Below are 57,671 nucleotides of genomic sequence, written 5' to 3' on the forward strand. Positions count from 1 at the left end.
CCGACTCTATCAGACTCTTTCGTGTCCGATTCCCGGTCGAAGCGGGGCCGCTTTCCAGTTCTTCGCTTTCGCGTTTCCCTTTCCGGCGAGTCCGACTCTATCAGGCCTTTTCATTTCCCTTGACCAACCTCCTGCAGGCATGCAGGTGCCGATCCGAGTTAGAGTCAGGGCTTAAAAGTCGCCGCCGACCCCCGACTTAAAGTCGTGCTGGGGCCAGGCAGGAGCACGACAGTACAGGGCGGCGGGAGTTGAGGCAAATCGTTTCCGGTGCCCCTCTAGGGCCGCGAACCGTCAGGACTTACGCGGAACCGGAACTTCTTATGACTTACCCTGCTGAACAGTACGCCGTCGCACACAAGCTGTGACGGCGCCATTCAAGCTCCACCCCTGGGAGGTTCCCCATGACCACTGTGACGTCCCCTCTTGCCGGACGTGCCATCGGGCTCGCTGCGGTACCGGACCCGGTCTTCTCCGGCGCGATGGTGGGTCCTGGAACCGCCATCGATCCCGTACGCGAGCCGTCCGAGGCCGTATCGCCGGTCGACGGCATCGTTGTCTCCCTGCACCCGCACGCGTTCGTCGTCGTGGACGAGCACGGGCGCGGCGTTCTCGTGCACCTCGGCATCGACACCGTTCAACTCAATGGTGAGGGTTTCGAGCTGCTCGTGAACAAGGGGGACACGGTCACACGCGGTCAGGGCATCGTGCGTTGGGATCCTGCGGGCGTCGAGGCGGCCGGCAAGTCCCCCGTGTGCCCGATCGTCGCGCTGGAGGCCACCGCTGATTCCCTCTCCGACGTCCGCGAGGACGGGGACGTGAAGATCGGCGACACGTTGTTCGGTTGGCAGTGACGGACTCGGCGCAGTGAAAGCCGACTGGATATCCACCGCGGAGGCACGGGCCGCCGCACAACCGGGGACGGGTGAAATGGAGACAACGCTGCGAGGCGTCGGTGTGAGCCATGGAGTGGCGATCGGCGAGGTGCGTCATATGGGCACGGCGGTACTCGAACCGCCGGCCAAGCAGATTCCGGCCGAGGAGGCAGAGCGCGAACAGGGGCGTGCTCGCCAGGCTGTGGAGGCTGTGGCGGCCGATCTGATTGCGCGCGGCAATCTGGCCGGTGGCGAGGCCCAGCATGTGCTCGAGGCCCAGGCCATGATGGCTCAGGACCCCGAGCTGATGGCTGATGTGGATCGACGCATTGCGGTCGGCAGCACCGCCGAGCGCGCCGTCTACGACGCGTTCGCCGCGTACCGGGCTCTGCTCGCCAACGCCGGGGAGTACCTTGCGGGTCGGGTTGCCGACCTCGACGACGTGCGCAACCGGATCGTGGCTCGCCTGCTCGGTGTGCCGATGCCGGGTGTGCCGGACAGCGACGAGCCCTATGTGCTGATCGCACGGGATCTCGCGCCCGCCGACACGGCGCTGCTCGACCCGGCTCTGGTGCTCGGCTTTGTGACCGAGGAGGGTGGGCCGACCAGTCACAGCGCGATTCTGGCGCGGGCGCTCGGTGTGCCTGCCGTGGTGGCGCTCCCCGGTGCCGGTGAACTGGCCGAGGGCACGGTCATCGCGGTGGACGGCAGCACCGGTGAGATCTTCGTCCAGCCCAGCGCCGAGAAGCGTGCGGAGATGGAGAGTGCCGCTGCGGCGCGCAGGGCCGCACTGTCCGCTTCGACCGGTCCCGGCGCTACCTCCGACGGCCACAAGGTCCCGCTGCTCGCCAATGTCGGCGGGCCGGGCGATGTGCCGGCGGCGGTCGAGGCCGGTGCCGAGGGCGTGGGTCTGTTCCGTACCGAGTTCCTGTTCCTGGACGACAGCAAGCAGGCACCGTCCGAGGAGAAGCAGGTCGCGGCGTACCGGGCAGTGCTTGAGGCGTTCCCCGAAGGGCGTGTCGTGGTGCGGGTGCTGGATGCCGGCGCCGACAAGCCGCTGGACTTCCTGACACCGGCGGACGAGCCGAACCCGGCGCTGGGTGTGCGCGGGCTGAGGAGTCTGCTGGACCACCCCGAGGTTCTGCGGACCCAGCTGACCGCGTTGGCGAAGGCGGCCGAGGGTCTGCCTGTCTACCTTGAGGTCATGGCTCCGATGGTGGCGGACCGTAAGGATGCGAAGGCCTTCGCCGATGCCTGCCGTGAGGCCGGGCTGCGGGCGAAGTTCGGCGCGATGGTCGAGATTCCGTCCGCGGCGCTGCGGGCGCGCTCGATCCTGCAGGAGGTGGAGTTCCTCTCGCTGGGCACCAATGACCTCGCGCAGTACACCTTTGCCGCCGACCGTCAGGTGGGTGCGGTGTCCCGGCTGCAGGATCCGTGGCAGCCTGCGCTGCTCGACCTCGTGGCGCTTTCGGCCGAGGCGGCCAGGGCGGAGGGCAAGAGCTGTGGTGTCTGTGGTGAAGCCGCCTCCGATCCGCTGCTCGCCTGTGTCCTGACGGGGCTGGGTGTGACGTCGTTGTCGATGGGGGCCGCGTCCATTCCTTATGTCCGCGCCACGCTGGCGAAGTACACGCTTGCACAGTGCGAGCGTGCCGCTTCCGCCGCGCGTGCGGCGGACTCCGCCGAAGAGGCGCGGGTGGCGGCTCAGGCGGTGCTGTCGGGCGAGTAGCCCTGCGGCGTCTGTGGTGAAGGGGCTCCCTGCCGATGGCGGCAGGGAGCCCCTTCGGCTTGTCAGTGGTGTGCTTCCGGTTCGTCCGCGCCCAGGTCGAAGCCCGCGCGGTACTCCACATGTGACTCCGGGGCGACCGGCTCGCCGGTGTCGGCGTCGGTGCAGTAGGCGCTGAAGACCTCACCGGCGGTGAGCGGAACCAGGCTGCCGCGGAGCAGCCGCCAGCCGTGGACCCGGTCCTGGGTGCCGGGGTTGCTCGTACGGAGTACGACTCCCCCGGGCTTTTCGAGGGCGATACCGACTGCGAGCACCGTGACGAACTCGGCTCCTTCCGCCGTTTCGAGGCGGGCCGGTCCCACGGTGTCGCGCTCGGTGTGCAGGACGGCGAGCAGGTGCTCGTTCTCGGTGGGGGCGCTGCAGACGAGGTGGTGGGTGCCCGGGCCTGCCGTCTCCAGCATGCGCAGCAGCAGGTGGGAGGCCCTGTCGAAGGCGGCGCGGCCGATGTCCTGGCCGCAGTCCGCGCAGTCTCCGAGGCCTGCCAGGGTCATCGTGGCGTACTCCCAGGTGGCCTGACGGACTGCTCGGCTGACCAGGAGCGGGATCAGGGTGTCGATGGGCTGCCCTGCGTACGCGACGGTGGCCCCGGCTGAGGCGATCTCGGCGGTGAAGCGGCTGCGGCTGGCGGGAGCGTCGGGAGCGATTCCCGACTCGGTGCAGAATTCCGCGTACTCCTCCGGGTCGAAGAGAGCGACCGTGGCGTGCATGCCCTGTGCTGCCAGGGCTTTGAGCAGGCCCTCGACCTGCTGCAGATAGACGGTGTGGTCGTCGAACGTGAAGGTGCGGTAGCACTGCATCGCCGCGAAGTCCTGCTCGTCGGCCAGGAGGCCGACGGTGCTGGGTGCTTCGCGGCGCAGCGTACGTCGCATGGATGTGCCGGAGCGGCTGTACCCGGCGGTCGCGCTGTGCTTGGCGTGCTTGGTGTTCCTGGTGTGCGCCATGATTCCCCCAGTGCGCTGTCGATCATTTCTCACTCAGAGTAATCATGGGCACTGACAATGCGGACGGTCAGGCACGCTTGCGGGCGAGGTCCTCGTAAAAGCGGAGGAGTTCGAGGTTGTCAACCGAGCCGGGATTGACCGCCTTGGCCAGGGCCGTGCCCTGTAGAAGGCGTTTGACCGGAACCTCGATGCGCTTGCCGGTGAGGGTGTGCGGAATACCTGGGACCTCGATGACCTCGTCCGGGACGTGGCGCGGGGACAAGTTCTCGCGGATGGTCTGCTTGATGTTGTTGCGCAGGTCGTCGTCGAGCGCGGCCCCGTCGGCGAGGTGGACGAAGAGCGGCATCCAGTACCCGCCGTCGGGCTCCTCGATGCCGATGACGAGGGATTCACGGATCTCGGGGAGCCGCTCGACGGCCTCGTAGATGTCGGCGGAGCCCATGCGTACACCCTGGCGGTTGAGGGTGGAGTCGGATCGGCCGTGAATGACGACCGAGCCGTGTTCGGTGATCGTGATCCAGTCGCCGTGGCGCCACACACCGGGATACATGTCGAAGTAGCTGTCGTGGTAGCGGCTGCCGTCGGGGTCGTTCCAGAAGCGGATCGGCATGGAGGGCAGGGGTGCGGTGACGACGAGCTCGCCGACTTCGCCGATGAGCGGTTTGCCTGCGGGGTCCCAGGACTGGAGGTCTGTGCCGAGGCACGGGGCCTGGAGTTCGCCGATGTGTACGGGGAGGGTGGGGACCGCGCCGGCGAAGCAGCTGCAGACGTCCGTGCCGCCGCTGACGGAGGCGATCCAGAGATCGTCGGCGACTTCGTCGTGGAGCCAGCGGAAACCGTCGGGCGGGAGCGGGGAGCCGGTGGTGGCGACGCACTGGATGCGGGAGAGGTCGAAGTCGCGGCCCGGGTGGATGCCGGCCTTACGGCAGGCCATGACATAGGCGGCAGAGGTACCGACGAGGGTCGCTCCGGTCTGTTCGGCGACGCGCCACTGGGCGCTGACGTCCGGATAGCCCGGGCTGCCGTCGTACAGCACGAGTGTGGTCCCGGTGAGCAGGCCGGAGACGAGGAAGTTCCACATCATCCAGCCGGTGGAGGTGTACCAGAAGAACCGGTCGTCGGGGCCGAGGTCGCAGTGCAGGCCGATCTGCTTGAAGTGTTCCAGCAGGATGCCGCCCTGGGACTGGACGATCGCCTTGGGGAGTCCGGTCGTGCCGGAGGAGTAGAGCACCCACAGCGGATGGTCGAAGGGGACCTGTTCGAAGACGGGCTCGGTGTCCGCGGATGTGAGGGCGGACCATTCGAGGGCACCTTCCGGGGCCTCGGTGCCCAGTAGCGGGATGTGGACGACAGCGCGCAGAGTGGGGAGTTCACGGCGAAGCTCCGCGACCGTGTCGGCGCGGTCGTGTTCCTTGCCGCCGTAGCGGTAGCCGTCGACGGCGAAGAGGACGACGGGTTCGACCTGCTGGAAGCGGTCGAGGACGCTGCGGGCGCCGAAGTCGGGGGCGCAGGAGGTCCAGACGCCACCGACGGCCGCGGTGGCGAGGAAGGCGATGACAGCCTGGGGGACGTTGGGGAGGTAGGCGCTGACACGGTCGCCCGGTTCGACGCCGAGGGCACGGAGCTCGGCAGCGAGCGATCCGACCCGGCGGCGGAGTTCGGACCACGAGATGGGGACCTGGGTGTGGGTCTCGTCGACGTGGAGCAGGGCGGGTGCGTCTGCGCGCAGGGGGTCCTCCGCAGTGCGCAGGGCGTGTTCGGCGTAGTTGAGAGTGCCACCGGGGAACCACTGGGCGCCGGGCATGGTGCGGTCGCCGATGACGGTCTCGTACGGGGTGGAGAACCGTACGTCGAACCAGTCGGCGACGGCCCGCCAGAAAGTGTCCAGTTCGTCGACGGACCAGCGGTGCAGCGCCGGATAGCCGCCATCGGCCGGTGCTCCGTACCGCTCGGCCGCCCAGCTCTGGAAGCGGGTGACTGCCGCGGCGGCAATGCGCTCGGCGTCGGGCTGCCAGAGGGGGGCTTCGTTCGCTGCTGAGGTCATGGGGCGGCTCCCTGGCTGTACGGGTACGCGGGGTGGGCGTGGTTCGCGCGCACACGTGCTGGGGCGTGCGCGCGAGGCGGCTTTTACGGACGATGTCATGTGATCGTCTTTCGCACCAGGGTTCGCCACCCATGGTCGCGTGTCCGGACATGTGGTCCGGCCACGGGTGAACGGAAGTTGAACGAAGCCCGCACCCGCCCTGTCGGGTGGCAGGGTGAACTGCATGAACGGTCGTGACCTGGTGCGCTCGGTGAAGATGGTGGGTTCGGTGCAGGGGCTGCGCACGGTGCGCTCCTCCTTGCGGCGTCGGAATGCGGATGCGCGGGCGCTGCCGCGGCGCGGTGCGGAGCGGGCGAGAGTGCCGGGACTTGTGGTCGGGGCGGATCCGGGGCCGGGCGGTGGTGTGGTGCGGTTCGCACGTTCGGAGTTGCGGGTCCGGGTGGCGGTGGGCGGTGCGGTGTTCTGGGGCTGGGACGGCGCGGAGCCGTTGCCGTCGTACGCACTGGCCGGTGCGGTGCCCGAGGCGGATCCGCGGGCCGAGCTGGAACCTGACAAGGACGGCGGCTGGCAGGTGGTCTCGGAGCGCCTGACCGTTGCGGTGTCGCGGCACGGGGCCGTGGAACTGCGTACTCCTGGCGGGGTGGTGCTCCGGCGCGAGTTGCCGCCGCGCTGGTGGGAGCCGGTGGCGGGTGGTGGCGCTCGGTGGGTGCAGCGATCCGAGGTGCCGGCGGACGCCCGGTTCTTCGGGCTCGGCGGACGGGCGTCGGGGCCGCGACTGCGGGACGGTGTGTACGGGCTGTGGAACACCGATCCGGGTGGGCGCTTCGGGCCGGATGACGATCCGCTGTATCTGACGATGCCGGTGCAGATGGTGGTATCCGATGCAGGGACGCATCTGGTGTTCCACGACAACACCTGGTCGGGGCGGGTGACGTTGCGCGAGGGCGAGGAGGGTGCGGGATCCGGCCATGACCGTCCGGGGATGTGTGAGGTGCGGATGGACGGGGGGCCGCTGCGCTGCTGGGTGATGGCCGGTACGCCGGCCCGGGTGCTGCAGGGCTGGACGACGCTCACGGGTGCGCCCGCGCTGCCTCCGTCCTGGGCGTTGGGTCCGCAGCATGCCCGTTGGGGGTTCGGGAGCGAGCAGGAGGTGCGGCGGATCGTTGCCGGGTACCGGGAGCGGGGGCTGCCCTTGTCGGTACTGCATCTGGACATCGACCACTACGACGCACACCGGGTGTTCACCGTCGACCGTGAGCGTTTTCCCGATCTGCCGGGGCTGGCGAAGGAGTTGCGGGAGGACGGGGTGCGGCTGGTGTCGATCGTCGATCCCGCGGTGAAGGCGGAGCCGGGGGATGCGGTGTTCGACTCGGGTAGGGCGGTCGGGAGCGGCGGGGCGTTCGTCCGGGATGCGCGGGGCCGGGCGGTGCGCGGGGAGGTGTGGCCGGGTGAGTGCGTGTATCCGGACTTCACCGATCCACAGGTGCGGGAGTGGTGGGGCGGTCTGTATGAGGAGCGGCTCGCGCAGGGGTTCTCCGGTGTGTGGCACGACATGAACGAGCCGGTGTCGTTCGCGGCGTTCGGGGATCCGACGCTGCCGCGGTCGGCGCGGCACTCTCTGGAGGGCCGCGGGGGTGATCACCGCGAGGCCCACAATGTGTACGGGCTCGCGATGGCGCGTGCCGGGTACGAAGGGCTTCGCCGGCTGCGGCCGGATGTGCGTCCCTTTCTGTTCTCGCGTTCCGGTTGGGCGGGGATGCAGCGTTACGGGGGCACCTGGTCCGGTGATGTGGAGACCGGCTGGCCGGGACTGCGGGCCTCGTTGGCGCTGGTGCTGGGGCTGGGGCTGTGCGGGGTTCCGTATTCGGGGCCGGATGTGGGTGGGTTCGACGGCTCGCCGTCGCCGGAGTTGTATCTGCGGTGGTTCCAGCTGGGTGCGTATCTGCCGTTGTTCCGTACCCATGCGGCGATCGACGCGGGACGGCGGGAGCCGTGGGAGTTCGGACCGCAGGTGCTTGAGCATGCGCGGGCCGCGCTGGTGGAGCGGGAGCGGCTTCACCCGTACTTCGTGACGCTGGCTGAGCTGGCCCGGCTGACCGGTGCGCCGTATGTGCGACCGCTCTGGTGGGGTGCACCCGGTGAGCGGGCATTGCGGGAGTGCGAGGACGCGTTCCTGCTGGGCGACGCCTTGCTGGTGGCGCCGGTGCTGGAGCGTGGTGCGGACCGCCGGGCCGTGCGGTTGCCGCGGGGGCGTTGGTACGACACGGCGACGGGTGAGGTGTACGAGGGGCCGGGGCAGGTGTTGCTCGATGCTCCGCTGGCGCGGGTGCCGGTGTTGGCACGGGCGGGTTCGGTGCTGCCGGTGCGGGGTGCGGACGGCGGTGTGGAACTGGAGGTGTGGGCTCCGGCCGCGGGGCGCGGTGGGGGCGGTCTGGTGGTCCGGGATGCGGGTGACGGCTGGGAACGGGCGGAGGTCGAGCGGTATACGTCGCGGCTGGTGGACGGCGAGGTTCGGGTGGAGCGGGAGGGCGAGGAGGGGCCGGTGAACCACCCGGTGCGCGTGCGGGGGCTGTAGGCCGGGTCGCGGTGTGCAAAGGGGCCGTCGGGCCGGTCAGTGGTAGCCGCCTTCGAACCATGTGCGGGCGGCCCGGGTGTGCAGGGGGAAGGCCAGTTCGGTGGGTCTGCGGAGCAGTTGGAAGCCGGAGGTCTCGTCGGTCGGCATGGAGGGCGGGAGGCCGGCCGCGGGGCGTTCCGGGAGCAGGCCGAAGAGGAGCAGGTGGCCGTCCGGGGCGCTGAGGGCATCGGCGAGGCGGACGTCCTGTTCGTCGGCCTCGATGCCGGTCTCCTCGCGGAGTTCACGTACGACTGCGTGTTTCCAGTCCTCGTCGTGGTCGATGAAGCCGCCGGGAAGGGCGAGACCGCCGCGGTGGGGCGGGATGGTGCGGGTGATGACGGCGAGTCCGGTGCCGTCCCGGTCGGTGACGGGGAGCAGGGCCACGGCGACCGGCAGCGGGTTGCGGTAGGCGGTGTCGCCGCAGACGGTGCAGGTGCGGGGCCATGCGGTGGGAGGAAGCGAGGCGGAGTACGGTGCTCCGCAGCTGCCGCAGTGGGAGTCCTTGACCGGCTTGTCGGGGTTGCTCGTGGACGCAGGCACGCGCGGACTGTATCCGATCGCCTGCCAGGCCCCCCGCACTACTGGATTATGTGCTCATGACAGGCATCGCTTCCGCTTTCCGTGTCCTGGCAGCCACTGCCGCCACCCTGCTCGCCGTCACCGCCGCCGCCCCCGTGGCGCAGGCGCGGCCCGAGCCGAAAGCCCCCGAGGAGTTCGTCGCGCTGCGTGCGGTGGATCCCACGATCATCCAGGAGATGCGCTACCCCACCGCGCACAACTTCATGGGCGTACCGGTGGACGGCTACCGCCAGTCGCTCTGCATCCTGACCCGGCCGGCGGCCCGGGCCCTGCACCGCGCGCAGACCCGGCTGCTGAAGCAGGGCTACTCGCTGAAGGTGTACGACTGCTACCGGCCGCAGCGGGCGGTCGACCACTTCGTGCGGTGGGCGAAGGATCTCGACGACGAGTCCATGAAGGGCGAGTTCTACCCCCGGGTCGACAAGACGCGACTGTTCGCCGACGGTTACATCGCGGAGAAGTCCGGGCACAGCCGCGGCAGCACGGTGGACCTGACGCTGGTGAAACTGCCCGCCGCGCCGACCGCGCCGTATCTGCCGGGCCGGAAGCAGGTGCCCTGTTACGCGCCCCAGGCCGACCGTTTCCCCGACAACTCCGTGGACATGGGCACCGGATTCGACTGCTTCGACACGCTCTCGCACACCGACGACCCGCGCATCCAGGGAACTCAGCGGGACAATCGGCAGTTTCTGAAGAAGACACTCACCGACGCCGGCTTTGTGAATCTGGCCGAGGAATGGTGGCACTACACGTTCAAGCCCGAGTTGTTCCCCGACACCTACTTCGACTTCCCGGTGGCCAGGAGGTCCGTCGCAGGGCACTGACGCGGGCGCGGAGAAAGGGCGGCCGGGACCACCCCCGTGGGTTCCGGCCGCCCGTCCTTCCTCTCGGACGCGGATCGACCGTTTCCGGTTGCTGCTCAAGCCATTACGGTGCCCGTATGTCACAGCAGACGTTCGATTCATACGAAGAGTTCTGGCCCTACTACGTCGCGATGCATTCCAGGGCCGCCACCCGCTGGGTCCATCTGACGGGCACCCTCACCGGCCTCGCGGTCACCGCGTACGGCCTGGCACGGGGACGCAAGAGGTACGCGGCCGCACTGCCGCTGATCGGGTACGGGACCGCCTGGCCCGCCCATTTCCTGATCGAGAAGAACAATCCGGCCACCTTCGGGCACCCCGCCTGGTCACTGCGCGGCGACGTACAGATGATCCGGATGATGCTGGCGGGCCGCGACCGGGAGCTGGCAGAAACCGCCGCCAAGTGGCTCGCCGACAGCCGCTGACCGTGACACACTTCTGACGTACCGTCAGATCTCCTACCGGGGAGGGGTTTTGCCACAGACGCGCACACCAGTGGTGGCCGGATGGTTCACCGGGGACAGCACCGACGAGGACTTCCGACTGCTGGGCACCCGCTGTTCTGCCTGCTCGTCGGTCTTCTTCCCGCGTCAGGACGTCTTCTGCCGCAATCCGCAGTGCGCGGGCGGTGAGCTGACCGAAGTTCCGCTCTCCCGGCGCGGCACGGTCTGGTCGTACACGGACGGCCGCTACCGGCCGCCCGCCCCTTACCTCTCCGACCCCGACGTGCCCTGGGAGCCGTACACGCTGGTGGCCGTCGAGCTGGCGGCCGAGCGCATGGTGGTACTCGGACAGGCCGCGCCGGGGGTGGGCGTCGCGGATCTGGCGGTCGGAATGACCGTCGAGGTGGCGCCGGGCGTGCTGATCGGGGGCGCCGCCGCCGGGACCGATTCGGCCCCGGTGTGGACGACCTGGCACTGGCGGCCGGTACCGTCCGAGGGCACCGGCGGGGCCCAGGGCGGTGCGGCATGACCGGGGAGGTGGCCGTCCTCGGCGCCGGGATGCATCCGTGGGGCAAGTGGGGGCGCAGCTTCGTCGAGTACGGCACGGTGGCGGCCCGGACGGCGCTCGGTGACGCGGGGATCGGCTGGCGGGACGTGCAGTCGGTGGTCGGCGCGGACACCGTGCGCGGCGGCTACCCGGGCTATGTGGCCGGTGCGACGTTCGCACAGGCACTCGGCTGGCAAGGGGCGAGGGTCACCAGCGTGTACGCGGCATGTGCGTCGGGTGCCCAGGCGATCAACACTGCCAGGGCACAGATCCTCGCCGGCCTGGCGGAGGTGGTACTCGTGGTGGGTGCGGACGCCGCACCCAAGGGGTTCTTCGCCCCGGCGGGCGGCGACCGGCCGGACGACCCCGACTGGCTGCGCTTCCGGGTGCTCGGCGCGACGAACCCCGCGTACTTCGCGCTGTACGCCCGTCGACGGATGGCCGTGCACGGAGACACCCCGGAAGACTTCGCGCTGGTCAAGGTGAAGAACGCGGCGGCCGGTGCGCTGAACCCTCACGCCCGCTACCGCGCGCCCGTGACCGCCGAACAGGTCGCCGCCTCCGCCGTGGTCGCCGATCCGCTGCGGCTGCTGGACATCTGCGCGACGTCCGACGGCGCGGCGGCGCTCGTGCTGTCCAGCATGGAGTTCGCCCGGCGTCACGGGGCCACAAATCCGGTCCGTGTCCGCGCCGTCTCCACCGTGACGCCGACCTACCCCAAGGCCGTACTCGACCTTCCGGACATCGCGACCGATTCAGCGGTCGCCGTGGAGCCGGCCCCGGAGAGTTTTCGCGCCTCGATCGCCCGGGCGGCGTACGAGGAGGCGGGGGTCGGGCCCGAGGATCTGTCCCTGGCCGAGGTGTACGACCTGTCGACCGCTCTTGAGCTGGAGTGGTATGAGGACATCGGGCTGTGCGGTGCCGGTGAAGGCGCCAAACTCGTACGTGAGGGGGCGACGGCGCTCGGTGGCCGTATCCCGGTCAATCCGAGCGGCGGACTCGCCTCCTTCGGGGAGGCCGTGCCCGCGCAGGCCATCGCCCAGGTCTGCGAGCTGACCTGGCAGCTGCGCGGCGCCGCGGGCCGACGGCAGGTTCCGGGCGCACGGGTCGGGATCACTGCGAATCAAGGGCTGTTCGGCCATGGTTCCGCAGTCGTCGCGGTCCGCTGAGCGATTTCCCGGCCGATGTGCAGTGCGCGACGGCCTGTACCGCACCCGTCGTGAACAGCGCTTGCTGTCAACAGCCTTGACGACCCCTCACACAGGGTGAAAAATCCATGCGCGGTCAGGCAACGACGCGCGGCCCGTACCCCGGTCGGCGGGGGTGCGGGCCGCGTTCCCGGCACTGTGTCGGCCGATGGGCCTACGTCGTTGCGGGCTCGCGGGGACGCTCCGCCCGGGCCACTGCGTGCTCGACGACCGCCACCAGTACGTCCCGTGCGGAGGAGCGGTCGCGTGCGTCGCACATGAGCACCGGCACCTCCGGGTCGAGGTCCAGCGCAGCCTGCACCGTCTCGGTGGGGAACTTGTCGGCTCCCTCGAAGCAGTTGACTGCGACAGTGAACGGAATCGCACGGCGCTCGAAGTAGTCGACCGCCGCGAAGCAGTCCTCCAGCCGTCGGGTGTCCGCGAGCACGACCGCGCCCAGCGCGCCCTGAGCGAGTTCGTCCCACAGGAACCAGAAACGGTCCTGCCCCGGGGTGCCGAAGAGATACAGCACCAGGTCCTCGCGGAGTGTGATCCGGCCGAAGTCCATGGCCACGGTGGTGGTGGTCTTAGCCTCCACGCCCGCCAGATCGTCCACCGGACGGCCCGCCTCGCTGAGTCTCTCCTCCGTACGCAGCGGCCTGATCTCGCTGACCGCGCCGACCAGAGTCGTCTTGCCCACTCCGAAGCCGCCCGCCACCAGGATTTTCAGGGTAACGGGCTCAACGGGCCGCCTGTTGCGGCTAGAGCGCCCGAAGGCCATTGATCACCTCGCGAAGAATGTTCACGTCCGGCAGCTCGGCCGGCGGAACGGGACGGGTTACGTGCACCAGCTCGTCCTCGACGAGATCACCGACCAGCACCCGGACCACCCCGACGGGTAGATCCAGTCCGGCCGCGAGTTCGGCGATCGACTGGGGCATGTCACTGCAGAGTTCGACGATCTCCACATGTTCCGGGGAGAGCGTCTGGTTCCGGCCGGGATCGTCGGCTGCGGGTTCCGGGACGACGATCGCGATCAGGTCGAGCCGATGACGGGAGGCACTGCTGGTACGGCCCCGGGTCATCGCGTACGGACGGACGACAGGGCCCGCTTCGGCGTCGTACCAGCGCGATGCCTGCGGGTCCGTGGGCCTTGCCGGAGATCTGGAGGAATCAGCGCTCATGCCGTCCACTCACCCCCCGGCGGTCAGACCGGTCGTCCGGGGGGCGTTGGCCAGGTGGGCACCGACGCGCTTGACCATCAGCGTCATCTCGTACGCCACCTGACCGACGTCGGAGTCGGCGTCGGCCAGCACAGCGAGACAGCTGCCGTCACCGGCCGCCGTGACGAAGAGGAAAGCCTCGTCGAGTTCGACGACGGTCTGGCGGACCCGGCCCGCGTCGAAGTGGCGTCCCACGCCCTTGGCGAGGCTGTGGAATCCGGAGGCGACTGCCGCCAGATGTTCGCTGTCCTCGCGGGTCAGGTCCTTGGACGTGCCGGTGGCGAGGCCGTCGCTGGAGAGCACCAGCGCCTTGTGGATGCTGACGACGCGGTCGACGAGTTCGTCGAGCAGCCAGTTGAGCTGGCCGGAGCCCTGGCGTGCGGCGTCGGGTGCTGCGTCGGGTGCTGCGGCGTTCGGTGCGGTCATCGACCGTCCCCTCCCGGAGTGGTTCCTTGTGTTTCACCGGGACCGGTCACGTCCTCGGCGTTCTGCCGACGGCCGCGCTGCCAGCCGCGTTGGAGCGAAGCCATGCGGCTGCGTACCTCGTCCGCATCCCGCTCGAAGTCCTGGGACGGTTCCGTTACGGCCGGCTCCGCATCGCGGCCGCCGGAGACTTCGCGAAGCTGCGGGGCGAGGCTGGCCTGCCGGATGCGCCGGGGCAGACCACCCACGGTCTCCCGGGCCGCGCTCGGCGCTGTCGGAGGCGCGGGCTCAGGAGGTGTGGCCGGCTCGGCGGGTTTCCGGAAGCCGGTGGGCTGCCGGGGTTCGGTGGGGTGCCGCGGCTCGGTGGATCTGCCGGTGTCGACGGCGGAGGGCCACGGGGCGGCGGCCGACGGCCTGATCCCGGCGCCGGTGGGACTGCCGGTTTCGGCCGGACCGGGTGAGGAGTCGGGCTCGGCGGTTGCGGGGTGGGCGCGACCCGCCTCGTCGACCCGGCGCCCGTTGTCGGCGACCAGGGTCGGCGGTTTTCGGCGGGGCAGCGGCACCGGGCCGCCGGGGCGCATCGCCCGTACATCGCCCGCGGACTCCCCTGCCTGGTCGGACGCCTGCTGGTGCTGTTCGCGGTCACCGTCGCGCCGGGGGTCGCGGGCGCGGAAGATGCCGCCGCGTTCACTCTCGGTGCCGTCGATGTCGGAAGCACCGCCCAGCAGAGGGTCGATCAGCGGATCGAGTACGGGGTCGTTCTCGAAGCCCAGCGCTCCGACGGGTCCCTCCAGCTCGACGGGCCCGTCCAGGAGGGTCGGGTCCACGAGGCCGGTGGGGACGGGGGCGAGGCCGGAGGGCCTGCCGGTGGCGCGGCGGTCCGGCACGCCGTCCCTGCGGCCCTTGTCACTGCCCGGTCCTCGGCCGGCTGCCCTGCCGCCGCTGCCGATCGCCTTCTCGGACCGGCGGTCGAGGCGGAAGCCGGTGCCGTGCGTCTCCGGGGCGTCGGTGAGCAGCGCCGCCGGGATGAAGACGACGGCGGTCGTGCCACCGTACGGAGAGGTCTGCAGCGAGACACGGACGTTCTGCCGCTGGGCGAGACGGCTGATCACGAAGAGACCGAGCCGGTCGGTGTCGGAGAGTTCGAACTCGGGGGTCTCGGCGAGTCTCAGGTTGGCGTCGAGGAGGACGTCGGGAGCCATACCGAGACCGCGGTCGTGGATTTCGAGCGTGAAGCCGTTGGCGACGCGTTCGCCGTGCACCTGGACCCCGGTGTGCGGCGGCGAGAACACGGTGGCGTTCTCCAGGAGTTCGGCGATCAGATGGGTGAGGTCGGCGACGGCGGGGCCGCCGACACCGATGCGGGGCAGCCGGCGGACCTCGATCCGCTCGTAGTCCTCGACCTCGGCGACCGCTGCCCGTACCACGTCCATCAGCTGGATCGGCTTGCGCCACTGACGGGACGGTGCGGCACCGGAGAGGATCACCAGGCCCTCGGCGTGGCGCCGCATGCGGGTGGTCAGGTGGTCGAGGCGGAAGAGGTCCGCGAGTTCATCGGTGTTCTCGGTGCGGCGCTCCATGGTGTCGAGGAGCGTCAACTGCCGGTGCAGCAGGACCTGGTTGCGGCGGGCGAGATTGACGAAGACCTCGGAGACTCCGCGGCGCATGTCCGCCTGTTTGACCGCGGCTTCGACGGCGGCCCGTTGCAGGGTGTTGAGGGCCTGGCCGACCTGGCCGATCTCGTCCCGTTCGTACTGGAGGTGCGGTGCCTCGGTCTCGACATCGACCTGTTCACCCGCGGCGAGCCGACGCATCACGCTCGGCAGCCGTACGCCGGAGACCTCATGGGCGTCCTTTCGGAGCCGGGAGAGGTCACGGATGAGCTCGCGGCCGATGCGTACGGAGACGAACACCGAGGCGAGCAGGGCGAGGAATCCGAGGACACCCGCAACCCCGGCCTTGATCAGGACGCTGTAGCCGGCGGGCTTGCCGCGGTCCTGGAAACGGTTGTTCATCTCGGTGGAGTCGTTGGCAAGCCGGTCCAGGACCGGCGGGGCCACTTCCTGCCAGCGCTCGGCGTCGACCGCTCGCGGGTCCTGGGTGGGACCGCCCCTGATGAGCGTGTTCTCCGCGCTCCTCAGCGCTTCGCTGTCCGGGCTCGACCAGTACTGCTCCAGGCGTCGGCGCTCCGACGAGGGAAGCATCTCGCCATTTATCTCGTAGAGCAGCTTGCGATTGGCGACGAGGTCGGAGATCTGGCGCAGTTCGGAAGCGGTGAGCCGTCCGGCGATGAGTGACGAGGCGACCAGAGCGTCTTCGCGGGAGAGCATTTCGCGGGCTCGTGAGATGCCCACGAGCCCGCGGACCTGCTTGTCCATCGACACGTTCTCCATCGTGCGGAGGCCGGTCAGAAAGCGGTAGCAGGGGTCTATGAGACGATCGTAGAACTCCATCGCCTTGAGGCGGTCGATGGTGCGTTTCTCGACCGAATCGCGGAGTGCGCCAAGGCCCTCGACCGTGCCGAGGACCGCGTTCAGCTGTGATTCGTCCTCGGGCCGCAGTGCATCGCGGATGTCCTTCTGCTGTGCGCTGTCCCTGACATCCGCCACGACACGGTCGGTGGCTGCTCGTTGGCGCTCCAGCAGGGGCAGAGCGTTGGAGGCCCTGGGGTCGGCAAGGAAGACAAGGGTCTGACGGCGTTCATCCTGAATGGCACGGACCGTGCCCTCCAGAGGATGACCGACCTTCTCCACAATGGTGCTCGCGCTCATCAGGTGGCCGGCCTCGCGCCCCGTCAGGAAGGTGGCGAAACCCCAGAGTCCGGTGAGGGAGACGAGCGGCACCAGCAGCAACGCCACGATCTTCCTGCGGATGGACTTCCCGCGAAAGCGCATGGCCTCCTCCAGCCCGGCCCCACGGGGCAGTGGTCGTGTTCCGTCAACAAACGGCGCGAGCCTACTACCGACAGAGAGACAACTCGAAGGGATGTCCGGACGATTTTCAGCCGCACTCCCCGGCGTTGATCATGCGTTGTCCGGGTATTCCGGGCAATGAAATTCGCGAAAGCGGCAGAAGAGACCTGTCAGAGCATCGCGCTGTTCGGCAAGGCAGTTGGCTGGAATTCTTCGTTCGGTGACGGATCGAGGGAATCTTCACAGCTGGTCACTCGTCTCTCTCTACGGGTCAGGGGGAACACGAGGAGCGACCAGGGCGGGACGGTCCGGTCCGCCCGCGTAGAAGCGGCGTATGCCGGGCAGCAACCCTGAAGTCGGACAGCGGTGGGGAGTTGAGAGTCCTTGGATACGGAAGAGCGTCGGAGTGCGGTGTCGTCGGCACCGGCTGCGACGGCGGTCTCGGCGGCGACCGGCGGGGCGAAGATCCCGTACCAGCAGCACCGGCAGCTCTGGGTGGACGAGCCTGCGATACGGCGGCGGATGCCGGACCCGGTCCGTAGGGCTGCCGTGCGTGCCGTGCTCATCATGTCACTGACGGTCATCCAGGCCATGGTGGCGTTCCTGTGCACACTGGCGGGGTCCTGGCTTGCCTTTCCGATGGTGCTGAGCAGTGTGGGCAGCACGGTGGTTACGACCTGGTCGGTGCTGGATGTCTGGGTCACCCGGCAGGTCTGGAATCAGCGCAATGGCGTGGTGTCCGTGCCGAGCAGTTCGGCGCGGCAGTTGCGCCGTGAGCGGCGCAGAGCCCGTCGGGCGGCGCGGACGGCGCAGCGGGACGATGCGCGGATACGCCGCCGGGGCTCGGGCAGCCTCTCGCGGGCCTGAGCGCCGCCCGACCTGTCCCATGGATCGAACAGGGCTCTCGCGGCTTGCGGCCGCGGTGGCTCCCTACTCGCCGTTCCTGCTCGTCGCCCTTACCCGTCGGACGGGCCCCTAGCGGGAACCCGGGCGGTGTCGGTCGGTGTCGTGGCGCGCTTGAACATGCGGGTGGCGGTGATCTCGCCGTGCACGGTCTCGCCGTTCGGGTCCTGCTGAGGCAGCCCGGGGCGAAGGTGCTCCTCCACGCTGATGTACTTCAGCCCGGCCCGCAGGTCCGCATCATTGCGCAACCGGATGACCAGTGGGAATTCGGCGAGCGCCGTGGTGTCGAAGAGTCCGGTCGTGTAGAGCAGTTGTACGCCGAGGGCGTCCGACACCGCTCGCTGGAGCTCCAGCAGATAGGTGGCGTTGGCCCGGCCGATGGGGTTGTCCAGGAACAGCGTGCCCGCGTGCCGGTGCTGGTGCCGGTCGCGGCCCCGGTCGTTGCTGCGCAATGCAGCCATCGTGCAGTACAGGGCGATGGCGGCGGTGAGCAGCTGACCGCCGGAGAAGACGTCGCCCATCTGTCCGACCGGGACGCGTTCGGCACGGAGCACCGCGTCCGGCTTGAGGATCTCCACGGCGATGCCCTTGGGCTCCAGCGCCGCCTGCACACCGCGCAGCAGGAGGGACATGCCGTCCCTGCGTAGATCAGAGTTCTTCTTCAGGGCGGCGCGGGTGGCCTCGTCGATGACCTCGCCGAGGCGCTCGGTGAGCGTCGCCTGATCGGGTTCCTCGAAGCGGATCCGGAGGAACTCCTGGCCTGACCACTCCCCCAGTCCTTCGGGAAGCTGGGAGAGCCGCTGGGCGGAGCGGAGGGTGGTGAGCGCGGACTCCACGAGGCCGCGGAGCCGGTCGACGATGGAGTCGCGGTTGCGCTCCAACTGGGCCAGCTCGTCGGTGAGGACACGGAGCCGGGGTGCGAAGGCGGCGGCCCACTTCTCGGCGTGCTCGGGCAGTGCCGCGGCCGGCAGTTCGCGGATCTGCTGGCGGGCGGGGGTGCGGACCTGTTCGTAGCGGGTGGAGTTGGCGTGCCGTACCAGGACGTCGCTCGCTTCCCGTACGGCGCTCTCCGCGGCGGACAGGTCGGCGGCGCAGCCGCGCAGTGAACGGCGGGCCTCTGCGGCGGACTGCCGGGCCTCGTCGAGGCTGCCCGGGTACGGCTCGGGGTCCTCTGTGTCGTCGTCCGCGCCGTGGTCCCTGAGAAGATCACGCAGAAGTGCCGCGGTCTCGTCGAAGCCGCCTGCGGAGTCCTCGGCGGTGCGGTGGGCGTGCAGCAGCTCGGCGTGGGCGGCGCGGGCGGTGTCCAGGGTTGCGGTGGCAAAGGACAGTTCGGCCGTGGCGGTACGCAGGAGGGCCTGGGCCTGCTCGGCGTCGGCGGGGACCAGCTCGTCGGGGAGTTCGGTGTGATGGGTCTCGCCGTCGACCGGGGCCAGACGCTCGGCCTCTCCCCGCAGCCGGCCCAGCTGCTCGCTCGCGGTGGAGGCCCTGGTTTCCAGGAGCTGGACCAGGGATTCGGCGCGGGCGGCGGCCGCCTGCCTGGAGGGGCCGTCGGCGCCGTCGGTGCCTTCGAGAAGCTGGGCGGCCCGGGTGCGGACCTTGTTGGTGAGCCGGTCCAGCTCGGCAAGGGCGGCACTCTCGTCGCTCTCCGCGCGGGCCTGTTCGGCGCGCAGGTCGGCGCCGACGCCCACCTTCTCGTACAGCTGGGATGCGGCCCGGTAGGCCTCCCGCAGCGCGGGAAGCGCGGGGCGTGGGGTGTCGCCCTCGGGCTCCGGGAGGTGCTCGGGGGCACCTGCGATCTCGGCACGTTCGGCGCGCAGGGCGCGGGCGGTGCGGCGGGCGTCGTCGGCGGCACGCTGAGCGGCCCTGCGGTCCTCGTCGGCGGCGCGGGCCCGCTCCAGCCAGACGGTGGCGCGGGCCTCGGACTCGGCTGCTTCGTCGATCAGTTCGCGCAATTTCGCCTGCCAGCCCGCGCGTTCGCGGAGCCGGTGGGCGAGGCCCGCGAGGACGTCGGCGGCGCGGCGGGCGCGCTGGGCGGCCTCCTGGCGTTCATCGCGGACGCGGGCGGTGTCCGCGGCGGCCTCGTCGGCCTCGGCGCGCACGGTACGGGCTTCGGCGAGTGCGGCCTCTGCCGCCTCGGCGGCCGAACGGGCGGTGCGGGCTGCTTCGGCGAGCTCGGCGAGCATGCCGGGCGGGCAGTCGGCGCGCCAGGAGCCGATGCGGGCAGCGAGGGAGCGGTCGGCGGTGAGGCGGGCCGCGAGGGTGCGGATGTCCTCGTCGCGGGCGGCGGCCCTGCTCCTGAGAGCCTGCCGCTCCTCGTCGGCCGCGTGTTCGTCGTGCATCGCCGGGTTCGGCGGAACGAGGAACACCCCTTCCGTGCTCGCGGCCGAGCCCGTGCCGGTGGCCGGGACGGGGGCGAGCAGCGCGGCGGCGGTGCCTACAGCGACGGCGGAGCGCGGCAGAAGGGCGGCGCCGCTCAGGACGTCGCGGGCGCGGGCGTGCGAGTCGGGGTCGGTGATGACCACGCCGTCGACAAGTTCGGGACGGGCGGCGAGTACGGCCGCGTGGTCGGCGGGGTCGACGGCCTGGGCGAGGTAACGCCAGCCGGGAAGGGCGGGGATGCCGTGCTCGCCGAGGTATTCGACGGTGGCCAGGACATCTGGGCCGGGCGGCAGCAGTCCGCCGTCGCCGAGTGCGCCGAGGATGCGGGAGTCGTCGGCTGCCGCGGTGCGCAGTTCGAAGAGGCGGCGCTCGGCGGAGGCGATGCCCTGGTCGAGCAGCTCCCGCAGTTCGTCGGCGCTGCGGTCCAGCTCCTGGGCGGTGAGCGGCTGTTCGTGGGCGGCGGGCTGTTCGGCGGTGACGGTGTGCGTGGCGTTGGCGGCCCGGTCCGGCCGGCCGGTCTGGCCTGCCTGATCCGCCTGGCCCCGCCGGCCTGCCTGTTCCTGATGGTCCGGACTGTGCGGGGCGTCCGGGTCCGTCTCCGCCCCGGCCGCTCCGCGGCGGGGCCGGGGCACGCCTGTGCCGTGCGTGGCGGGCAGGCCGAGCAGGTCGGTCAGACGGTGGTCGGCGGCGATCGACTCGGCGGCCCTGAGCTCGGCCTCGTACGACTGATCCGCAGCCTGCGCGGCATCGGCGGCGCGGGCCGCGGCGAGTTCGGCGCGGCTCTCGGCGGCTGCGGCTTCCCTGGCCAGGTCGGCCGCCGAGCGTGCGGCCTCCCTGGCGGTGTCCCATACGGCGACGGCGGACTGCTCGGCGTCGCTCGCGGCGAGGGCGGCGCGCGCCGGGTCGGCGTCCGGCGCGGTGTTGTCGAGCCAGCCGGCCCGTACCGCCTCTGCTGTCTCCTGCTCGACCTCGGCGAGGCGCTGGCGCAGATGTCCGGCCTCGCTTCGGGCGCGCTGGGCCTCGGTGGCTGCGGTGGTGGCATCGCGGTGGGCGGTCTCGCCCGCCGTCTGGAGGGTGAAGGAGCGCTCCTCCTCCTCGTTGGCCAGGGTCTCGCCGGCCTCCGCCGCGGTGTGCAGGGCCCGTACGAGATCGGCGGCGGCCTTGGCGCGGGCGGCGAGCGCAGGCGCGGCGTCGCGCTCCGCCTCGCGGATGGCCACGGCCACACGTGCGGAGCGGTCGGCGGCGGCGCGGTGCCGCAGTACGGCCTCGGCAGCCTGCCAGGCGGAGTGCAGGGTGCGGGCGTCGACCAGTTCACGGCGCTGGGCGGCAGCGCCCTTCTCCGCCGCGGTCAGGGCCAGGGAGGCGTGCCGGTAGGCCAGTTCGGCCGCGATCAGGGCGCTACGGCTGCGGGCCTCCTCGGCGGTGGTGACGGTGTGCGCGGCGCCCGTCACCTGTTGGGCGAGCTCGGCGGTCCGGCCGCGCTCCTGGCCGGCGCGGGCGGAGAGCCTGCGGGCGAGCGTACGGGTGCGGCGCTCGGCGCGCGCGTGGATGTCCCGGGTGCGGGACCGGGTGCCGGCGGCCTCGACGATCCGGCCGAGCAGATCGACCGAGCCCGCGGTGAAGTCGCGCTCCGCGGTCAGCTCGGCTCGGCGGCCGAGCTTGTTGCCGAAGCCGCTCACCAGGTCGGCGAGCCCGTCCGTGTCCCGGGTGTCCGTGACGGCGCGGAGGAGGAGGTCGGTGAAGTCGGAGTCCTTCTTGACCGCGAAGAGGCCGGCCGCCTCACCCTCGTCGGCGTTCATCTCGCGCTGGTAGCGGAAGAGTTCGGGGTCGAGACCGAGGTCACCGAGGTGCTCGTTCCAGCGGTCGTGGATCTCTTCCCAGTGCACATCGAGGTGCTGGTAGAACTTTCCCGCCTCGGTCAGGGCGTCGCGGAAGCCCTTCATCGTACGCCGCCGGCCCTGCGCGCCGGATACGCCTTCCACGGGGCGGTGGACGGAGGTGGCCTCGGCGACCGGCAGGGAGTCCAGGCTGAGACCTGGCCCGGGGCGGAAGGAGTACCAGGCCTCGGCGAACTTCCGCGGGTCGTTGGAGACCTGCCGTCCACGCCACTCGCTGACCTTGCCGACGACGACGCACTCGCCGGTGAGGGTGTGCTGCCACTCCAGGGCGACATGCCCGCAGTCGTCGGCGAGCAGGAACTTGCGCAGTACGCCGGAGCTGGCGCCGCCGAGGGTGTTGCGGTGGCCGGGCAGCATCACCGAGAAGATCAGTTTCAGCAGCACCGACTTGCCGCCGCCGTTCTCCAGGAAGAGCACACCGGCAGGGGCAGGACGGCGCGGCGGGCCGACCGGCTCCTCCTCGAAGAACTCCGCCTGTGCCGGGGCGGGGTTGGGCACGGGCTCGCCCACTCCACGCAGGTCAAGCACGGTGTCGGCATAGCGCGCACCGGCAGGCCCGATGGAGTAGAGGCGGACCCGGGACAGCTCGTACATGGCGGCGGACTCTCGTCGTTCGGACAGCGGGGGGAGACGGCGGTGGTGGGGCGGGCCGGTCAGGCGTGGAAGGGCAGACCGGCGTCGGCGACCAGCTCCAGGTCGTCGGGGCCGGGCGGCGGCAGCAGCGTTGCCGTTCCGTCGGTCACCGGTACGACTCCGAGTTCGAGCAGTTCGGCCATGGCGGCGTTGCCGGCCATGTCGCGGACCTGGAGCTGGTAGCGCGCGGTGGTACGGAAGGCGCCTCCGGCGTCGTCCCCGGTGCGCTGGAGGAAGCCGGAGTCGGTGAGGAAGGCGACGGCCTTGCCGACGATGCCGGTGGTGGAGCCGGCCAGCCTTCGGGCGTCCTTCGTGGCTCCGGTGGAGCTGCGCCGGGCGTAGATCCGCCAGGCCTCCTCCAGTCCGGGGGCGTCGGTGGCCGGGTCGGTGTTGTCGCCGTGCTCCTCGGCGCGCTCCTCCAGGTGGTGGCACGCCTGGCGTACGAACGAGTCGACGCCGTTGACGGTGATCCGGCCGATGTACGCGTCGTCGGCGAGATCCTCGGGGCGCGGGAAGGCCATCGCGGCGACGGCGAGGTGCGCGAGCCCGTGCAGGAAGCGGTCGGCGGAGTCGGACGAGGCGCGGCGGGCGTAGTCGCCCATGCGGACGGCGAAGACCGAGTCCTCACCGGCGGTCACGGCCATGCCGGCGCGGGTGGACACTTCCAGGACGACCAGGCCGAGTCCCGTCGCCACTGCGTCGGCGAGCCGGGCGAAAGCGGGCTCCTCCCGGTAGCGGCGGAGCAGTTCGGCGTACTCGGCGTCGCGTGCGGGCAGCAGTTTGGGCTGCAGCCCGAGGGCGACGAGCCGGGCGGCGTCGGCTGCGTCGGCCGGGGTGACGGGTGCGGTGGCGGCTGTGGGCCCTGCCGGGTCGGCGGGCGTCGGGCTCTCGGTCGCGTACGCGGCGGTCGGCTCGCTCCACGCGTCGGCGTGCTGTGCGCGGTGGTCGCTCACGACTGTCGCTCCTCGATGCGGAAATTCTTCGGTACGGGGTGGACGGCGCCGGTTCTCGCGGCATCCGTCCTGGGCCGCGCGGTCCTGCCCGCGCACATCGCGCGGGCGCGGGCACGCCGACGGCGTCCATGGCCGACGTGCGCCGACCGGGTCGGCGAAGCGTGTGCCTCACGGGGCGCGCCGCTCATGACGCCTCCGAGCGGCCCGCGGCCATTCCGGCCGCGTCCAGCAGGGCCGTACCCACTATCAGGTCCGCACCGCCGAACTCCGGGTCGTCGAGCTGTGTCCCGTCATCGACGGAGAACAACAGTCGCTGCTCGCCCTGCCGGTAGGCGGTGCCGACCGGCGGACTCGCGGCGTGCACCGCGAGCAGAGCGACCAGATAGGGCAGTTCGGCATCGCGGCGCCGGGCCTCCGCGAGGAGTCCGGAGAGCCGGCGCGGGGCGTCGTGCTCCAGATCGAGGAGTTCCATGGCGCTCGCGAGCTGCTCCTCGCTGAACCTGCTGTCGTCCGGGGTGGCGATCAGATCGGGTTCGGGCATTTCGGCGCCCAGGTGTTCCCGCTCCAGGGGCGGGGTGAGCAGCATGTCGACGAGGTCGCCCACCCGCACCGAGGTGGGGGTACGCAGCCCGGTGCCTCGGGCGAAGAACGCGTCCGTGACACGGATGGCCTGTTCGACGGGGAGCGGCAGCAGCGGGACGACCAGCTGACCGTAGAGATCGAGGCCTGTGCGGGCCGTGGGGGTGGCGAAGGCCTGCCGGTCCTGCTCGGCGCGGAAGAGCGGTCCGGCTTCGAGCAGGCGGGACTGCAACTGGGTGTGGCGGCGGATGCAGTCCTTGACGATGTCGACGAGTTCGGCGGCGCGCCGCTTGTGCTCGGGCTCCTCGGCCTCGTCGCGCGCCTTGCGGATGTTGGTGAGGATCGCGTTCTCGTGACGGTAGCGGTCGGCGACATGATCGAGTGCTTCGGCGATCATGTCGGGTACCGCGTTGAGCCAGTCGACGGCCCGGACGTTGCGCCGGGTGGCCTCCAGCGTCTTGCGGAGGGTCTCCGCGTACTGGACGGTGCGGTAGCGGGCCTGCTCGGCGGCGAGCTGTGCGTCCGCCAGGCGGCCCCGGCTGATGAGGACCTCCAGCTTCACCTCGGCGGCGATCTGGGCGCTGGTGACGTCCGTGTCGAGGGCGCCGACCAGAACGTTGACCGCCTCGTCGGTGGCCCGGAGATAGACGGTGCCGCCGTGTCCCGGGACCTCTTCGATCAGCTTGAAGTCGTAATCGCGACGGACATACACCCCATCAGGGCCGAAAGTGCCGTACACCGCACGGAATCCGCGGTCGACGCTGCCGACATTGATGAGGTTCTCCAGCACCCAGCGGGCGACCCGCTCGTGCTCGGCGGCCGGGCGGCGCGGGGCCTGCGCGGCGACGCGGGGAAGCAGCCTGGTCACTATCTGGCCGTGATCGGCACCCGTGTCGAAGTCCATGTTGAGGGTGACGTGGTCGATCGCGGCGAGTGCGACCTCGGCCATCGCGTAGACGGTGTACTCGCCGGCCAGATTCGCCTTGCGTACATCGAGGTCGTGCAGTGGCGCCGTGCAGGCGAGCGCGCGCAGCCGCCGCGAGAGCCCCTCGTCGGCGGCCGGGCCCGGGGCAGGCCGCGGCCCCGCGCTGAGCTGGGGCGCAGCGTTGTCCGTGTAGGCAGGCGAAGTCACGCTGCACAGATTAGGTCCTCACCCTGACAACGGTCGAAACGGCGCAGAAGCGACCCCCCTTGCCCGGAGCCGGCCGGCGCCGGCTTCACAGCCGTTCCCCGGTGCGTTCCGGACGGTCGTTCCGGCCCGGCTCCGGGACTCCGTAGCCCCCGCCGCCCGGTGTGCGGAGCACGAGTACGTCCCCCCGCTCCAGCTCGGCCGTGTCACATCCGCGCAGTGGCGTGACCGTCCCGCCGTCGGAGCGCTCGATGTGCTGCTCACCCAGCGCCCCGGGTGCACCGCCCGCCATGCCGTACGGCCGGACCCGGCGGTGGCCGGAGAGCAGCGCCAGGGTCACGGGTTCGAGGAAGCGGATTCGCCGCTCCACACCGCAGCCGCCGTGCCAACGCCCCGCACCCCCGCTGCCGTCCCGCACCCGGAAACTCTCCAGCAGCACGGGGTAGCGCCATTCGAGGACCTCGGGGTCGGTGAGGCGGGAGTTGGTCATATGGGTCTGTACGGCGTCGGCGCCGTCGAAACCGTCGCCCGCGCCCGATCCGCTCGCCACGGTCTCGTAGTACTGGACGCGTTCGTTGCCGAAGGTGAGGTTGTTCATGGTGCCCGAACCCTCGGCCTGGATGCCGAGCGCCGCGTACAGAGCACCGGTGACGGCCTGGGACGTCTCCACGTTTCCCGCGACGGTGGCCGCCGGATGGACGGGGGCCAGCATGGAGCCCTGCGGAATTCTGACCTCCAGGGGCTTGAGGCAGCCGCTGTTGAGCGGGATGTCGTCGGCGACCAGGGTTCGGAAGACGTACAGGACAGCCGCCATCACCACGGATTTCGGCGCGTTGAAGTTACCCGGCTGCTGCGGTGAGGTGCCGGTGAAGTCGACGACTGCGCTGCGGGTGGCCTTGTCCACGGTGAGGGCAACCTCGATGACCGCGCCGTTGTCGGTCTCGTAGCGGTAGGCACCGTCGTGCAGTTCGGCGATGATCCGGCGGACGGACTCCTCGGCGTTGTCCTGTACGTGCCCCATGTACGCGGCGACGGCCGCGGTCCCGAACTGTTCGGCCATGCGTCGGAGTTCGGCGATGCCCTTCTCGTTGGCGGCGATCTGGGCGCGCAGATCGGCAAGGTTGGTGTCCGGGTCGCGGGAGGGGTACGCGGCGGTGGTGAGCAGTTCGCGCGTCTCGGCCTCGCGGAGTCTGCCGTCCCGTACCAGCAGCCAGTTGTCGAACAGCACTCCTTCCTCGTGGATGGTGCGGCTGAAGGCGGGCATGGAGCCGGGGGTGATGCCGCCGATCTCGGCGTGGTGTCCACGTGAGGCAACAAGGAAGCGCAGCTCCGGCTTCTCACCACCGGTGTCGTCGAACACGGGTGTCACCACGGTCACATCGGGCAGATGCGTGCCGCCGTGGTACGGGTCGTTGATGGCGTACACATCGCCCGGCCGCATCGCGCCACTGTTGCGCCGCAGCACCTCCTTGATGGACTCGCCCATCGAACCGAGGTGCACGGGAATGTGCGGGGCATTGGCGATCAGATTGCCGTCCGCGTCGAAGAGCGCGCAGGAGAAGTCGAGCCGCTCCTTGATGTTGACGGAGTGGGCCGTGTTCTCCAGGCGCACACCCATCTGTTCGGCGATCGACATGAAGAGGTTGTTGAAGACCTCCAGCATGACGGGGTCGACCCTGGTACCGACGGCCGTGCGGTCCGGGCGCGGGCGGACCCTGGTGAGCAGCAGATGGCCGGTGCCGGCGAGAGCGGCCTGCCAGCCCGGGTCGACGACAGTGGTGGCATCCGCCTCTGCGATCACGGCAGGGCCGGTCACGGTGTCCGCAGGGTGCAGTTCCTCGCGCCGGTGGAGCGGGGTGTCCTGCCACCGGCCGTCGGCGAACATCCTTACGGTGTCGTGCGGTTGAGGTTTTGCGCTCTCACGGGGCGTGAGGTCGGCCGGGCGCGGTTCGTGCTGTCCCGCCGTTCCGATCGCCTCGACCGACACCGCCTCGACGACGAGGGGTTTTTCCATGGTGAAGGCGTAGCGTGCACGGTGCTCCGCGGTGAACGCCTCGGCCATGGCGGGTGCGCTGTCCAGGCCGACGGGCAGGCTCGAGTCCGTACCGGCGTAGCGCAGGAGCACGCGGGCGTGCGTGCTGATCGCGCTGTCGGGAATGGCATCGGCACGTAGTTCGGCGCGGGTGCGGGCGGCAAGTTCGTCGCAGAGTTCGCCCACCGTGGTACGGGTCGCCTCACTCAGTTCCGCCTCGACGGACTGTTCGCGCATCGCGGTGGCGTCGGCGAGACCGATGCCGTACGCGGAGAGCACGCCGGCCAGGGGCGGTACGAGGACCGTGTCGATGCCCAGGGCGTCGGCAACGGCGCAGACGTGCTGGCCCCCGGCACCGCCGAAGCCGGTCAGAGCATAGCGAGTGATGTCGTGTCCGCGCTGCACGGAGATCTTCTTGACCGCGTTCGCCATGTTGAGCACGGCGATCTCCAGGAACCCGGCGGCGACCTCGGCCGCCGTGCGCCGCGTTCCGGTGGCGCGCGCCACGTCCTCGGCAAGCGCGTCGAAGCGTTCACGGACGAGGTCCGCGTCGAGTGGAAGGTTGCCGTCCGGTCCGAAGACGGCCGGGAAGTGCGCGGGCTGGACCCGGCCGAGCATCACATTGGCGTCGGTGACGGTCAGCGGCCCGCCGCGGCGGTAGCAGGCCGGGCCGGGGATCGCGCCCGCCGAGTCGGGGCCGACGCGGTAGCGGTTGCCGTCGAAGTGCAGGACGGAGCCGCCGCCGGCGGCGACGGTGTGGATGTTCATCATGGGGGCGCGCATCCGCACACCGGCCACCTGAGTGCCCAGTTCGCGCTCGAACTCGCCCGCGTAGTGCGACACATCGGTGGAGGTGCCGCCCATGTCGAAGCCGATGACCCGGTCGAATCCGGCCTGTCCGGACGTACGGGCCATGCCGACCACGCCACCGGCCGGGCCGGAGAGCACCGCGTCCTTGCCCCGGAAGTGGGAGGCTTCGCGCAGCCCGCCGTTGGACTGCATGAACATCAGCCGGATGCCGTCGAGTTCGCGGGCGACCTCGTCGACGTACCGGCGCAGGATCGGCGAGAGATAGGCGTCGACGACGGTGGTGTCGCCGCGTGGTACGAGCTTGATCAGCGGGCTCACCTCGTGCGAGCAGCTCACCTGGGTGAAGCCTGCCTCGCGGGCTGCGGCGGCCACGGCGCTCTCGTGTCCGGGGTGGCGGTAGCCGTGCATCAGGACGACCGCCACGCTGCACAGTCCGTCGGCCCGGGCCGCCTTCAGTCGCCCGGCCACCGCGTCCCGGTCGAGCGGTGTGACGACCCGGCCGTGGGCGTCGATCCGCTCGGGGACCTCGATCACCCGCGCGTACACGGCCTCGGGCAGCAGGATGCGGCGGTCAAAAAGTCTCGGCCGGTTCTGGTACGCAATGCGCAGCGCGTCGCGGAAGCCTTCCGTGATGACCAGGACGGTCGGCTCGCCGCGCCGCTCCAGCAGGGCGTTGGTGGCGACCGTCGTGCCGATCTTCACCGTGCCGACCCGGTCGGCGGGAACCGGGTCGGTGGGGCCGAGGCCCAGCAGCCCCCGGATTCCGGCCACGGCGGCGTCGCGGTAGCGGTCCGGGTCGTGGGAGAGCAGCTTGCGGGTGACCAGATGCCCGTCGGGATCCCGGCCCACGACATCGGTGAACGTCCCGCCACGGTCGATCCAGAAATCCCAGCGTCCGGTCATCCCTCCATACTGACCCGGGGCACGGACGGGGAGAAGCTCGACGCAGTGCGAGCGTGCGGTCCCGGGTTGCCTGACGGCACCGACGCCCTCTTCACGTCCGTACCTCGGAATCCCGCCCCGGTCCGGCACGTCGTGCGCTCTCCAGGCCCGACCGCCGCGAGCGCGGGGTCCGCGGCGAGTGCGGCGACTGCCGCCGCCACGGCACCGGTGTCGAGCGGCGGGACCAGCAGCCCGGTCCGCCCGTGGTCGACCGGTCGAGCGGTCCGCCCGCCGCCGGGGCGATCACGGGTACTCCGGAGGCCATGGCCTCCTGCACCGTCTGGCAGAACGTCTCGTGCGGTCCTGTGTGCACGAACATGCCCAGCGAGGCGAAGAGCCGGGCGAGATCGTCCCCGGTTCTGCGGCCGAGGAAGACCGCGCCGGGCAGGGCGGTCCGCGGCGACGCATCACTGGGGCCGTCCCCGACAACCACGACCCGGACCCCGGGGGTCGCGCAGGCCCCGGCGAGGAGTTCGTGGCGAGCCGTCCGACGTACCCGACGATCCGCTCCCCGCCCGGGGCGAGACGGCGGCGCAGTGCCTCGTCCCGCAGCCCGGGCCGAAACCGTCTGGTGTCGACGCCGCGTGGCCACAGCCGTACCCGGGGCACGCCGTGTTCGGCGAGGTCGCGGACGGCGGCGGTGGACGGGCGGGCGTGCGGTCGGCGGCGCTGTGCACGGCGCGCATCCGGCGCCAGGCGGTGTTCTCGCCGGTGCCGGGATACGTGCGTGCGTAGTCGGCCAGGTCGGTCCGGTAGACGGCCACGGTCGGCAGCCCGAGCCTGGTCGCGGCTGCCATGCCCCGTACACCGAGCACGAACGGTCCTGCCAGATGGACGAGTTCGGCGCGGTGCGCGGTGAGGGCGGCCGTCGGCCGCCGGCTCGGAAGTGCCACCCGGACCTGGGGACAGCCGGGCAGGGAAGTGAGGGTACCCGCACCACGGGGCACGGTGCGTCGGCCTCGTAGGCGTCGGAGGGCTCCGAACGGGATGTGGTCGTCGCGCCGGCCGTGGCCGGGGCGACGACGAGCGGTTCGTGGCCGCGGCCGGCGAGATGCCGGGCCGTCTGCAGGGTGCAGTGGGCCACGCCGTTGACATCGGGCGGAAAGGATTCGGTGACGATGACGACACGCATACCCGCGCCGTCGCCACGCCGGACGTGTCCGGGCCGACTTGGATCTTTCCGCCCGGGGAACGTCCCATGAGCGTTTGAGCCGAGCACGCCCCCGACGCGCTGCTCGCCCGTTCGCGCCGCGCGCCCCGACGCGCGCCGCTGTGCGTACCCCGGTCAGACCGCTGGGGTGTCGGGCCCGATCCTGCTGCGTACCGCTGTCTGCACCTCGGCCTCCTCGGCCGGGTCCGCGGCGAGTCGGCGCAGTCGCTCGGCGACCCTGATGTCGCCGGTCTCGGCGTGGAGTGCGGCGACCTCGCGGGTGGTCTCCTCGCAGTCCCACAGGCATTCGACGGCGAATCCGGTGGCGAAGGACGGGTCGGTTGCGGCCAGTGCGCGAGCCGCTCGGCCGCGCAGGTGCGAGGAGGACGTCTCCCGGTAGACATGGCGCAGCACGGGGGCCGCACAGGCGATGCCCAGCCTGCCCGTGCCGTCGACGAGGGTCCACAGGCGTGGTGCGTCCGGGCCTTCGCCCCGTACGGCCTCGCGGAGTGCTCCGAGGACCAGCGAGGCGTCCTGGGCGCCTCCCCGGCAGGCGAGCACACCGGCCGCGGAGGCGCCGAGCGCGTCGGGCCGTCGGGCCCAGCTCCTGGCGCGCTCCACCGCCGCGTCGCCGCACATCCGCTCGAAGGCGGCCACGGCCGCGTCGGCGACGGTGCGCGAGGCGCCGACCGCGGCGATCTCGATCAGGTCGAGCACGGCAGGATCTCTGGCCTCGGCCAGATAGTGCAGGGCGGCGCAGCGTGCGCCTTCCGGGCCGCTGCGGGCGGCCTCGGTGATCGTGGACCGGTCCTCGGGTCCGGCGACGGCGGTGAGACAGCGAGCGGCCGGGACATGGAGGGCGCTGCCGCGTTCGAGTCCTTGCTGGGCCCAGTCGAGGACGGCCTGGACGCTCCAGCCGGGGCGGGGGCCGCCGGACCGCATCTGCCGCTGCCAGCGGTCGAAGGAGCCCTGTTCGGAGGCGGCCCTGACCCTGGCGCCGACCTCTTCGCGCGGGTCGTCCGCCCAGAGCCGCCAGGGGCGGGGTTCGAAGGCGTCCCGTACGGCGGCGGCCAGCTCGGCGGCGCCCTCCTCGGTGGCCGGGAACCGGCCGAGCACGGGTACGGCGAGGGCGCGGAGCCCCGCGTCGTCGTCACGCAGGGCGAGCTCGTCGAGGGCCCACGCCCAGTTGGCTCCGGTCGCGGCGTACCGCCGCAGCAGGGCCAGCGCGTCGTCCCGTCCGTACGAGGCGAGGTGGCCGAGCACGGCGAGGGCCAGCCCGGTGCGTGAGTCGTCGGTGTCGAGGTGGTCGTCGGGATCGCACAGATGGCGCTCGATCTCTTCGATACCGCCGTCGAGGTCGAGGTACAGGCGTGCGTAGTAGAGCGAGCGGTTCTCCACCTGCCAGTCGTGACGCGGATCGCTCAGGACGCAGTGGTTGAGAGCCGCCAGGGCCTCGGGGCGTGGTGCGGCGAGCGCGTGGAGCGTGCCGTCGCCACGGCCCCTCTGCAGCAGGCCGAGCAGGGTCCCGCTCGGCGCTATGAACGGATCAAACATGGAAAAAGCCTCACATCAAGCTGTCGACGCAACCGGGACTGTGCAGTTCCAAGTGCCGGGTGGGGCACTACGCCGCGCAGCAACATGATCGGCCGACCGCCGTCTTCTGCTTGGTGTAGACCATCTTCCTCTGCCTCTCGTCGGTGGCCCGAACCGGGCCCGCGACGTCATGATGACCCAGCCATTTCGCCACCGCGACCACATTTACGGCGTACCCGGTCAGCGGGAGCCGAAGAGTTCCAGCAGGTCGGCCTTGCCGAACATGCGTGCAGTGTCCAGCGCGGAGGGGGTTCCGGCCGACGGGTCGGCCCCTGCGGCGAGCAGCGCCTCGATCACCGCGTCCTCGCCCTTGAAGACGGCTCCGGCCAGCGGTGTCTGTCCGCGGTCGTTGGCCCGGTCCGGGTCTGCGCCACGGCCGACGAGGGCGGTGACCGCGGCGGCGTGCCCGTGATAGGCGGCGAGCATCAGCAGCGAATCGCCCCGGTCGTTGGTGAGGTTCGCAGGAACACCCGCGTCGACATAGGCGGCGAGCGCTTCGGTCTCACCGCGGCGGGCCAGGTCGAAGACCTTCGTCGCCAGCTCGACCACCTCGGGATCGGGGGTTTCGCTCATCGGACGGACCGCCTTCCATCAACCGGATTCACACAGTCGACCTGCTGGGGCGTACGGCGTCGGGGCCGTACGAGTGAATCGACAGGGTACTGCTCAACCGCGCACATGACCTGGCCCGCCCATGGCGAAAGATCACGTCCGGTGACGGCGGAACAGCGCATGACATCGATGTTTCCGTCCTGTCGGCACCCCCACTTGGGCCAATCAAGTGAAAATACAGACTTTTCACCCGAATGCAGCTTTTATCGTATAGATACTTCCGGTGAACCTGGAAGGACTCATGGTGACTGTCCCCCCAACCAGGAGAACCTCTCATGATCCTGTCCATGTCAGGCGTAGTCATCCTCGGCATCATCGTCTTCCTGTTCTTCAGGAAAGACGGCCTCAAGGCATCGCACGCCGTCGTCACTGCCATGTTCGGCTTCTATCTGGCAGGCACCGCCATCGCACCGAGCATCACCGCGGGCGGCGCGAGTCTCGCCGGCCTCTTGGGCGGGATCAAATTCTGACCCCCCGCCACCACTCCCACCCCGTCAGGAGACCGACGTGGCCCGGCGACCACTCCCCCGCATTCTGAGCAGCGGCAGCGCCTCGATCACTCGCAGTCGCGAGTTCGCGCGCACGGCCGCGGACAACGCCACCGACGTCCTCCATCCGCTGATCACTATCACTCGTGGTCTGCGGCTGCTGGCCGGAGCCGGACGGCAGAAGTGGGCCGCGACGCCCAAGGACAAGCGTGGTCCCACGCTGTTCACCGTCGCGGCCTGCGTATTCGTGGTCGCGCTCATCCCGTACGGGTCCGTGCTCGCCCTGGTCACGGTGATGGGCGCAGCCGCATGGAAGGGCCGGGAGCGGACTCCCGCGAAGACCGGCCCCGACGAGGCGGAGACCGGGCGGTTGCGGTCCCTGTACGAGGCGCTCGTGCCGTACTTCTCCGTGGCCGACGACCCCAGCCCGCTGTTCGCCCACGGCGGCGACTGGGACAAGGTCTTCAGCGGTTACGAGTTCGACGGCAACGGGCGCCCGACACGTCTGCAGGTGACGTATCCCGCCTACTTCACCGACAGCGAAGCGGCCTCCCGCATCCGGATCGAGCAGCTGCTGCACGCAAAATCGGGCCGTGGCCGCGAGTACCACTTCGCCTGGGACGAGGAGGGCAACCGGCTCGTCATGAGCGTGCTCGACGCCCTGCCCACCTCGATCGGGGCCCAGCGCTTCGTCACCGCCCCCGGCGAGACCGTGCTGGGTTTCACCGACGGTGACGCGGTGCAGCGCACCGTTCCGGTGAACGACGGCGACGAGACCCGCGACGCGCCTCCGGTCGTCTGGCGGACCGGCGCCCGCTCCACCGAGCCGCATCTGCTGGTCGTCGGACAGCCCGGCAGCGGCACCACCACGCTGATGCGCTCCATCGCCCTGCAGGCGCTCCAGCACGGCGACATCCTGATCATCGAAGGCAGCGGAACCGGCGAGTACGCCTGCCTGAACGGGCGCGACGGCGTACTGGCCGTGGAGTGCGGCCTGGCGGGCGCGCTGGCGACCCTGGAGTGGGCGGCCCATGAGACGGAGCGACGGCTGATCGCGGCGAACCGGGCCCGGCAGTCCGGCCACCCCGCCCCCGACGACATCAAGCGCCCGCTCTGGATCCTGCTGGACCGGCCCAGCGTCCTCGGCCACCTGGCGGCAGCCGACGGCAAGCCCGACCCCCAGGAGCTGCTCCAGGTGCCGCTGCGGCACGGCAGGGCGGCGAACGTCACCGTGGTCGTGACCGATCAGTTCGACAGCCTGGACACCCTCGGTGAGACCGTACGGACCCACACCAGAGCCCGGGCCGTGCTCGGCGACTGTTCCCGCGACCAGGTCGAGTCGGTGCTCGGCACGGAGCCGCACACGACGCCGACACCGGACGTCCCGCCCGGCCGGGGGTACGCGCGGCTCGGCACCGGTCCCGTACTGCGGCTCCAGGTCCCTGCCACACCCGATCCGTACGACGAGGCGACCAGCGAGGCGCAGCGGCAGGCGGTCCTCGGGCTGCTCCCCGGGCTGCAGTCGCCGGCCGAGGAGACCGCACCCGTCGCAGCGAGCGTGCCGGACCCGGCGATGCCGCGCACCGTGATCGCGGCCGTGGCCGTCGAGGGCATGGCGGTCGGCGACTGAACAAACGGCACAGGGCTGCTCAGGGGTGACGGATCGGCTGATCCGTCACCCCTGAGCAGCCCTGTCGATCAGGCGACGAACGTCCGCGGCGCCTCCACTCCCGCGCCCGCCCCCGAACCCACCAGCTGCGCCGCCGCCGCGAGCCGTGCCGCCGCCTCGTCCGCGACCGGCCCGGAAACCGTGAACGGCAGCCGTACGTACCCCTCGAAGGCGCCGTCGACACCGAACCGGGGGCCGGAGGGAACGCGTACGCCGACCCGCTCCCCCGCCACAGCGAGCCGGGAGCCGGAGAGGCCGCCGGTACGCACCCAGAGGGTCAGACCACCGTGCGGAACCGAGAACTCCCAGTCCGGCAGCTCCCGGCGGAGCGCGGCGACGAGCGAGTCCCGGTTCTCGCGAGCCTGTTCGCGCCGGACCTGCACGGCCTGCTCCCAGCCGCCGGTACGCATCAGCCAGTTGACGGCGAGCTGCTCAAGAACGGGTGTCCCCATGTCGGCGTAGGCGCGGGCGGCCACCAGGCTGCGGATCACATCCGGGGCGGCGCGCACCCAGCCGATCCGCATGCCGGCCCAGAAGGCCTTGCTCGCCGATCCGACAGTGAGCACGGTGGAGCCCGCCGGGTCGAAGGCGCAGACCCGGCGCGGCATCTGCACATCGGCGTCGAGATACAGCTCGTTCATGGTCTCGTCGACGACCAGGACCGTACCGGCGGAGCGTGCGGCGTCCACCAGGTCACGTCGCCGGTCCTCGTCGGCCAGCGCACCGGTGGGGTTGTGGAAGTCGGCGACGACATAGGCGAGCCGCGGCGCCGCGTCCCGCAGCACCTGCCGCCACCGGTTCATGTCCCAGCCGCCGAGCCCCTCCTCCATCGCCACCGGCACCAGCCGGGCGCCCGCCTCCCGCATCAGCTGCAGGATGTTGGCGTAGCTCGGGGACTCCACCGCGATCCGTTCGCCGCGGCCCGCGAAGAGGTGGCAGATCGCGTCGATCGCGCCCATCGCCCCGGTGGTGACCATGATCTGTTCCGGCATGGTCGGGATGCCGCGCTCGGTGTAGCGATCGGCGATCATCTGCCGCAGGGCGGGCAGACCGGCCGGGTAGTCGCCGTGGGTGTGGGCGTAGGGTGCCAGCTCCTCCAGGGCGCCCTGGACCGCCCGGGTCAGCCACGGTTCGGGAGCGGGCAGCGAGGCGCAGCCCAGGTCGATCATCGAACCGAGCGACTCCGGGGGAAGCGGCTCCAGACCGCGTGCGGGCAGCGGATTGCCCGCGGGCACGGCGGTCCAGCTGCCGGCACCCCGGCGGGACTCCAGGAACCCCTCGGTCCGCAGCGCCTCGTACGCCGCGGCGACGGTGGTGCGGCTGACGGACAGGGCGAGCGCCAGTTCACGCTCGGCGGGGAGCCGGGCGGCCACCGGCACCCGGCCTTCGAGGACGAGCAGACGGACCCCGTCGGCCAGCGCGCGATAGGCGGGCGGCCTGCGGGCGCCCGGTCCGGCGGGCCGGGGCTGTTGGGCCCGGAGCTGCCTGGCGAGCTGTGCCGCACCGACTGCCGAAGTCCACTGCGCCATGAAAATCAGTCCACCTTCCTCGGATTGGCCATAGTTGGCGGCCAATCCCCTGCCACAGAGTGACATGCGGCAGTCCACTACCACCACTCCAGGGGGCACTTCTTGTCCATCACCCCTGTCCCTCGCGGGGCGCACCTCACCCGAAGGCTGATTCAGCTGTACGTCGGCCTCGCGCTGTACGGAGCGAGCTCTGCGCTCCTGGTCCGCGCCGGTCTCGGCCTCGAACCCTGGGGAGTGCTGCATCAGGGGCTCGCCGAGCGCACCGGGCTGTCCATCGGGGTCGTCTCGATCATCGTGGGCGCCGCCGTTCTGCTGCTGTGGATACCGATCAGGCAGCGTCCCGGTCTCGGCACCGTCTCCAATGTCTTCGCCATCGGCATCGCCATGGACGGCACGCTGGCGCTCGTGCCCGAGGTGCACGGCCTCGCCGCGCAGATCGCCGTGATGGTCGCCGGTGTCGTGGTCAACGGCGTCGCGACGGGGCTGTACATCGCGGCGCGGTTCGGCCCCGGACCGCGCGACGGGCTCATGACCGGTCTGCATCTGCGCACCGGCCGCTCCATCCGGCTCGTCCGCACACTGATCGAGGTGGCGGTCGTGGTGACCGGCTTCGTGCTCGGCGGCTCGCTCGGCGCGGGCACGGTGCTCTACGCCCTGGCCATCGGCCCGCTCGCCCAGTTCTTCCTGCGCTTCTTCGCAATCGGCGGGAAGCCGGCAGCAGCGACCGCCGCCGGATCCGATGACGAGGCGGCCGTCGCACCCGAGTCGGACGGCGTCGACACCGCCGTCACCGCCCGGACACCGGAGCAGGCCATACTGCCGCAGTGACCTCCGTACGCCACCCCTATCTGGACCATCCCGCGACCATCCCGTTCGCCCATCGAGGCGGTGCCGCGGACGGGATCGAGAACACCACGGCCGCGTTCCGCCGGGCCGCCGATGCCGGGTACCGCTACTTCGAGACCGATGTGCACACCACGGCGGACGGCCGTCTGGTGGCCTTCCACGACGCCGCTCTGGACCGGGTGACGGACACCCGGGGCCGGATAGCCGAGCTGCCGTGGAGCGAGGTGCGGCAGGCCAGAGTGGCGGGCCGGGAGCCGCTGCCGCTGTTCGAGGAGCTGCTGGAGACGTTCCCCGAAGCCCGCTGGAACGTCGACATCAAGGCCGAGTCCGCCCTGGTCCCGCTGGTCGATCTGATCCGCCGGGCGGATGCCTGGGACCGGGTGTGCGTCGGCTCGTTCTCGGAGACCCGGGTCGCCAGGGCCCACCGTCTTGCCGGGTCCCGGCTCGCCACCTCCTACGGCGTCCGCGGCGTGCTGGGCCTGCGGCTGCGCTCGTACGGAATTCCGGCGGCGCTGCGGGCCGGCGCGGTGTGCGCGCAGGTACCGGAGAGCCAGAACGGCGTCCGGGTGGTCGACCGGCGCTTCGTGCGCGAGGCACACGCACGCGGACTCCAGGTGCACGTCTGGACGGTGAACGAACCAGAGCGGATGGCAGCGCTCCTCGATCTCGGTGTGGATGGCATCATGACCGATCACATCGAGACGCTGCGTACGGTGCTGAGCGAGCGGGGGGCCTGGGCCTGACGCGCCGGTCGTGCGAGGTCTCCACGGGGAGAGACGAGGGGGTGCGGATTGAGCGCCGAGACCGCGGACACCGCTGAGCCGACTGGGCTCACGACAAATTCCGCCGACGCCGCGAGCCGCAGACGTGAACAACGCGGCTGGTATTTCTACGACTTCGCCTGCTCCGTCTACTCGACGAGCGTCCTGACGGTATTCCTCGGCCCCTATCTGACGTCGGTCGCCAAGGCGGCCGCCGACGCCGACGGTTTCGTGCACCCGCTCGGCATTCCGGTGCGCGCAGGATCGCTGTTCGCCTACGCGGTCTCCGTGTCCGTCGTGGTCGCGGTGATCGTCATGCCGGTCGTGGGCGCCGCCGCGGACCGTACGGGGCGGAAGAAGCCGCTGCTGGCGGTCGCCGCCTATGTGGGGGCCACCGCGACCACCGGCATGTTCTTCCTGGACGGCCACCGCTATCTGCTGGGCGCGTTCCTGCTGATCGTGGCGAACGCCTCGATCTCGGTGTCGATGGTGCTCTACAACGCCTATCTGCCTCAGATCGCCGGACCGGACGAGCGGGACTCGGTCTCGTCGCGCGGCTGGGCGTTCGGATACGCCTCGGGTGCGTTGGTCCTCATCCTGAATCTGGTCCTGTACACGGGCCACGACTCCTTCGGCCTCTCCGAGTCCGACGCGGTGCGGATCTGTCTCGCATCGGCCGGCGTCTGGTGGGGCGCCTTCACCGTCGTACCACTGCGACGGCTGCGCGACCGACGGGTGACGCCGGGCGGCGAGGGGGCGGTCGGCTCGGGGTGGCGGCAGCTGATGGCCACCCTGCGCGACATGCGCCGCCATCCGCTGACACTCTCCTTCCTGTTGGCGTACCTCGTCTACAACGACGGCGTGCAGACGGTGATCTCCCAGGCCTCGGTATACGGCTCCGAGGAGCTGGGCCTCGACCAGACCACGCTGATCACGGCCGTACTGCTGGTGCAGGTGCTCGCGGTGGCCGGAGCGCTGGGGATGGGCCGGCTGGCGCGGGTGTACGGCGCGAAGCGCACGATCCTCGGCTCGCTCGTCGTCTGGACGCTGATTCTCGTCGCCGGCTATTTCCTGCCCGCCGACGCGCCGGTCTTCTTCTATCTGCTGGCCTCGGCGATCGGTCTGGTGCTCGGCGGCAGCCAGGCGCTGTCGCGCTCGCTGTTCTCCCATCTGGTGCCGCACGGCAAGGAGGCCGAATACTTCTCCGCGTACGAGATGAGCGACCGCGGACTGAGCTGGCTGGGGCCACTGGTGTTCGGAATCGCGTATCAGCTGACCGGGAGCTACCGGGATGCGATCATCTCGTTGGTGATCTTCTTCGTGGTCGGTTCCGTACTGCTCGCGAGGGTGCCGATCCGACAGGCCGTGGCGGCTGCGGGGAATCCCGTTCCGGAACGGATTTAGACGTTGAAGTGAAAGGCCGGTAGTGTACGCCTTTGGCCTGCCCGGAGGACCGTTACTGCGAGTGGAAGAAGCCAAACCGCTGGGTGACAACTTCCGTCAGATGTGACAAACCGGGCATTGGCGGGTATCTGGACCCTGGGAAACCTGATAAAGCAGCGGCACGACGGGCGACGCATGACCGGCAACGGGAATCTTTGCCGCCGACCGGACGTTGACCGGATGACGACGACAGCGACACCTGTCCTGTGGGCGACAAGCCCGGGAGGCACGATTCATGAGTGAGCGAGCTCTCCGCGGCACGCGACTCGTGGTTACCAGCTACGAGACGGACCGCGGCATCGATCTGGCCCCGCGCCAGGCGGTGGAGTACGCATGCGAGAACGGACATCGATTTGAGATGCCGTTCTCGGTAGAGGCGGAAATTCCGCCGGAGTGGGAGTGCAAGGCGTGCGGCGCCATGGCACTCCTGGTGGACGGGGATGGCCCCGAGGAGAAGAAGGGCAAGCCTGCGCGTACGCACTGGGACATGCTCATGGAGCGGCGCACACGCGAGGAGCTGGAGGAGGTGCTGGCCGAGAGGCTGGCGGTTCTGCGCTCCGGAGCCATGAACATCGCCGTGCATCCGCGGGACAGCAGGAAGTCTGCCTGACCGCGTAACACCGCAGTACGACAGAGCCGCGGGCTGTGGCACACCTGGCGTGTGTCACAGCCCGCGGCTCTGTCGCGTCACGGTCCGGTATCAGGGAGTCAGCGGCGGCCGGGGGCCCTCGTCGGGGCTGGGGCCCGGCCGTGTGCCGTCCTGGCGGATGACCTCACCCGGCACGATCTTTCCGTCCGGCCGGTGAATACGGGCCTGCTGGAAGGCGTCGGAGAGGCTGCCGGGGCTCGCGGCTCGCATGCGGCGCTCCAGCGACCGTTCCGCGTACCGGCCCATCGTCGAACGGACCGGCGGCACGAGCAGCAGCAGCCCCGCCACGTCCGAGATGATCCCCGGGATCAACAGCAGCAGCCCGGCCAGCATCAGGAAGCCGTTGCCCTTGCTGCCCGAGGGTGCGGCCTGCGGAGCGGCGGCCCCGGGCTGCCCCGGCATCTGCTGGAGCGTCTCGGTGAGATTGCGGAAGGCCCGGCGGCCGGCCCGCTTCATCACCGCGGCCCCGAGCACGATCCCCGCCACCAGGAGCAGCAGCACGGTGAACCCGCCCGCCGTGTCGGCCACGACGGTGAGCAGCCAGATCTCCAGCACCGCCCAGGCGGCGATGGCGAGAGGGACGAAGGTACGGGCGCGTGAGCGCCTGGGGGCGGTCGGGGGCGGTGTGCCGGTCGTCATGGTCCCCAGTGTGCCCGTACGGGCGTCCGATCGGCGTATGGGGGGGGTGATCACGAGCGGCGGACCGGCGCCCGCCGCCTTCGGTGGCTCAGGTCGCCTTGCGGCCGAGGACCCGGTTCGTACGGGAGGTGACACCCCAGGAGGTGACCCGCCAGAGCGCCTCGACCAGGATGTCGCGGCTCATCTTCGAGTCGCCGATCTCGCGGTCCACGAAGGTGATCGGGACCTCGACGACGTGATACCCGGCGTCGATGGCGCGACGGGCCAGGTCGACCTGGAAGCAGTAGCCCTGCGAGGCGACCCGGTCGAGGCCGATGCCCTCCAGGGTCTCGGTGCGGAAGGCCCGGTAGCCGCCCGTGACGTCCCTGGTCCGCAACCCGAGGAGGAGACGGGAGTACGTACTGCCGCCGCGGGAGATCATTTCCCGGGACTTGGGCCAGTTGACCACCCGTCCGCCCGGCACCCAGCGGGAACCGAGCACCAGGTCGGCACCCTTGAGCGCAGTGAGCAGACGGGGCAGTTCCTCGGGCTGGTGGGAGCCGTCGGCATCCATCTCCACCAGCACGCCGTAACCGTTCTCGATGCCCCAGTGGAAGCCCGCGAGGTAGGCCGCGCCCAGCCCTTCCTTGCCCTTGCGGTGCAGCACCTGGACCTGGTCATCGCCCGCGGCGAGCTCGTCGGCGACCTTGCCGGTGCCGTCGGGGCTGTTGTCGTCGGCGACAAGGATGTCGGCTTCCGGTACAGCGGCGCGCACCCGGCTCACGATCGGCTTGATGTTCTCGGCCTCGTTGTAGGTCGGAATGATCACCAAGGTTCTGCCGAGCGGGCCGTATCGCCTCTGACCGCCGTCGTTCACTTACTGCCCCTTAAGTCCGTACGCAGGTGCACACCATATCCAGCGGGCGGGGGCCCGATACCGACGCGGTCGGGCGGGAGCGGACACCGCCACGGACAGAAGGAGGGAAGTACGGACAGACCCCCTGACGGGAACCCACGGGAACTACGGATGGGGGCCCAGCGCCCTTCGGGCCGACCTGGGACCCGCCGGCTGCGGGTCGACCTAGAGCCGTTGTCTACTGAACGTCCGGGCCCCACCCGGGTCGCACCTACCGTCCGGCTGAAACCTTCCCTCGCCCCCGAGGCGCGGGCGCTGAACCTGGCTGTCAGTGGTGGTGCGCCGGTGCGGCACACCACCCCATGACCCAGCGGCGTTCGACGACTGCGTGGAGGTTTAACCGGTCGGACGTCCTGTGGTGGACTCGGCCGAACCTACCGGCCGGTGGGCACTTTCTGTCAATAGCCGCCTGACCTGCAATGTTTACGGAACTTGCCTGGTCAGTAGCGAAGATCCGCAGGTCGCGGCGGAGCGGGGACGTCTTCGATCGGCGGTACGAAATGTCCGGACGTCACTCGTTCGGCCGAACGTAGACATTTTGTCCGAAGACTGCGGTGCTCAGGCAGACCGGGAGCTCGGCGCCCGGGGTGAGGTCCGGCAGGCCGGGCGTTCCCGACCTCGGGTCGGTGGACCAGCGGGCGACCCGGTCGTCCGGGGCCTGGACCACCAGGTCAGCGGTACGCCAGATCGCATAGTCGGCCGGTGCGCCGGGCACCAGGATCCCCGCGTCGTCGCGGCCGACGGCCCGCCAGCCGCCCCTGGTGTGGGCGGTGAAGCCGGCCCGCACGGAGATCCGGTGCTCGGGCGTGCGATGGAATGCGGCGGCCCGTACGGTCCCCCACGGGTCCAGCGGGGTCACGGGGCTGTCCGAGCCGAAGGCCAGGGGCACACCGGCCCGCAGGAGCGCCGCGTACGGATTGAGGGTCCTGGCCCGCTCGGCGCCGAGCCGCTGCGCGTACATGCCCTCCTCGCCACCCCAGGCCGCGTCGAAGGCAGGCTGCACGGAAGCGGTCAGACCCAGCTCCGCGAAGGCGGCGACGGTCTCGGGGGTGAGCATCTCGGCATGCTCGATGCGGTGCCGGGCGGCCCGGATCCGGGCCAGGCCGAGCGTCTCGGAGGCGGCCCGGACGCCCTCCACCACGGCGGAGACCGCCGCGTCGCCGATGGCGTGGAAGCCGGCCTGCAGCCCGGCCTCGGTGCAGGCGGTGACATGGGCGGCGATCCGCGCCGGGTCCAGGTGGGCGGTGCCCGTCTGTCCGGCCGGACCGTCGGCGTACGGCTCGTGCAGGCAGGCGGTGTGCGAGCCGAGCGAGCCGTCGACGAAGAGGTCCCCGGCGGCGCCGATCGCACCGAGTTCCCGGATGCGGCGGGCGTCCTTCTCGTCGCCGACCTGCTGGGCCCAGTAGCCGAAGACCCGTGGTCCGCTCTCCTGCGCGGCAAGTTCGAGCAGCGCTACGAAGTCCTCCTCGTCGGAGATGTCCGGGCCGCCGCACTCGTGGACGGTGCCGATGCCGAGCGACGCGGCGTGGCGCAGAGCGGCGCGCTGGGCGTCGGCGCGCTGCTGCGGCGAGACGGCGCCGTGGGCCGCGGAGCGCACCGCGTGGTGGGCGGCGCCGGTCAGCGGGGCGTCGGGGTGGTACCCGGCCAGCTGGGTGACGCCCGGGACCAGGTCCAGCAGGGCCGTGGTGACGACCGCGGAGTGCACATCGATACGGGGCAGGTACACGGGCCGTCCACCGGCGGCCGCGTCGAGCTCGCCGCGCGACGGCGGGCGTTGCTCCGGCCAGCGTGTGGCGTCCCAGCCGTGGCCGAGGACGACCCGGTCCGCGGGGTGCGCCGCCACGTACGTGCGCAGGAGACCGAGCGCCTCGTCCAGGGTCCGGGCACCGGAGAGGTCGAGGCCGGTGAGGGCCAGGCCGGTCGATGTGGTGTGGACGTGGGCATCGGTGAACGCGGGGGTGACCAGCGCACCTTCGAGGTCGATCACTTCGTCGACGCCGCCGGCGAAGGCGTCGGCGGCCCCTTCCGAGCCCACCCAGGCGACATGGCCGCGTTCGACCACCATGGCGGTGGCGAAGGGGTCGGCGGGGCTGTGGACGTCTCCACCGCGCAGCAGCACGGTGCGGTGTTCGCTCTGGGGGGCGGTGCTCTCGGTCATGGGACCAGTCTCGCGCCTGCCCGGACCCGCGCGTGCCGCGACCCCCTCAGATCTGCGGGGGCCGGGCCTCGTACGGCGTGGAGAGTACGACGGTGGTCCGGGTGGAGACACCGGCCAGCGAGCGGATCCGGGTGAGCAGGTGTTCCAGCTCCAGCGGGGTCGCGACACGCACCTTGAGGATGTAGTTCTCGTCACCCGCGACGCTGTGACACGCCTCCAGCTCCGGGACGCCCGCGAGCCGCTCCGCGATGTCGTCCGGCGCGCTCGGGTCGAAGGGTTTCACCGAGATGAACGCGGTGAGCGGCAGGCCGACGGCCTCGGGGTCGACGACCGCGGCATAGCCCCGGATCACCCCGCGCTGCTCCAGCCTGCGGACACGCTGATGAACCGCCGAGGTGGACAGGCCCGTGGCCTTGCCCAGGTCGGTGTAGCTCATCCGCCCGTCCTTGACGAGCAACTCCACGATCTGTCGGTCCAGCTCCTCCATACGGATCAACCTATTGCCCCAGGTCCCTCCAGGCACAGCGGTGAGGGCTCCGGAAGGGCACCTGCGGCGGGCATGTGACGAATGCCACAGGTTTACGGGTGGGTAGTCGACCCCTTCGCGGTTACGGCCGATGCTCGACGGGAAGTGCTTGCTGTGGTCGAGGCCGTGGCGCCTTGTCGGCCCACCCGAGGGGGGAATTTCCCATGCAGAGCCTGAAGCTCACCGTACGTACCGAACCGGAGCCCATTGATCCGGTAGAGGACACCGCTGGCGACGCGTACGACATGTTCGAGATGTACCGGGTGATCTGCCCGGACTGCGTGCAGCCGATCGCGCTGCTGGCGGACGAGGACGTACTGCCGGAGCACGCGCTGTGCCCGACTCCGTGGAATCCGTTCGTTCTGACGGTCTGTGCCGGTACCGGCCGCGCGGCGTCCCAGGCACGGCCCGCCGACGAGTCGCTCGACCTCCAGGAGCAGGAGACGGCCCTGCTGTTGACGCTCCCTCAGGGACTTGACTGGCGAATGCAGCCGTTCTCCCATGCCGGCGGCCCCGGCTCGCGCCCGCTGCGAGTGCCGCAGATGCGGCGCGACGCCGCCTGAGGGCCCTTCCCGCACCTGCGCGGGACCGCCCGGTCACATCCGGGCCCATCCGGCACACTTGCGCTGCACCACGACGGCTCGGCCGACGTGGTGCCCGCTGTCGATGAAACTCCGCCGCCCGGGGACCCGGCGAACGGGCTCTCGAATCGGCCGGGCAGTGACCCGGGCCCGCCCCGCACCGTTGGCCAGGCATGACCCTGCTGCACTCAACGGCCGGTCCCGGTCGCCGACGTCTCGCCGCTCCGACTGCCGAAGAATCGGTTCCGCAGCCCGGTTCACAGCCGGTGCCGCAGCCCGTGTCCCCCCGGTCCACGCCGCGACCGGCGCCGCACTCCACCGATCCGCCCATCTACCGGTCCCTGCTGCGTCATTGGGAGGGCACGGGACGGACCCTGCCGGGCCGCCATGACCAGGAGTGGAACCGGATCATGACGACACCCGTATGGTCGAAGCGACCGCTGCGGGTCAGCGCGTCTCAGGACCCGCGAGGTGGCGCGCGATGACCATCCGCTGGATCTGATTGGTGCCCTCGACGATCTGCAGCACCTTGGCCTCGCGCATCAGCCGCTCGACGGGGAAGTCGAGGGTGTAGCCGTATCCGCCGAGCACCTGGACCGCGTCGATGGTCACCCGCATGGCCGCGTCCGTGCAGAACAGCTTGGCCATGGCCGCCTGGCGCGAGAAGGGCCTGCCCTCGTCGCGCAGCCGGGCCGCCTCCAGGTAGAGCGCCCGGCCGGCTTCGATCTGGGTGGCCATGTCGGCGAGCATGAAGCGCAGGCCCTGGAAGTCCGCGATGGGCCGGCCGAACTGCTGCCGCCCGGTGGCGTAGGCGATGGCCTCGCTCAGGGCGGCCTGGGCGACGCCGATCGCACAGGCGGCGATACCCAGGCGTCCGGAGTCGAGTGCGGACAGGGCGATCGCGAAACCCTGCCCCTCCTCGCCGATCCGGCGGGCGTCGGCGACCCGTACGCCGTCGAAGTTCAGCTGGGCGGTGGGCGAGCCCTTCATGCCCATCTTCTTCTCGGGGGCGGCCGCGTTCAGCCCCTCGGCGTCACCGGGGACCAGGAAGGCCGTGATGCCGCGTGCACCCTCGGCTCCGGTGCGGGCCAGGACCGTGTAGAAGTCGGCGATGCCGCCGTGGGTGATCCATGCCTTGGTGCCGGTGATGACCCAGTCGTCGCCGTCCCGTACGGCCTTCGTACGGAGCGAGGCGGCATCGGAGCCCGAGGCGGGCTCGGAGAGGCAGTAGGCGCCCAGCAGGCCACCTCCCAGCATCGCCGGGAGGTGTTCGGCCTGCTGCTCCTTGGTGCCGTATCCGGCGAGCGCATGGCAGGCGAGGGAGTGGACGCTGACACCGAGACCGACGGTGAGCCGGGCGGCCGCGAGCTCTTCGAGGACCTGGAGGTAGACCTCGTACGGCTGGTCACCACCGCCGACGGCGGAGTCGTAGGGCAGTCCGAGCAGTCCGGACTCGGAGAGCAGAGTGAAGACTTCGCGCGGGAACCGGCCGGCGTCCTCCTCCTCGGCCGCCCGCGGCGCGATCTCTCGCTGGGCGATGTCGCGGACGAGCGCGACTAGCTGCCTGGACTCCTCGGTGGGCAGACGGCGTTCCACCAATTGCGGGGCACGGTCGGTCATGACGGCGCTCTCCTCCCTGTCGGGCGTTGCGACGGTCGCGCGCGCGGGGTGTGGGCGGCGCCGCCGGGGGGCTTCCGGGCACGGCCCGGAGAAGCACTGCAGCCCAACCGATGCCGGCCTCCCGGATTTCGAGAGTCGCTGGCCAGCGGCTGTGGCGGCTTGAGTATGCCCGATCGGACGATATCCGTCACGGGGTGACCGAGCGACTCGGCGACGAGCGGGGCGGCCACCGGAATTGGTCCGAACCATTGACCCAACTGGTCTAGTCCATCTACGGTTCCACCGAACCGGATTTTCCGCGTTCATGCCAAGTCCGCGGAGGGCCGAAAACTCGCCCCCCACTACCGAGTTCCCTCCCCCACGAGGAGACAAGATGTTCGGACCGCACAATCCCCGCGCCCGCCTCCGGGCGCTCGCCGCAGCCGCCTGTACCGTCGCCCTCGGCGCCACCATGCTGGGTGCCGCGGGCACCGCATCGGCCGGCTCGGCCCTCACCGCCACACAGGCCGCGGCCCCTGCAGCCGCCGTCGCCGCCCCCACAGCGGCCGGCGACAAGGTGGTCGGATACTTCACCAACTGGGGTGTCTACCAGCGCAATTACCACGTCGAGAACATCGAGACGTCGGGCTCGGCCTACAAACTCACGCACATCAACTACGCCTTCGGCAATGTCACCGGCGGCAAGTGCGCGATCGGCGACTCGTACGCCGACTACGACAAGGCGTACACGGCCGACCAGTCGGTCGACGGCGTGGCGGACACCTGGGACCAGGACCTGCGCGGCAACTTCAACCAGCTGCGCAAGCTGAAGAAGCTGCACCCGAACCTCAAGGTCATCTGGTCGTTCGGCGGCTGGACCTGGTCCGGCGGCTTCGGCGAGGCGGCGAAGAACCCGGCCGCGTTCGCCGAGTCCTGCCACAACCTGGTGGAGGACCCCCGCTGGGCCGATGTCTTCGACGGCATCGACATCGACTGGGAGTACCCCAACGCCTGCGGTCTGACCTGCGACACCAGCGGACGCGACGCCTACGGCAACCTGCTGGCCGCGCTGCGCGCCAAGTTCGGTGCGGACAGCCTGGTCACCTCGGCGATCTCCGCCGACGGCTCCGAGGGTGGCAAGCTCGACGCCGTCGACTACGGCCGTGCGTCGAAGTACGTCGACTGGTACAACCCGATGACGTACGACTTCTTCGGCGCCTGGGACGCGAAGGGGCCGACCGCCCCGCACTCCCCGCTGACCTCCTACAGCGGCATCCCGAAGGAGGGCTTCAACAGCGAGGCCGCCATCAACAAGCTGAAGGCCCAGGGCGTACCGGCCTCGAAGCTGTTGCTCGGCATCGGCTTCTACGGCCGCGGCTGGACCGGTGTAACCCAGGACGCGCCCGGCGGCACCGCCACCGGAGCAGCCCCCGGTACGTACGAGGCGGGCATCGAGGACTACAAGGTCCTGAAGACCAGTTGCCCGGCCACCGGCACGATCGCCGGTACGGCGTACGCACACTGCGGCACCAACTGGTGGAGCTACGACACCCCGGCCACCATCGCCACGAAGATGGACTACAAGAACCAGCAGGGGCTGGGAGGCACCTTCTTCTGGGAGCTCAGCGGCGACACCACCAATGGCGAGCTGATCAAGGCGATCGACTAGTCACTGTGCAAGGTCCTGCCAGGCGTCGAGCGCAGTTCGGCGACAGGACCCGGGAGCGGGGAGCGGGGCGGCGGGCCGATCGGCCTTCCGCCCCGTTTCATCCGTGATGGCCTGACCCTTCAGGGGTCCAACAGGCCGTGGTTCACGCGGCGTTCCCGCTGCGGCCGAAGCTTGCGTGACTCACTCCGGCATGATGGTGCCGCACCCGCCCCACCATCACCGACCCTCGTCTCCCCGACGTCGCCCTGCCCACACCGGTCATTCGCCGCGGGGGTGGCGAATGAGTGTGCCGGCGAGGTAGTGGTCGGGGTGTTCGTCGCAGCAAGAGCTGTGCCGCGCCATTGCTTGACCCGATGCGGGCATCGTGCGACAACGTTGCCGCGCCGGTAGGCGGCTTCGCGGAAGCCGCAGTGGCGTTCACGGCACCTGGCCCGGCGTACGAGCCGCGATGCGCAGCCGGACCCCTGTCCACAGCACTGCTAGCTCTGCTCGATGTGCAGATGAATCGGACCCCGCAGGACCGGGCTGGGCCGGTACGGCGGCGGGTCGGTCACCAGCCTGGGCCGGTCGAGTCGGCGCACCAGTTCGCTGAGTGCGATCTGGGTTTCCAGCCGGGCCAGCGGGCCGCCGAAGCACAGGTGGATGCCGCTGCCGAACCCGAGGTGCTGGTTGTCCTGTCGATCGGGGTCGAAGCGGTCGGGATCGTCGAAGCGGTCCGGATCGCGACTGCCGGAGGCGAGCATGAGCATGATCTGGGAGCCCTTGGGGATGACGGTGTCAGCGATGGTGATGTCGCTGTACGCCGCCCGCCAGGGGACGATGTGGACGGGGGGCTCGTAGCGCAGCAGCTCCTCGACCAGTCGCACGATCAAGTCCGGTTCGTCGCGGAGCCGTTGGAGTACGTGCGGGTGGCGCAGAAGCGTCAGCATGCCGTTGGTGATGAGGTTGACGGTGGTCTCATGGCCGGCGATGAGCAGCAGGTTGGCGGTGCTGATGATTTCCTCGTCGGTCATCCGCCCGTCGGGCCCGTCGTCGTTGGCCAGCCGTGACAGCAGGTCGTCGCCGGGCCGGTCGTGGCGTGGCTCCAGCAGCCCACCGAGATACTGGTGCAAGTCGTCGGTGGCCTGCGCGCCAAGGTTCAGTTTCTCCGGCGGGTCGGTCTTCGGGTCGTAGTCGAGCGAGTCGATGATGGCGTTGACCCACTGATGGAACCGTGGTTCGTCGTCGCGTGGCACGCCGAGCAGGTGGCAGATCACGGTGACGGGGAACGGGTAGGCGAAGTCGTCGACGATGTCGACCAGCTGCGTGTTCGCGAAATCGTCGATCAGGCTGCTGACGATCTCGGTCAGCTGGGGTTGCATGCCGGTCACCAGCCCCGGGGTGCACGGGGGGCCGAAGTGGCGCATCGCCAGGCGCCGCAGGCGGTCGTGCTCGGGCGGGTCGATGTTGATGAACGAAGGCGTGTCGCGCCTTTCGGCTGCCGGCGTCGGCCGCGACAGGTTGCGGACGTCTGAGCTCAGGTGCGGGTTGTGCAGTATGTCGGTGATCTCGCGGTAGGTGCTGATGACGTAGCTGCCGTCCTCCTGCAGGGCCACCGGGGTCTTGCGCAGCTCGGCGTACAGCGGGTACGGGTCGGCACGGGCGGAGTAGTCGAGGATTCGGTGCAGGGTGCTGGTCTCGGACATGTCGCCTTCCCTCCTACCGGTGGGTCCGCACGGCCGTGACGTGCCGCTCGCTCGGGTCATGGCCGGTGACCACTACCGTGGCGCCCTGGCTGAGCAGGACGGGGCCGGGGAAGTCGACGGGCACCGGCTTCGCGTCAACAGGTTGGTCGGGTGTGGGGCAGGGTGGCGGGAAGGGCGCGGCCGTCTCGATCAGCTTTCGGTAGTGGTCCAGCCACTTCGCGTTGTTGAAGCTGACCGCCGCGGTGACACGGCCCTGGTAGCCGTACGCGGCGACGAAGCGGTGGTCGGGCACTGAGCCCTGGGTGACAACGACCTCGTCGGCGAAGGTCGGTACACCGACGGACTTGATGTTGACACCGAACTGGATGGACCAGAACGCCGGGATGGCCAGGTGTGGCCAGCGGTCCGCCTGAGCGTTGACCATGTTGTGTGCCGCGATGTCGGCCTGTTCCACGGCGTTGGCCCAGTGTTCCAGTGAGATGAAGCGGTACTCGTAGACCGGGTGCGGGCAGCGTGCCACGTCTCCGGCGACGAAGACGTCATCGGTGACCAGGCCGTTGAGGTCGAAGGCGCGGCAGCCCGAGTCGCAGGCGATTCCCCATACACCTACCGCCAGTCCCGAGTCCTGCAGCCAATCGGTGTTGCGGATGCCGCCGAGCGCCACCACCGCCACGTCGGCGTCGACGGTGCTGCCGTCGGAGAAGTGAGCGCGGCACAACCGCCCCTGCGCGTCACCTTCCAGCTGAGTGACCTTGACACCGCAGCGCAGGTCGACGCCGTGGGCACGCTGCATGTCTGCGGCAACGTCACCGATCATGGCGCCAAGTGCCCCGACCAGCGGGGCGGGTCCGAGCTCAGCGACGGTGACCGAAATATCACGCTCGCGGCAGATGGAGGCGATCTCCGAGCCCGTGAAGCCCGCGCCGATGATCAGTACGCGGGAGGGGCCGGCGGCGAGTGCTTGCTGCAGGCCGTCGGCGTCCCCGCGCGTGCGGACGACGAAGACGCCGTCCAGGGAGGCTTCTGCCTCGACGGGCCAGGGCCGGGCGCGCACTCCTGTGGAGATCAGCACTCGGTCGAAGGCGACCTCGTTGCCGTCGGCGAGGTGCACATGATTGGTCGCCAGGTCAAGGCCGCTGGCGGGCACGCCCAAAAGCCACTGCGCGTCGATGTCGCGACGCCGCGGCAACTTGGTGCCGTCGGTCGGCACCCACCCGGTCAGCACCTGCTTGGACAGAGGGGGCCGGTCATAGGGCTCTCCCAGCTCGTCGCCGATCATGGTCAACGACCCGGTGAACCCCTCACCACGCAGAGCCTCCGCGGCCCGCAGTCCTGCCAGTGAGGCTCCGACGATCGCGATGCGGCCGTCGCGCTTGAACCCCTGAAGGGTGTGAGCGCTGCTCATGACGGCGACGCCTCCGCCGGCGCGTCCCGCTCGTTCAGCTGGTCGACGAGAATCGCCTGGAGCGGGCACGCTGCCGCAGCGCGTTCCATCTGTTCGCGCTGGGAGTCGTCGGGGTTCGGGTGATACATCAGCGCTTCCTCGCCGTGCATCCGGAACACTTCTGGGGCAAGGAATGCGCACTGCGCGTAACCCTGGCATCGGGAAAGATCTACGACAACCCTCATGCCGACCCTCCGTTTCAGGGGCTGCAGAGCTGCGGTCTTGGAGGTAGCACCGCGTCGGCGCGCCAAACGCGAGGGTGGGTCTCCGAGAAAGAAAATCGGCTGTTGCCCGCCCCTTCGAGTGCGAAGGTGACAGCGGCGCTCATCAAAGGTCTCCGCAGGTAGAACTGGTCATCTCGAACCTGGCGACCGGTGTCTGCGACACCACCTGGAGAACCTGACTGGTGTCACCAGCGTATCCCTCGCACATACCGCTCGCATGCCAGAAAAGGGGCAGGCACCAGGCGATGGCCGCGTAGACGGCCATCGCCTGTGAGGGAGGAACGCCATGAGAACCATCGTCGCGGGCCCTCAGCCGCACGCTGCCTCCGAGACCCGATGGTGGCTGGGCAACGTCCGGTTGCCCTGCGTCGGACATGGCTGAGCGGCCTTGACCGCGAGAGCAGCCGGCAAGCACCGAAGGGCCGAAGCAGCCCGTAACCCGACCGTGTGACGTGCCCGCCTGAAACACGGCTGTATGGCGCGGCGATCCGACCACCGGCGGCACAGGGTGCTTTCGTCTGGTGCGCAGGTCTGCGTCAGTTCCTGTGTGCCCGTCCTGGTGGGCAGGCCGAGGCCCCCTCCCTCATGTGCGTCGCCTGTTCCCGCAGGCGCTTGTCGCGTGGGCGGGCGCACCCTTCGAAACCGCCTGAGGAGAGATCGTGGCAGGTAGCGCCGACGAAAACCGCGGGACCGTGTCCGCGCAACTTCTCAGGGGTCAGAAGGCGCTGGTGACCGGTGCCAACTCGGGTATCGGCATGGCGACCGCCATCGCCCTGGGCCGGGCCGGAGCGGACGTCGTCGTGAACTACGTCGCCGGCGCGGACGAGGCCGAAAAGGTCGTGGCGCAGATCAAGGACTTCGGGGTCCGTGCCTACGCCCACGAGGCCGACGTGTCCGACGAGGCCCAGGTGGTCGCCATGGTCGCCCGGATGGTCGAGGCGTTCGGCACCATCGACATCATGGTGGCCAACGCGGGGCTCCAGCGGGACGCGGCCGCTACCGAGATGACGCTCGCCCAGTGGCAGAAGGTCATCGATGTCAACCTGACCGGTCAGTTCCTGTGCGCCCGGGAGGCCGCCAAGGAGTTCCTCCGGCGAGGCGTGGTGGAAGAGGTGTCCCGCGCAGCCGGGAAAATCATCTGCATGAGCTCGGTCCACCAGATCATCCCATGGTCGGGACATGTGAACTACGCCTCTTCCAAAGGCGGTGTGGCCATGTTGATGCAAACCCTCGCCCAGGAGCTCGCCCCTCAGCGGATCAGAGTCAACGCGGTTGCACCCGGCGCGATCCGCACACCGATCAACCGCGACGCCTGGTCGAGCCCCGAGGCCGAGGCCGATCTCCTGCGGCTGATCCCGTACCGCCGCGTCGGCGACCCGGAGGACATCGCCAACGCCGTCGTCGCCCTCGCCTCCGACCTGCTCGACTACGTCGTGGGCGCCACGCTCTACGTCGACGGGGGAATGACGCTCTTCCCCGGCTTCGCCACCGGCGGCTGACTGCCGATGCAGGACCACGTCACCGCCCGCCGGGTGATGAACCTCGGCGAGAGCACCGGGCCGATCGCCGTCGCTCCCCGCAGCAGTCACCGGTCACGGTGACCCCGTTTCGCGTTCGCAGCGTCCGACGGGCGCGTCGACGCTCAACCGCGGCATGCGGTCAGCGCCCCTGCTCATGGTCGAGGGCCTCATCGAGGGTGACGGCGGCCATGATCAGCGACAGGTGGGTGAACGCCTGTGGGAAGTTGCCCAGTTGCTCCCCACTCGGACCGACTTCCTCGGAGAAGAGTCCGACGTGGTTGGCGTACGTCTGCATCTTCTCGAAGGTGTAGCGGGCCTGGGGCAGCCGGCCCGCCCGGGCGAGCGCGTCCACGTAGAGGAAGGTGCACAGACTGAAGGTGCCTTCCGAACCGCGTAGCCCGTCCGGAGATGCCGCCGGGTCGTAGCGGTAGACAAGGCTGTCGGAAACGAGCCTGCGGTCCATCGCATCGAGTGTGGACAGCCAGGAGGGGTCCCTGGGGGCGATGAACGCAACCCTCGGCATGAGCAGCAGCGAGGCGTCCAAGACGTCGCCGTCGAAGTACTGGATGAATGCGCGCTCCGTCTCGCTCCAGCCGCGTTGCATGACCTGCTCGAAGACGGCGTCTCTCGCTCTGCGCCATCCCTCCAGATCAGCGGGCCTGCGGAAGGTCTCGGCCAGGCGAAGCCCGTGGTCGAAGGCGACCCAGGACATCACCCGGCTGTAAGTGAAGTCCTTTCGGCCGCCGCGGGTCTCCCAGATGCCCTCGTCCGGTCTGTTCCAGTTCTCGGCGAACCAGTCCAATGTTCTGGCCAGTGCCCGCCACCCCTGGTAGGTGGCCTGTTGCGCGATCTCGCCCCCTTGCGCCAGCGCGTATACCGCCTCGCCATAGATGTCGAGCTGAAGCTGGTCGGCAGCGCCGTTTCCGATGCGGACGGGGAACGAACCGCGGTAGCCCTCGAAATGATCGAGTATCTCTTCCGGCAGTTCGGGGTTGCCGTCGATCCGGTACATGGTCTGCAACGGCTCTCCGTCCTCGCCCTCGCGTTCGCGCAACCTGTCCACCAGCCAGTGCACAAAGGCTGTGGCTTCCTCGACGAAGCCGAGATCCAGCATGGCCCGCACGGACAGCGCCCCGTCACGCACCCAGGTGAACCGGTAGTCCCAATTGCGCTCTCCGCCGACCTGCTCGGGCAGACCCGTCGTGGCCGCCGCGATCAAGGCGCCGGTGGGGGCGTAGGTGAGGAGTTTGAGGGTAATGACCGAGCGGTGCACGAGCTCGGGCCAACGGCCCCGGTAGCGGGACTGGCACAGCCACTGCTGCCAGAAGCGGACGACCTCCTGGACCTGTTCTGTCAGCCCGTCGACGGTGGGGGAGGCAGGCGCCTCGGCGCCGGACGCGCAGACGGTGAAGACCGCGCCGTGGGACTCACCGGCCCTCAGCGTCACCTTGCCGCGCACGTCCTGGCCGTCCCGCTCCAACGGGAAGGTGGCCTGCAGGTGCCCATCGATCCCCGGAGCCCGGAACAGGGCGCCTTGGCCATCGAGTTCGAGCTGATGCTCGGCCCGGCCGTAGTCGAAGCGCGGCCGGCATTCGAGCGTGAAGTCGACGGTGCCCCGCACGGCGCGTACACCGCGAATCAGGGTGTGGCGGTCCGTGGGGGTGCGGGTCTGGTCCGGAGGCATGAAGTCGACCACTTCGCCCACGCCGTCCGGCGACATGAACCGCGTCACCAGGACGGCCGTGTCGGGGTAGTAGAGCTGTTTGCAGGAAGCGCCGGTTTCCTCGGGCGCCAGACGAAAGTACCCACCGCGGTCGTGGTCGAGCAGTGCGGCGAAGATGCTGGGAGAGTCGAATCTTGGAGCGGCGAACCAGTCGACGACGCCCCGCGACGAGACGAGCGCGGCGGTCTGCAGGTCACCCACCAGACCGTGCTCGGCGATGGGGGGATAGCGGTCCATGGCTGCTCCGGAGTTTCGGAAAACACCCCGCCATCCACGATCCCTCACCCCAGCCGTCCGCACCAATCGCAGCCTCACGCCGTCACCGGTGTCATGCGACGCGGAAGCCGCCTCGTACTCCCGCAACGGCACGAGCGCACGACGCCCGGCAAGAACGAGAAGGAAACGGGTGCCGTCGGCCTCCCCCGGCGGTCCGTAGCTGCGAGCCGGCGGCGAGATGCGCTGCTTCGGCCTCGGCCTGGTCGGCGACGGTGTGTGTCCACAACGTCACGTCATGCAGCCCGGCCCGTCAAGCGTCCGACGGAGCCGGTCGGCTGCAAGCCGGGGGTTCGGACAGTCGGGTACGACCAGCAGTTCGATCTTCATGCCTTGAGCGTTGTGCGTATCGGGGCTGGGCAGCTCAGGTGCAGTCAGTCGCATCCGGGGCGGCAGCCGCAGAGCGCGGATTCCGCGACGGCAGTGGGCGTCGGGGGATGTGCTGGGCGCGCGGCAGCCCTTGCTCTGCCAGGCGTCGTGTCCTTCCTTGACGGCGATGACGACGATGGTGGTGGTCGGGCCGGCCCGGGACCAGCCGAGCAGCAGGTTGACCAGCAGGCAGGCCAGGAGCACGGCGGAGAGGTCGGCGCACAGCAGGGTCTGCCTGTGCGTCGGTCGGTGGGCAGGGTGGGCGGCTCATCGGCGGTGGTGCCGTCGGCCCGATGCGGCTGCGTCCGCACCCGTACGGGTTCGCCCTCTGCTTCGACGTCTGACCACTGTGCGGTCGTGAGTGTCCCGGGCGGTTGGAACCGCCCGGGACACTCACGACGCCAGAGCGGCGCGGGCCTACCTGGCGAGTTCGGCCAGTTCGTCGAGTCGCGTCAGTTTCCGCGGGTTACGCACCACGTAGATCCGGGTGACACGCCCGTTCTCCACCACAAGGCTCACCGCAGCCGGCTCGCCGTCGAACTCGATCCGGCCCGCAGGCGCGCCGTTGAGCCACACGGCCGTCGCATCGAACCCGGCCACCACCCGGTTCGCGCGCGCGAGCAACTTCGCCACTGGTTCGACCCCGTGGATCGGGGCCGGAGCGGCGGCCACAACCCCGCCGCCGTCAGCGATCATGACCACGTCCGGGGCCATGACATCCAGCAGTTCCTGCAACTGCCCGGTGCGCAACGCGAACAGGAACCGGTCGACCACGACCTGCTGCTCCGACCGGCTCACCGGCACCCGTGGCCGCCGTGCTGCCACGTGCTCGCGTGACCGCCGCGCGATCTGCCGCACCGCGGCCGCGGACTTCCCGATGGCCTCGGCGATCTCGCCGTACGGCATGTCGAAGACCTCGCGGAGCACGAACACCGCCCGTTCGGTCGGCCCGAGCGTTTCGAGCACGGTCAGCATCGCGATCGAGACGCTCTCCGCGAGCTCGACGTCCTCGGCGACATCAGGGCTGGTCAGCAGCGGTTCCGGTAGCCACTCACCAACGTATTCCTCGCGGCTGCGCGAGAGCGTTCGCAGGCGGTTGAGCGCCTGCCGTGTGACGATTCGGACAAGGTAGGCCCGCGGGTCACGCACCTGCGAGTGATCGACGTCGGCCCACCGCAGCCACGACTCCTGCAGCACGTCCTCCGCGTCGGCCGCCGACCCGAGCATCTCGTAGGCGACCGTGAACAGCAGGGTGCGATGGGCGACGAACGGGTCGGCGGTCATGCCGTCGACGCCACGCCGGACTTCGTGGGACGCGCGGCCGGCGGAATCTCGCAGGCATCGGAGTAGCCCTGCGACGTGATCCCGTGCGCCGTATTGCACCTGGCCGCCATGTTGGCGAAGCCGATGAACACGGTGAGCTCGACCAGTGCCGCCGGGCCGAGCCGGTCGAGCAGGCGCTTCGACAGCTCGTCGGTGACGGTCGGCGGCGTGTTCGTCATGGCCTCGGCGTACTCGAGCACGTCGCACTCCAGCGGCGTGAACACCTCCGACTGCCGCCAGCGCGGCACCTGGCTCGCCTTGGCCGGGTCCAGGTTCTGGTTCAGCGCCTGGAAGTAGTTGATGTCGAGGCACCAGCTGCAGCCGACCTGTGCCGCGACGGCCATGTGCGCAAACGTCTTGAGGCTCGCGTCGGCCATGTCCCACGCGCCCACCTTGGCCGAGAACTCCTGGTTGGCCTCGGCGAGCTCGGGGTGGTTCCACAGCACCTCGACGGGCTCGGGCACGGCCCCGAGCTGCTTGATCATGTTTTCGCGGAGCTCGGCGGTGAGCTCGGCCTTCGGGACGCGGAGCGTCATGGTGTTCTCCTTGTACGTATGCCTGCTTGGCCGTTCGGCATGAAGACACCGCCGGACCCGCGCATGTGACAACCACCGCCATCGCGCACGGATCGTCAGCGCAGGGACCGCAGGCAGCTCCTTGGCCGCGAACGAACTGCTCATGCCGGGCCGTGCTGCGGCCCTCACCGGTGCATCGGAGTCGGGGGCCGTACTCTTCGCCGCACTCGCCTGCGCTGGATTCATCCGCTCCGGTATCGGCAGCCGCCTCGCGCCGCCGGCTGCCCGGGTTGCGGGCGGTGGCGAGCGTGCAGTCATGGTGAGCACCGGCGCGAGCGGCCTGCTTCTGCTCGGCGCCACCGCAGCGTCCACGAAAGTGGGCTCCGTAGCCCTCGCCGCCAACTCCTCCGTGCCCGCCGACGTCGGAGCCCGCCCTGCGGAGCACCCGGAGCCGTCGGCCCGGGGGCCGCGACGCGAGTGGCTGCCTGCCGTGACCCGATCTGCTGCGCAGGCCGTGGGATCGGGCCGTCAGGCGGCTCGGGCTGTCTGAATACCACCCGCACGACCTGCGGCACAGAGGACCACCGTGACCTCGGCGGGCGTCGTGTCCATCCGCGAAGTGTCGCGCCGGCTCGGGCATCGCTCGGTCGAGGTCACGGTGGACAAGTAGGGCCACCTCGCCCAGGACGGCCAGGAACGCTGCCGTCAGGTGGTCGAGGCGGCCGTGGCGCCGCACATGATCACAGCAGGCCGAGTGACTTCAGAACCCGGCGCTGACTCGGTGCCGGGTGAGCGGGCCAGTAGAGGTAGCAGACACCGCCCGTACCGCTTCTGACCTTGCCGTTCGCGTCGTAGCGCTTGGTGCGGAGCCAGATCGTCCAAATGGGAGGGCGTCGCATACCATGCGACGCCCTCTTACGCAAACATGCAGGTCACAAACGGGGGGCCGTGTGAGACCAGTGAAGTGCAGACGTGCCCGTGCCGACTCGGTGCTGACTTCCGTTGCCGTCCATTCCGGACCGTTCGAGTGCCTCGCGCTGGTTCGGTGCTGACCCCGTGCCGCTCGTCGCCCGGCAGGCGGAGGCCCTTACCTACCGTG

General features: G+C 70.3%; 44 protein-coding genes and 2 pseudogenes. 18 read left to right on the forward strand and 28 right to left on the reverse strand.

Annotation, left to right across the window (positions count from 1 at the left end):
• Positions 1-401 precede the first annotated feature (401 nt).
• Both IEZ15_RS35485 and ptsP read left to right on the forward strand, forming a co-directional pair.
• Positions 402-851 carry a PTS sugar transporter subunit IIA gene (locus IEZ15_RS35485; protein WP_189281020.1) on the forward strand — a complete coding sequence of 150 codons (450 nt, stop codon included), beginning with the start codon at positions 402-404 and terminating at the stop codon, positions 849-851.
• Positions 852-927: 76 nt separating this feature from the next.
• The gene (ptsP, locus tag IEZ15_RS35490; RefSeq protein ID WP_114243410.1) at positions 928-2,598 is read left to right on the forward strand and encodes a phosphoenolpyruvate--protein phosphotransferase; all 1,671 of its coding nucleotides are present in this window, start codon (positions 928-930) and stop codon (positions 2,596-2,598) included.
• Positions 2,599-2,660: 62 nt separating this feature from the next.
• Here ptsP and IEZ15_RS35495 read toward each other — a convergent pair whose 3' ends face one another.
• Both IEZ15_RS35495 and IEZ15_RS35500 read right to left on the reverse strand, forming a co-directional pair.
• Positions 2,661-3,596 (reverse strand): DUF8829 domain-containing protein, encoded by a 936-nt coding sequence (locus IEZ15_RS35495; protein WP_189281021.1) that lies wholly within the window; start codon positions 3,594-3,596, stop codon positions 2,661-2,663.
• A gap of 67 nt (positions 3,597-3,663) precedes the next feature.
• Positions 3,664-5,640, reverse strand: coding sequence for an acetoacetate--CoA ligase (locus IEZ15_RS35500; RefSeq protein WP_114243412.1), 1,977 nt, complete (start codon positions 5,638-5,640; stop codon positions 3,664-3,666).
• Positions 5,641-5,863: 223 nt separating this feature from the next.
• Between IEZ15_RS35500 and IEZ15_RS35505 the strand changes: the two genes are divergently transcribed.
• Complete coding sequence (locus IEZ15_RS35505; protein ID WP_189281022.1) at positions 5,864-8,215, forward strand: glycoside hydrolase family 31 protein; 2,352 nt, start codon at positions 5,864-5,866, stop codon at positions 8,213-8,215.
• A 36-nt stretch (positions 8,216-8,251) separates the two neighbouring features.
• Here IEZ15_RS35505 and IEZ15_RS35510 read toward each other — a convergent pair whose 3' ends face one another.
• Complete coding sequence (locus tag IEZ15_RS35510) at positions 8,252-8,794, reverse strand: NUDIX domain-containing protein (protein ID WP_114248878.1); 543 nt, start codon at positions 8,792-8,794, stop codon at positions 8,252-8,254.
• Between the two features lie 56 nt (positions 8,795-8,850).
• Here IEZ15_RS35510 and IEZ15_RS35515 point away from each other — a divergent pair, with 56 nt between their 5' ends.
• From IEZ15_RS35515 to IEZ15_RS35530, 4 genes are all read left to right on the forward strand, one after another.
• Entirely contained in the window at positions 8,851-9,657 is an 807-nt protein-coding gene (locus IEZ15_RS35515; RefSeq protein ID WP_189281023.1) for a M15 family metallopeptidase, read from the forward strand.
• A 116-nt stretch (positions 9,658-9,773) separates the two neighbouring features.
• Positions 9,774-10,121, forward strand: coding sequence for an Mpo1-like protein (locus tag IEZ15_RS35520; protein ID WP_189281024.1), 348 nt, complete (start codon positions 9,774-9,776; stop codon positions 10,119-10,121).
• Positions 10,122-10,170: 49 nt separating this feature from the next.
• Positions 10,171-10,668: a Zn-ribbon domain-containing OB-fold protein gene (locus tag IEZ15_RS35525; RefSeq protein ID WP_189281025.1), complete on the forward strand. Its 498-nt coding sequence runs from the start codon at positions 10,171-10,173 to the stop codon at positions 10,666-10,668.
• Positions 10,665-11,855, forward strand: a complete 1,191-nt coding sequence (locus IEZ15_RS35530; RefSeq protein ID WP_189281026.1) for a lipid-transfer protein — start codon at positions 10,665-10,667, stop codon at positions 11,853-11,855. The genes IEZ15_RS35525 and IEZ15_RS35530 overlap by 4 nt, the downstream gene beginning before the upstream one ends.
• Positions 11,856-12,048: 193 nt before the next feature.
• On the opposite strand, the gene IEZ15_RS35535 is transcribed toward IEZ15_RS35530, so the two are convergent.
• The 4 genes from IEZ15_RS35535 to IEZ15_RS35550 are packed head-to-tail and all read right to left on the reverse strand — an operon-like array spanning position 12,049 to position 16,413.
• On the reverse strand, positions 12,049-12,654 hold the full coding sequence (locus tag IEZ15_RS35535) for a GTP-binding protein (protein WP_189281027.1): 606 nt from the start codon (positions 12,652-12,654) through the stop codon (positions 12,049-12,051).
• Positions 12,635-13,057 carry a DUF742 domain-containing protein gene (locus IEZ15_RS35540; protein WP_114248879.1) on the reverse strand — a complete coding sequence of 141 codons (423 nt, stop codon included), beginning with the start codon at positions 13,055-13,057 and terminating at the stop codon, positions 12,635-12,637. The genes IEZ15_RS35535 and IEZ15_RS35540 overlap by 20 nt, the downstream gene beginning before the upstream one ends.
• 9 nt (positions 13,058-13,066) lie before the next feature.
• Positions 13,067-13,522 (reverse strand): roadblock/LC7 domain-containing protein, encoded by a 456-nt coding sequence (locus tag IEZ15_RS35545; RefSeq protein WP_189281028.1) that lies wholly within the window; start codon positions 13,520-13,522, stop codon positions 13,067-13,069.
• The gene (locus IEZ15_RS35550) at positions 13,519-16,413 is read right to left on the reverse strand and encodes a sensor histidine kinase (RefSeq protein WP_189281029.1); all 2,895 of its coding nucleotides are present in this window, start codon (positions 16,411-16,413) and stop codon (positions 13,519-13,521) included. The genes IEZ15_RS35545 and IEZ15_RS35550 overlap by 4 nt, the downstream gene beginning before the upstream one ends.
• Before the next feature lie 402 nt (positions 16,414-16,815).
• Here IEZ15_RS35550 and IEZ15_RS35555 point away from each other — a divergent pair, with 402 nt between their 5' ends.
• A complete protein-coding gene (locus tag IEZ15_RS35555; protein ID WP_189281030.1) occupies positions 16,816-17,298 on the forward strand; it encodes a hypothetical protein in 483 nt (160 codons plus the stop codon).
• 89 nt (positions 17,299-17,387) lie between these two features.
• Here the strand turns inward: IEZ15_RS35555 and IEZ15_RS35560 are convergent, their stop codons facing one another.
• The 7 genes and pseudogenes from IEZ15_RS35560 to IEZ15_RS35590 form a co-directional block, all read right to left on the reverse strand.
• Positions 17,388-22,205 (reverse strand): hypothetical protein, encoded by a 4,818-nt coding sequence (locus IEZ15_RS35560; protein ID WP_189281031.1) that lies wholly within the window; start codon positions 22,203-22,205, stop codon positions 17,388-17,390.
• A 59-nt stretch (positions 22,206-22,264) separates the two neighbouring features.
• A complete protein-coding gene (locus IEZ15_RS35565; protein WP_189281032.1) occupies positions 22,265-23,197 on the reverse strand; it encodes a hypothetical protein in 933 nt (310 codons plus the stop codon).
• Between the two features lie 184 nt (positions 23,198-23,381).
• Positions 23,382-24,908 (reverse strand): hypothetical protein, encoded by a 1,527-nt coding sequence (locus IEZ15_RS35570; protein WP_189281033.1) that lies wholly within the window; start codon positions 24,906-24,908, stop codon positions 23,382-23,384.
• 85 nt (positions 24,909-24,993) lie between these two features.
• Positions 24,994-28,650 (reverse strand): hydantoinase B/oxoprolinase family protein, encoded by a 3,657-nt coding sequence (locus IEZ15_RS35575; protein WP_189281034.1) that lies wholly within the window; start codon positions 28,648-28,650, stop codon positions 24,994-24,996.
• Positions 28,651-28,784: 134 nt separating this feature from the next.
• Positions 28,785-29,821, reverse strand: a pseudogene (locus IEZ15_RS35580) (glycosyltransferase); the annotation flags it as partial.
• A 153-nt stretch (positions 29,822-29,974) separates the two neighbouring features.
• Positions 29,975-31,393, reverse strand: coding sequence for a HEAT repeat domain-containing protein (locus IEZ15_RS35585; protein WP_189281035.1), 1,419 nt, complete (start codon positions 31,391-31,393; stop codon positions 29,975-29,977).
• Positions 31,394-31,612: 219 nt separating this feature from the next.
• Positions 31,613-32,005, reverse strand: a complete 393-nt coding sequence (locus IEZ15_RS35590; RefSeq protein ID WP_114243426.1) for an ankyrin repeat domain-containing protein — start codon at positions 32,003-32,005, stop codon at positions 31,613-31,615.
• A 314-nt stretch (positions 32,006-32,319) separates the two neighbouring features.
• Here IEZ15_RS35590 and IEZ15_RS35595 point away from each other — a divergent pair, with 314 nt between their 5' ends.
• Both IEZ15_RS35595 and IEZ15_RS35600 read left to right on the forward strand, forming a co-directional pair.
• Positions 32,320-32,514: a hypothetical protein gene (locus IEZ15_RS35595; RefSeq protein ID WP_037696696.1), complete on the forward strand. Its 195-nt coding sequence runs from the start codon at positions 32,320-32,322 to the stop codon at positions 32,512-32,514.
• A 37-nt stretch (positions 32,515-32,551) separates the two neighbouring features.
• Positions 32,552-34,162, forward strand: a complete 1,611-nt coding sequence (locus tag IEZ15_RS35600; RefSeq protein ID WP_114243427.1) for an ATP-binding protein — start codon at positions 32,552-32,554, stop codon at positions 34,160-34,162.
• 68 nt (positions 34,163-34,230) lie between these two features.
• Here IEZ15_RS35600 and IEZ15_RS35605 read toward each other — a convergent pair whose 3' ends face one another.
• The gene (locus IEZ15_RS35605) at positions 34,231-35,730 is read right to left on the reverse strand and encodes an SCO1417 family PLP biosynthesis transcription factor (protein ID WP_189281036.1); all 1,500 of its coding nucleotides are present in this window, start codon (positions 35,728-35,730) and stop codon (positions 34,231-34,233) included.
• Between the two features lie 102 nt (positions 35,731-35,832).
• Between IEZ15_RS35605 and yczE the strand changes: the two genes are divergently transcribed.
• The 4 genes from yczE (at position 35,833) to IEZ15_RS35625 (ending at position 39,390) form a co-directional block, all read left to right on the forward strand.
• Positions 35,833-36,558, forward strand: a complete 726-nt coding sequence (gene yczE, locus IEZ15_RS35610) for a membrane protein YczE (RefSeq protein ID WP_114243429.1) — start codon at positions 35,833-35,835, stop codon at positions 36,556-36,558.
• Positions 36,555-37,319: a glycerophosphodiester phosphodiesterase family protein gene (locus IEZ15_RS35615; protein ID WP_189281037.1), complete on the forward strand. Its 765-nt coding sequence runs from the start codon at positions 36,555-36,557 to the stop codon at positions 37,317-37,319. The genes yczE and IEZ15_RS35615 overlap by 4 nt, the downstream gene beginning before the upstream one ends.
• Positions 37,320-37,367: 48 nt before the next feature.
• Positions 37,368-38,741 carry an MFS transporter gene (locus IEZ15_RS35620; protein ID WP_189281038.1) on the forward strand — a complete coding sequence of 458 codons (1,374 nt, stop codon included), beginning with the start codon at positions 37,368-37,370 and terminating at the stop codon, positions 38,739-38,741.
• Between the two features lie 274 nt (positions 38,742-39,015).
• Complete coding sequence (locus tag IEZ15_RS35625; protein ID WP_114243432.1) at positions 39,016-39,390, forward strand: RNA polymerase-binding protein RbpA; 375 nt, start codon at positions 39,016-39,018, stop codon at positions 39,388-39,390.
• A 90-nt stretch (positions 39,391-39,480) separates the two neighbouring features.
• Here the strand turns inward: IEZ15_RS35625 and fxsA are convergent, their stop codons facing one another.
• The 4 genes from fxsA to IEZ15_RS35645 form a co-directional block, all read right to left on the reverse strand.
• A complete protein-coding gene (gene fxsA, locus IEZ15_RS35630) occupies positions 39,481-40,068 on the reverse strand; it encodes an FxsA family membrane protein (RefSeq protein ID WP_114248881.1) in 588 nt (195 codons plus the stop codon).
• Between the two features lie 88 nt (positions 40,069-40,156).
• A complete protein-coding gene (locus IEZ15_RS35635) occupies positions 40,157-40,924 on the reverse strand; it encodes a polyprenol monophosphomannose synthase (RefSeq protein ID WP_189281039.1) in 768 nt (255 codons plus the stop codon).
• Positions 40,925-41,474: 550 nt separating this feature from the next.
• Positions 41,475-43,121, reverse strand: a complete 1,647-nt coding sequence (locus IEZ15_RS35640; RefSeq protein ID WP_189281040.1) for an amidohydrolase — start codon at positions 43,119-43,121, stop codon at positions 41,475-41,477.
• Positions 43,122-43,167: 46 nt separating this feature from the next.
• Positions 43,168-43,608: an Lrp/AsnC family transcriptional regulator gene (locus tag IEZ15_RS35645; RefSeq protein WP_024493538.1), complete on the reverse strand. Its 441-nt coding sequence runs from the start codon at positions 43,606-43,608 to the stop codon at positions 43,168-43,170.
• A gap of 203 nt (positions 43,609-43,811) precedes the next feature.
• Here IEZ15_RS35645 and IEZ15_RS35650 point away from each other — a divergent pair, with 203 nt between their 5' ends.
• Positions 43,812-44,210: a hypothetical protein gene (locus IEZ15_RS35650; RefSeq protein ID WP_189281041.1), complete on the forward strand. Its 399-nt coding sequence runs from the start codon at positions 43,812-43,814 to the stop codon at positions 44,208-44,210.
• Positions 44,211-44,675: 465 nt separating this feature from the next.
• On the opposite strand, the gene IEZ15_RS35655 is transcribed toward IEZ15_RS35650, so the two are convergent.
• Positions 44,676-45,848 (reverse strand): acyl-CoA dehydrogenase family protein, encoded by a 1,173-nt coding sequence (locus tag IEZ15_RS35655; RefSeq protein WP_189281042.1) that lies wholly within the window; start codon positions 45,846-45,848, stop codon positions 44,676-44,678.
• Between the two features lie 373 nt (positions 45,849-46,221).
• Here IEZ15_RS35655 and IEZ15_RS35660 point away from each other — a divergent pair, with 373 nt between their 5' ends.
• On the forward strand, positions 46,222-47,496 hold the full coding sequence (locus tag IEZ15_RS35660) for a glycoside hydrolase family 18 protein (protein WP_189281043.1): 1,275 nt from the start codon (positions 46,222-46,224) through the stop codon (positions 47,494-47,496).
• A 479-nt stretch (positions 47,497-47,975) separates the two neighbouring features.
• On the opposite strand, the gene IEZ15_RS35665 is transcribed toward IEZ15_RS35660, so the two are convergent.
• The 3 genes from IEZ15_RS35665 to IEZ15_RS35675 are packed head-to-tail and all read right to left on the reverse strand — an operon-like array spanning position 47,976 to position 50,810.
• Entirely contained in the window at positions 47,976-49,181 is a 1,206-nt protein-coding gene (locus tag IEZ15_RS35665) for a cytochrome P450 (protein ID WP_189281044.1), read from the reverse strand.
• Positions 49,182-49,194: 13 nt separating this feature from the next.
• Positions 49,195-50,586: an NAD(P)/FAD-dependent oxidoreductase gene (locus IEZ15_RS35670; RefSeq protein ID WP_189281045.1), complete on the reverse strand. Its 1,392-nt coding sequence runs from the start codon at positions 50,584-50,586 to the stop codon at positions 49,195-49,197.
• Positions 50,583-50,810: a ferredoxin gene (locus IEZ15_RS35675; protein WP_189281046.1), complete on the reverse strand. Its 228-nt coding sequence runs from the start codon at positions 50,808-50,810 to the stop codon at positions 50,583-50,585. The genes IEZ15_RS35670 and IEZ15_RS35675 overlap by 4 nt, the downstream gene beginning before the upstream one ends.
• A 698-nt stretch (positions 50,811-51,508) precedes the next feature.
• Here IEZ15_RS35675 and IEZ15_RS35680 point away from each other — a divergent pair.
• Positions 51,509-52,348: an SDR family oxidoreductase gene (locus tag IEZ15_RS35680; RefSeq protein WP_114243441.1), complete on the forward strand. Its 840-nt coding sequence runs from the start codon at positions 51,509-51,511 to the stop codon at positions 52,346-52,348.
• 160 nt (positions 52,349-52,508) lie between these two features.
• On the opposite strand, the gene IEZ15_RS35685 is transcribed toward IEZ15_RS35680, so the two are convergent.
• From IEZ15_RS35685 to IEZ15_RS35700, 4 genes are all read right to left on the reverse strand, one after another.
• Positions 52,509-54,329, reverse strand: a complete 1,821-nt coding sequence (locus tag IEZ15_RS35685; RefSeq protein ID WP_189281047.1) for a glycoside hydrolase family 15 protein — start codon at positions 54,327-54,329, stop codon at positions 52,509-52,511.
• A gap of 267 nt (positions 54,330-54,596) precedes the next feature.
• Positions 54,597-54,938 (reverse strand): hypothetical protein, encoded by a 342-nt coding sequence (locus IEZ15_RS46880; protein ID WP_189281048.1) that lies wholly within the window; start codon positions 54,936-54,938, stop codon positions 54,597-54,599.
• Positions 54,939-55,151: 213 nt separating this feature from the next.
• Positions 55,152-56,018 carry an RNA polymerase sigma-70 factor gene (locus IEZ15_RS35695; RefSeq protein ID WP_189281049.1) on the reverse strand — a complete coding sequence of 289 codons (867 nt, stop codon included), beginning with the start codon at positions 56,016-56,018 and terminating at the stop codon, positions 55,152-55,154.
• Complete coding sequence (locus IEZ15_RS35700) at positions 56,015-56,593, reverse strand: carboxymuconolactone decarboxylase family protein (RefSeq protein ID WP_189281050.1); 579 nt, start codon at positions 56,591-56,593, stop codon at positions 56,015-56,017. Before IEZ15_RS35700 ends, IEZ15_RS35695 begins: the two co-directional genes overlap by 4 nt.
• A gap of 121 nt (positions 56,594-56,714) precedes the next feature.
• On the opposite strand from IEZ15_RS35700, the gene IEZ15_RS46885 reads away from it, so the two are divergent.
• Positions 56,715-57,122: a hypothetical protein gene (locus IEZ15_RS46885; protein WP_189281051.1), complete on the forward strand. Its 408-nt coding sequence runs from the start codon at positions 56,715-56,717 to the stop codon at positions 57,120-57,122.
• Between the two features lie 190 nt (positions 57,123-57,312).
• Here the strand turns inward: IEZ15_RS46885 and IEZ15_RS35710 are convergent.
• A pseudogene (locus IEZ15_RS35710) lies at positions 57,313-57,450 on the reverse strand (peptidase C39 family protein); the annotation flags it as partial.
• Positions 57,451-57,671 lie beyond the last annotated feature (221 nt).

The organism is Streptomyces atratus, assembly GCF_014648655.1.
Taxonomy (GTDB): domain Bacteria; phylum Actinomycetota; class Actinomycetes; order Streptomycetales; family Streptomycetaceae; genus Streptomyces; species Streptomyces atratus.

Excerpts from the sequence above, each read along its gene's own strand:
- IEZ15_RS35560 (WP_189281031.1), bottom strand. The coding sequence starts at position 22,205 with ATGTACGAGCTGTCCCGGGTCCGCCTCTACTCCATCGGGCCTGCCGGT.
- IEZ15_RS35530 (WP_189281026.1), top strand. The coding sequence starts at position 10,665 with ATGACCGGGGAGGTGGCCGTCCTCGGCGCCGGGATGCATCCGTGGGGC.
- IEZ15_RS35550 (WP_189281029.1), bottom strand. The coding sequence starts at position 16,413 with ATGCGCTTTCGCGGGAAGTCCATCCGCAGGAAGATCGTGGCGTTGCTG.
- IEZ15_RS35520 (WP_189281024.1), top strand. The coding sequence starts at position 9,774 with ATGTCACAGCAGACGTTCGATTCATACGAAGAGTTCTGGCCCTACTAC.
- IEZ15_RS35625 (WP_114243432.1), top strand. The coding sequence starts at position 39,016 with ATGAGTGAGCGAGCTCTCCGCGGCACGCGACTCGTGGTTACCAGCTAC.
- IEZ15_RS35675 (WP_189281046.1), bottom strand. The coding sequence starts at position 50,810 with ATGAGGGTTGTCGTAGATCTTTCCCGATGCCAGGGTTACGCGCAGTGC.
- ptsP (WP_114243410.1), top strand. The coding sequence starts at position 928 with ATGGAGACAACGCTGCGAGGCGTCGGTGTGAGCCATGGAGTGGCGATC.
- IEZ15_RS35515 (WP_189281023.1), top strand. The coding sequence starts at position 8,851 with ATGACAGGCATCGCTTCCGCTTTCCGTGTCCTGGCAGCCACTGCCGCC.
- IEZ15_RS35645 (WP_024493538.1), bottom strand. The coding sequence starts at position 43,608 with ATGGAGGAGCTGGACCGACAGATCGTGGAGTTGCTCGTCAAGGACGGG.
- IEZ15_RS35500 (WP_114243412.1), bottom strand. The coding sequence starts at position 5,640 with ATGACCTCAGCAGCGAACGAAGCCCCCCTCTGGCAGCCCGACGCCGAG.
- IEZ15_RS35670 (WP_189281045.1), bottom strand. The coding sequence starts at position 50,586 with ATGAGCAGCGCTCACACCCTTCAGGGGTTCAAGCGCGACGGCCGCATC.
- IEZ15_RS35535 (WP_189281027.1), bottom strand. The coding sequence starts at position 12,654 with ATGGCCTTCGGGCGCTCTAGCCGCAACAGGCGGCCCGTTGAGCCCGTT.
- IEZ15_RS35700 (WP_189281050.1), bottom strand. The coding sequence starts at position 56,593 with ATGACGCTCCGCGTCCCGAAGGCCGAGCTCACCGCCGAGCTCCGCGAA.
- IEZ15_RS35590 (WP_114243426.1), bottom strand. The coding sequence starts at position 32,005 with ATGAGCGAAACCCCCGATCCCGAGGTGGTCGAGCTGGCGACGAAGGTC.
- IEZ15_RS35685 (WP_189281047.1), bottom strand. The coding sequence starts at position 54,329 with ATGGACCGCTATCCCCCCATCGCCGAGCACGGTCTGGTGGGTGACCTG.
- IEZ15_RS35695 (WP_189281049.1), bottom strand. The coding sequence starts at position 56,018 with ATGACCGCCGACCCGTTCGTCGCCCATCGCACCCTGCTGTTCACGGTC.
- fxsA (WP_114248881.1), bottom strand. The coding sequence starts at position 40,068 with ATGACGACCGGCACACCGCCCCCGACCGCCCCCAGGCGCTCACGCGCC.
- IEZ15_RS35575 (WP_189281034.1), bottom strand. The coding sequence starts at position 28,650 with ATGACCGGACGCTGGGATTTCTGGATCGACCGTGGCGGGACGTTCACC.
- IEZ15_RS35585 (WP_189281035.1), bottom strand. The coding sequence starts at position 31,393 with ATGTTTGATCCGTTCATAGCGCCGAGCGGGACCCTGCTCGGCCTGCTG.
- IEZ15_RS35640 (WP_189281040.1), bottom strand. The coding sequence starts at position 43,121 with ATGACCGAGAGCACCGCCCCCCAGAGCGAACACCGCACCGTGCTGCTG.
- IEZ15_RS35650 (WP_189281041.1), top strand. The coding sequence starts at position 43,812 with ATGCAGAGCCTGAAGCTCACCGTACGTACCGAACCGGAGCCCATTGAT.
- IEZ15_RS35655 (WP_189281042.1), bottom strand. The coding sequence starts at position 45,848 with ATGACCGACCGTGCCCCGCAATTGGTGGAACGCCGTCTGCCCACCGAG.
- IEZ15_RS35660 (WP_189281043.1), top strand. The coding sequence starts at position 46,222 with ATGTTCGGACCGCACAATCCCCGCGCCCGCCTCCGGGCGCTCGCCGCA.
- IEZ15_RS35505 (WP_189281022.1), top strand. The coding sequence starts at position 5,864 with ATGAACGGTCGTGACCTGGTGCGCTCGGTGAAGATGGTGGGTTCGGTG.
- IEZ15_RS35595 (WP_037696696.1), top strand. The coding sequence starts at position 32,320 with ATGATCCTGTCCATGTCAGGCGTAGTCATCCTCGGCATCATCGTCTTC.
- IEZ15_RS35545 (WP_189281028.1), bottom strand. The coding sequence starts at position 13,522 with ATGACCGCACCGAACGCCGCAGCACCCGACGCAGCACCCGACGCCGCA.
- IEZ15_RS35485 (WP_189281020.1), top strand. The coding sequence starts at position 402 with ATGACCACTGTGACGTCCCCTCTTGCCGGACGTGCCATCGGGCTCGCT.
- IEZ15_RS35665 (WP_189281044.1), bottom strand. The coding sequence starts at position 49,181 with ATGTCCGAGACCAGCACCCTGCACCGAATCCTCGACTACTCCGCCCGT.
- IEZ15_RS35540 (WP_114248879.1), bottom strand. The coding sequence starts at position 13,057 with ATGAGCGCTGATTCCTCCAGATCTCCGGCAAGGCCCACGGACCCGCAG.
- IEZ15_RS35605 (WP_189281036.1), bottom strand. The coding sequence starts at position 35,730 with ATGGCGCAGTGGACTTCGGCAGTCGGTGCGGCACAGCTCGCCAGGCAG.
- IEZ15_RS35495 (WP_189281021.1), bottom strand. The coding sequence starts at position 3,596 with ATGGCGCACACCAGGAACACCAAGCACGCCAAGCACAGCGCGACCGCC.